A 56,952-nucleotide genomic window follows, 5' to 3' on the forward strand; every position below is an offset into this window, starting at 1 on the left:
ATGAGGAGCTGGAGCTTCTTGTTAAGGATGAATCTAGGCCGGTTTTTGTTTATGAAAATGGCGGAGCTTTGCTAGGACATCTCTTCTTAGAAATTAAAGAGGCTAAAGGCATCCCTTTTGAGCCTATTAAGACTCTCTTTGTCGATGATTTATGCGTGGATGAGTCTGCTCGCGGTCAGGGAATTGGACAAGAACTTTACGCCTTTGCCCTAGCCTATGCCAAAGAAATCGACTGCTACAACTTGACTTTAAATGTCTGGAACGATAACTTAGCTGCTCTGCGATTTTACCAAAAACAAGGTATGAAGCCCTTACATACCGAGATGGAAATTATTCTGTAAATTTTCGAAAAATAAGCTTACGAAGAAATCATTTTTATGGTATAGTAATTTTCAATGAAAAAAGAAAGGAAGGGCGAATTGCTTGAGTTAATATTAAACTCAGGTTAAAAGTTTTAGAAAAATGATCAGCTTGGTAGGACTAGCAGTATGCATTGCCAATCTCTTGTTTTTCTAGCATTTTTAAAGCCTTTATTATCATAGTTATGCCTAGAAATTTTAAGGAAGCAATGCTTTTTACCGTAATGATGTGCGGGATTATGGTCTTTGGGATGTCCACTTGGAACATTTACATCAACACTGGTCAAGTTCACTGGAATCATATTTTTGTAGGATATTTGCCAGGTTTTCTGGTCGCCTTTTTGCTGGACGTGGTTTTGGTTGGACCAATCGCTAAAAAAATTGCTTTTTCTATCTTGCATCACACTGGTCATCATGAGAAGCGTTGGGTGAAAATTCTTGCTATTTCAGGGACAATGGCTCTTTTTATGGTGACGTTCATGTCTCTCTATGGACTAATCTTTAACTTGGTCATCGGTCAGGGTCTGCCTTGGTCGGTCATCACTTGGGGAGTTTATGGAAAAGCATGGCTGACAAACTTTGTGGCCGCCATTCCCCTTAATTTCCTGATTGCAGGGCCGATTTCACGCTTTATTTTGGGACGTCTCCAAAAGCCACTTCCTGGTGATGATAAGGTTGAAGATTTTGATGATGATGACGAAATGCCAGTGATTATCTAGTTTCTAATACGGTAGCAGATTTTTGTCTGCTACTTTTATTTCTGTTAGAATAAGGACAAGTAAAGTGAAATAAAGGAGACGACATGTCAGAGATTAAGCATTACGATTATATCGTTATCGGTGGAGGATCAGGCGGAATAGCTAGCGCTAATCGGGCGGCCATGCATGGTGCCAAAGTGATTTTGTTTGAAGGAAAAGAAGTGGGTGGAACCTGTGTCAATGTGGGTTGCGTTCCTAAAAAAGTCATGTGGTATGGAGCTCAAGTAGCGGAAACCCTTAACCACTACGCAGCAGAATACGGTTTTGAAGTGACCACTAAAAATTTTGATTTTCAGATTTTAAAAGCTAATCGTCAAGCTTATATTGACCGTATTCACGGTTCTTACGAGCGTGGTTTTGATAACAATGGGGTTGAACGCATCTACGATTATGCAACCTTTGTGGACGCCCACACGGTTGAAGTGGCTGGTCAGCTTTACAGGGCGCCCCACATCCTGATTGCCACAGGTGGTCATGCCATCTATCCTGAGATTCCAGGGGCTGAGTATGGCCTCACCTCAGATGGTTTCTTTGAGCTGGACGCTGTTCCCAAACGTACGGCTGTTGTAGGTGCCGGCTATATCGCGGTCGAGCTGGCTGGTGTGCTCCATGCCCTTGGTTCGGAGACTCATCTTTTTGTCCGACAGGATCGACCATTGCGTAGCTTTGACAAAGAAATTATAGAGACCTTGGTGGATTATATGGCCGAAAATGGGCCAAGCCTCCATACGCAGGCTATCCCTAGGGAAGTTGTTAAGAACTCTGATGGCAGTTTGACTTTGTTTTTGGAAAATGGGCCGAGCTACACGGTTGATACTCTTATCTGGGCTATTGGTCGTCGTCCAAATGTGACTGGTTTTGGTCTTGAAAAAACTGGTGTGGCACTGACAGACAAGGGTTATATTGCTTCTGATGACTTTGAAAATACAACTGTTGAGGGCATCTACGCCTTAGGTGATGTGACTGGTAAATTGGAATTGACCCCAGTTGCTGTCAAGGCAGGTCGTCAGTTATCAGAACGTCTTTTCAATGGAAAAGCAGATGCTAAGATGGACTATAAAGATGTAGCAACGGTTATTTTCAGTCACCCGGCCATCGGTTCAATCGGTTTTTCAGAAGAAGTGGCGCGTGAGCAGTTCGGTGTAGAACAAATCAAGGTTTACCGCTCGACTTTCACACCTATGTACACAGCTCTAGGCACTCATCGCCAACCAAGCAAGATGAAGCTGGTCTGCCTGGGTGATGATGAAAAAATCATTGGTCTTCATGGTATTGGCTATGGCGTGGACGAGATGGTGCAAGGTTTCTCAGTTGCCATTAAAATGGGAGCGACTAAGGAAGATTTTGATCATACGGTGGCTATTCACCCAACTGGAGCGGAAGAGTTTGTCACTATGAGATAGTTTTTAGGGGAGTGGGCTTGTTGCTATTCTCATAACATCTCTTGGTTGAATGATTTTATGGGAGCGATGAGAGTTGGATAAAAGTCGGTAAATCGACATTTTGTCGATTTCGATTTTGCCGTCCCATCTCCGCACAGTTGATTAAGAAGACCGCTATCTATTGTGTAGAAAGGGGATGAGGTTTTCCAATTAACCTCTGCGTCAAAGTGCCTATCTGCAATAATATTAAAAGCTTTGCACTTCTGTCTCAGCCTCACCGCAAAAGCTTCCCCAAAGCTTTTGAGCTATTCACCCAACCAGAGCACAAAAATTTGTGATGATGAGATAAAATAGAAAAATTCCCAAGTTTAAGCGACTTGGGAATCATCTTGTTATTGAATACTGGCTAGCAAACTATCGGCTGTTGTGGTTGGAAGTATGCGGACACGGTTGAGAGAAAGTAGTCCATTGTCAGCGCTAGCGAGGCCTTCATTGGTAGTGACACCGAGTTTATAATGGAGTGATTTGGTGATGTCCAAGGTTGTTTGTGAGTAGCGACCTGCTGGATAGGCTACGGCAATGGTATCTTGAGATAAGGTCTGGTCGAGATAAGATTTTGAGTCGCTGAGTTCAGCCGTTTGGCTTTCTGGTGTTGAATATTCTAAGTCAGGGTGATTGACGGTGTGTCCTTGAAAGGACATGCCTTTTTCTTTCATCTCCTGCATCTCTTCAACAGTCAGATTACCCTGATTACCCACAGTTCCGGTGATGACGTTGTTGGTGGCTTTTGCACCGTACTTGGTCAAAATAGGATAGGCGTGGTCGTAAAAATCCCAGAGGCTATCGTCAAAGGTCAGCCAGACCACTTTTTCAGCAGGTAGGCTATTTTCCGTCAAGGCGCGGTAAGTTTCTTCAGGGGTGAGGAAGTAGTATCCTTCATCTTTTAAGCGCTTGATGTGACTTTCAAAAAGGTCTGGCGCGACTATTAGATTGGCGTTGGCTGCTTCTTCAGGAGCCATGACATGGATGGCGTGATACATAAGAATGGGGATTTGGACAGGTTCCTCCTGCTTAGTCCAACTGATTTCTTGAGATTTTATTTCGCTAGTTGTTTGCGCTTGTTCTGTCCTTGTTTGTGCTGGAGAAAGGGCGGTGCTATTTTTCGTTTGTGACTGGTTTCTGCTTGGAGCGTCAGCTTTTTTCAAAAAGAAGAAAAGAAGAATGAAGCAAACCAGTAGACTTAGAGTGAGTAGAAATAGAAGTGGTGAACGGCGTCGTCTGGCACGACGAGAAGATCTAGACATGTGAAACTCCTTAGCTTTTTTTCTATTATATCAAAATTCTATGGATAAGAAGTCTGTAAATTCTGAAAGTTTTTGGTATAATGGTGAGGATAAGTATTTTTGAGGGGGACAATAATGACAATTAAACTTGGTTTGCTTGGTTTTGGGACAGTTGCTAGTGGTATTCCTTTCCTTTTACAAGAAAATGGAGAAAAAATTACCACAGCAGTTCAAAATCAGATTGAAATTGCAAAAGTCTTGGTTAAGGATGATGATGAGAAAAATCGTCTTTTAGCTGCAGGAAATGACTACCATTTTGTCACTAATGTTGATGACATTATTTCTGATACGGACATTGACATCGTGATTGAACTTATGGGACGTATCGAGCCAGCTAAGACTTTTATCACTAAAGCGCTTGAAGCTGGTAAGCACGTTGTTTCGGCTAATAAAGACCTGATTGCTAGCCACGGAAAAGAGCTCATTGCTCTTGCGAAAAGTAAAAACGTGGCCTTCTATTATGAGGCTGCGGTTGCAGGGGGCATTCCGATTTTGCGTACCTTGGCAAATTCTCTGACTTCTGATAAGGTGACTCGTATCTTGGGTGTGCTTAACGGGACATCCAATTTCATGCTGACAAAAATGGTCGACGAGGGATGGTCTTATGAAGATGCCTTGGCTACGGCACAAAAGCTGGGCTACGCAGAAAGTGACCCAACCAATGACGTTGAAGGGATTGATGCAGCTTACAAGGCTGTCATTCTCAGCCAATTTGGTTTTGGCATGACCATTGGTTTAGAAGACGTGGCTCACAAGGGAATTTCGACCATTAGCAAGGATGACGTGGCACTTGCCCAACAGTTGGGTTATGTGATTAAATTGATTGGTTCTATTGAGGAGACGCCGTCAGGACTTTATGCTGAAGTTTCTCCAACCTTTGTTCCTAAAACACATCCGCTTGCAAGTGTCAACGATGTCATGAATGCTGTTTTTGTCGAGTCAATCGGTATCGGTCAATCGATGTACTATGGACCTGGTGCTGGTCAAAAACCAACTGCAACTAGTGTTGTTGCTGATGTTGTCCGTATTGGTCGCCGTTTGAAAGACGGCACAGCAGGTAAGGTTTTCAACGAATTTAGCCGTGAAACCACATTTGCTGACTTGTCTGATGTCAAAAGTAGCTATTACTTTGCTATTGATACACCCGATACAAATGGGCAATTACTGCGCCTAGCAGAAATTTTTAATAGCGAATCCATTTCCTTTGAACAGGTTCTTCAACACAAGGCAACAAGCAACTCAGCCCGAGTTGTCATTATCACGCATGAGATGAGTAAGACAGCTCTTGAAAATGTGACTGAGAAATTGAAGAAAGTCTCTGACTTCACTGTTCGCAATACCTTTAAAGTCTTGAGCTAAGGATTATTTTAGCTACTCAATCAAGAAAATAGAAAGAAATGTTATGAAAATTACTGTGCCTGCAACCTCTGCCAATATCGGACCTGGGTTCGACTCGGTGGGAGTTGCACTTTCAAAGTATTTAGTGATTGATGTCAAAGAGCCAGCTGACCGCTGGCAGATTAAGCATGATTTAGGGGATATTCCAAATGACGAGAGAAATCTCCTCATTTCAACAGCGCTTCAGGTTAAGGCGGACTTGCAACCCTATCTAATCGAAATGAGGTCTGATATTCCGCTGGCGCGCGGACTGGGTTCATCATCATCAGTGATTGTGGCTGGAATTGAATTGGCCAATCAACTAGGGCATCTCAATCTAACTGTTCAAGACAAATTAGCTTTAGCTACCAAAATCGAAGGCCATCCAGACAATGTTGCTCCAGCCATTTTGGGGAATTTGGTCATTGCCTCCTATGTTGACAATCAGGTCAATCATGTTCTGACTGATTTTCCAAAGTGTAGTTTTATCGCTTTTATTCCAAATTATGAGCTGAAAACGTCTGATTCTCGTGGGGTATTGCCACAGGAACTTTCTTATAAGGAAGCTGTCGCTGCCTCTTCAATCGCCAATGTGGCTATCGCGGGGCTTTTATCAGGAGACCTAAAAGTAGCAGGAGCAGCCATAGAGGCGGATCGTTTCCATGAAGTGTATCGTCAGTCTCTCGTTAAGGAGTTCGCCCCAATCAAGGCTTTAGCTAAGGATTTAGGCGCCTATGCCACCTATCTGTCAGGAGCGGGGCCTACTGTCATGGTTTTGGCTGACGAGGAAAAAGCTGCCCCTATCAAGTCAGCAATTGACGCTATGGCCTTGGACGGTGAAAGTTTTATTTTGCAAGTAGATACAGGAGGTGTTCGTTGTGACTGATAGCAAAAAAGGTTTGCTTTACGCTTTTTTGGCCTATTTGTCCTGGGCACTCTTGTCCTTCTACTGGAAGGCTTTAGGAGGAGTTCCCGCCTATAGCACATTTGCCTATCGTATTGTGTGGACTTTTCTTACCATGTTGGCTTACTTTTTTGTGACAGGAAAGCGTCAAAAAATGACTAACCAGTTATCGGGTTTATGGCAGTCTCCTAAGTCCCTAATCAGAATGATTCTTGCCAGTCTATTCATTGCCCTTAACTGGCTGACCTACATCTATGCTGTGGGTAATGGTCAAGCCACGGAGGCTAGTTTAGGATATTATCTCATGCCCCTAGTTTCCGTTTGCCTTTCTGTTTTCTTTTTAAGGGAAAAGCTGGCGCTAGCAGAATGGTTTGCGGTTGGACTAGCCAGTCTTGGAGTTCTGCTGTTGCTTGGGTTGACCGGGCGGTTGCCACTGATAAGCTTAATTCTAGCTCTTTCCTTCGGGATTTACGGTCTTTTAAAAAAGCAGGTCATTCTTTCAAGTGACTTAGCCATGTTAGTAGAGGCAGGGTTCATATTGCCTTTTGCCTTAATCTATTTGGTCTTTTTCAGCCCGGTGTCTTGGTTTTCATTTAGTCTGACAGAGCAGGTTTTACTATTCTTATCAGGTCTAATCACAGCCATCCCCCTACTCCTATTTGCCGAAGCTGTCAAACGAGCTCCTTTAAGTCAAGTCGGATTTATTCAATACCTAAATCCCACCCTGCAACTTCTGATAGCTGTTTTCATCTTTCAAGAAGGCATTACGGCAGGTGAACTCATGGGTTTTAGCTTGATTTGGCTAGCTGTCCTTTTATTTATTGCTATACAAGTTCTGAGACTGAGACAACTTAAAGAAAAAAGACATCAAACCAAATAACGAACAATCTCCCTCATTTTACAGTCAAGGGAGATTTTTTCATAATCTTTATGATAAAATAAAGGCAAGATAAGAGAAAAGAGACAGAAAATGAAGCACTCAACCTGGCATGATAAGATAAAAGCAGAGCTCCCAACACATTATTTTGCCCATATCAATGATTTTTTGGATAGGGTTTATTCTGAGGGAGTCGTGTATCCGCCTCGGGATAAGGTTTTCGCCGCTCTTACTCACACGTCTTTTGATGATACAAAAGTGGTGATATTGGGGCAGGATCCCTATCACGGACCAGGGCAAGCGCAAGGATTATCTTTTTCAGTTCCTGATGACTTAGTAGCTCCGCCATCTCTCCAAAATATCCTGAAGGAGTTGGCCGATGATATTGGTGTCAAGGAAACTCATGATTTGACAGCTTGGGCGAATCAGGGGGTCCTCATGCTTAATGCTTGTCTGACAGTGCCTGCTGGGCAGGCTAATGGTCATGCAGGGCTCGTTTGGGAACCTTTTACGGATGCGGTCATCAAGGTACTCAATCAAAAAGAGACTCCCGTCATTTTTATTCTCTGGGGTGGTTATGCCAGAAAGAAAAAAGCGCTGATTACCAATCCTCTCCATCAGACAATCGAGTCTCCGCATCCCAGTCCACTCTCGGCTTATCGTGGCTTTTTTGGTTCCAAACCCTTTTCCAGAGCTAATGCCTTTCTAAAAAGAGCAGGGCAGGAAGAAATTGATTGGTTGAAATAATAGTTGATTTAGCATAGGGAATGAGGTGTTAGGATGGCTTCTAGTCAGGACTGCTTGACCTTTATTTTGGAGAAATTATCTTAGCTATCGTCCCATGAAGGGGGAGTTCATTCTATATTATCAGGGGAAAATCATTGGCGGCAGTTATGATGACACATTTCTAGTCAAATCTGTTAAATTGGTCCTAGTCTATATGCCAGAGGCAAGCCGCGAATTATCTTATCCTGGCGCTAAGGAAATGCTTCTGGTGGGTAATGTTGATGACAAGGACTATTTGTCAGGACTTATTCAGGTTATAGTCAAGGAATTACCTGCTCCAAAAGTGAAAAAGACTAAAAAATTTAGGATTTGAAGCAAAGCGTACTTTGAAAGTTATCAAAAGAAAGGAAATTTACATGCTTTTAATTAAAAATGGTCGTCTTATTGACCCAAAGACAAATTTTGACAAGGTGACAGATGTTCTTGTTGAGGGAAAGAAAATCGTTAAGATTGCTGATAATATTGAAGCTTCAGGTGCTGATATGATTGATGCCACTGGACTTGTCGTGGCCCCTGGTTTGGTGGATATTCACGTACATTTTCGTGAGCCAGGTCAAACGCATAAGGAAGATATCCATACGGGAGCATTAGCTGCGGCAGCGGGAGGTTTCACCACTGTCGTCATGATGGCAAATACCAATCCAACAATTTCTGACGTACCAACTTTAACCCAAGTTCTGGCATCAGCTGACAAGGAGAAAATTCACATCAAGACTAACGCCACGGTGACAACTAATTTTGATGGGGAAAATTTGACGGATTTTGAGGCTTTGTTACAAGCTGGTGCGATTGGTTTTTCAGACGATGGGATTCCTTTGGAAAATTCTGGTGTGGTACGTGAAGCTTTCAAAAAAGCCAAGGAGCTGGATGTTATTGTAGCTTTGCACGAAGAAGATTCTAATCTTAACGGCGTTTTGGGTCTTAACGAAGGGATTGCTAAAACGCATTTTGGTTGTGGAGGCGCGCGTGGTGTGGCTGAATATAGCATGATTGCTCGTGATGTCATGATTGCCTATGAAGTTGGTAGTAAGTTTCACGTTCAACACTTGTCAAAAGCAGAGTCAGTCAAGGTAGTTGAATTTGCACAACAGTTAGGTGCTCATGTGACAGCAGAAGTGGCTCCGCAGCACTTTTCTCGGACGGAAGACCTGCTTCTTGAAAAAGGAACCAATGCTAAAATGAACCCACCTCTACGCACGGAAAAGGACAGATTGGCTGTTATTGATGGTCTAAAATCCGGGGTTATTTCGGTTATTGCAACTGACCACGCTCCTCATCATGCGGATGAGAAAAATGTGGCAGATGTGACTAAGGCGCCATCTGGTATGACTGGACTGGAGACTTCTCTGTCGCTTGGCTTGACCCACCTAGTGGAAGCAGGGCATCTGAGTTTAGCTCAGCTATTGTCCAAAATGACCTATAACCCTAGCCAACTTTATAGCTTTGATGCCGGTTATGTAGCAGAAAATGGCCCAGCAGATTTGGTAATTTTCTCTGATACTGAGGAACGTATCATTTCTGAAAACTTCCATTCAAAAGCTTCCAATTCACCATTTATCGGTGACCGTCTCAAAGGTGTGGTTAAGTACACTATCTGTGATGGGGAAATCGTGTACCAATCATGAGGATTTTAGTTCCACCTCTGCATAGTTTGATTAGGAAGGTCGCTATCTATTGTGTAGAACTTCCAATTAAGCACTGCTTCAAAACACCTATCTAGAAACATGTTAAAGGCTAGGACTTGTCCCAGCCTCATTTTTATGAACTTGAACATTCAAAAGCTTCTCATAACGATATGGGAAGTTTTTGACATAAAATTGTAATCTACAACTTATCTATTGTTAACGTTATAGGAACTTTCTTTTGATAAAATAACCTTACTAATGAAAAGGGAGACATTGATTGATGAAGAAAGTAATGAGTAAACTTGCACTAATATCTTTGGTGACTGGCGCTAACCTGATTCTTGGAGAAAGGGCTAAGGCTGATAGTTATGTTGTTCAGGCAGGTGATTCATTCTATAGCATTTCACAACGTTACGGTATGGATGCAAATGCTTTAGCTATGAATAATGGTATGAGAATTTTTGATTTGCTGGTTCCTGGTCAAATTCTCCAAGTTGTTACTGCTAATGCTCCAGAAACGTCTGTAAGCTCTCCAGTTCAAAATAGCTCAGCGACCACCTATAGCGTACAAGCAGGTGATTCTTTTTCATCTATTGCAGCACGTTATGGTCTAGATTACAATCTTCTTGCCAGTCATAATGGATTAAGTATTTACGATACTTTGGTTGTTGGACAAAATCTGTCCCTACCAGATGTGACGCAGGCAGTGTCTAGTGAGAATACTGGCCAAGCTTCAAATAGTTATTACCTAGAAGGCTTTGACTACGAGGCGGGAGTGAACTATCCTGTCGGTCAATGTACTTGGGCTGTTCAGAAGGTAACTGGATGGGCTGGCGACTGGTGGGGAAATGCCGCTGATTGGGGGCGTAATGCAGCCGCGTCTGGTTATCAGGTCGGAACAACACCGATGGTGGGTGCCATCGCAGTTTGGGATGATGGTGGATATGGGCATGTTGCTTACGTAACAGCAGTTGAGAGTGAGACGAGGATTCAGGTTTTAGAAGCTAACATCGCTGGTAAACAGTGGATTGATAATCATCGCGGTTGGTTTAATCCTCAGGACTCATTGAGTCAGCTGACCTATATTTATCCCCATTAAAACAAGAAAAGCGCTTAGGATTTTCCTAGCGCTTTTAGCATACTTTAGTTTGGTAAAAGATTTGTTCCATGAACCTGTGTGGCCCCAGTCTGTGCGATAAGCTCTTTATAGTTAAACTCTGTCACACCGCCACCTAGTAGGATTTCGATGCGATTGTCTGCATGAGCAATCAGTTCTTTGATATGTTCTACATTGTCAAAGATATCATGACGCATGGCAGAGCCGTGAAGCAAGACTCGTGTGAAACCTAGTTCAATCAAGCTATCTAGCGCAGCTTTTTGCTGAGCTTCAGGAATGAGATCAAAAGCCATGTGGAAAACTAAGGGGAGCCCTTGAGTAGCTGGTAGTAAGGTCTCAATGGCTTCAATATCCAACTGATTATCTTCAGTTAGAATGCCAAAAACTAAGGCATCGCTCTCTAACTCAACCGCACGTAGAATGTCCTCCTCCATAATCCGTAGTTCGAGATCGTTGTAGACAAAATTTCCGCCTCTAGGACGAATCATGACAGCAGACGTTATTTGATTTTCATGAAGATAACGATTGGCTTCCTTGATGACGCCGTAGCTAGGTGTGGTACCGCCGACTGCTAGATTGTCGCAGAGCTCCACACGTGTGATGTCACTATCAATTAAGCGATGGAGGTCAGTTAAATTTTCAGCACAAAATTCTTTTGTAATCATGACTAGGCAGGGAAATCCTTTCACTTTCTTGTTAATATAATGATTATACCATAGCTGGAAAAATTTTTGAAAAATGAGCCTAAAAATAGTATGATAAAAGGTAAGAATGTAATGTAAAGGAAATAATGATATGGAGTTACGTTTAGCTCATCCTAATGAAATTGGGCGTATTATGGAAATTATCGAGGAAGCGCGAGCTTTTTTAAAAGCGTCAGGAAGTGATCAGTGGCAGGGAGACTATCCTGCGGAAACGGATATTTTTGATGATATTTTGCAAGCGCGTGGCTGGGTCGGAGTCATTGAGGGAGATATTGTCTCTTACGCTGCGGTCATTATTGGTCAGGAAGAGGCATACGAGAAGATTTACGATGGTAAATGGCGCCACAACCACCCCCGATACACTGTTTTTCACCGCATAGCAGTTGCTGGTAACTACACTGGTCAACAGGTGGCACAAACCTTTATTCAGGGCTTGATTGAAGGACACGATGGACCTGATTTTCGTTGTGATACCCATGAGAAAAATACTATTATGCAACATATTTTGGAAAAATTAGGCTACGTTTACTGTGGTAAGGTTCCTCTTGATGGGGAGAGATTGGCTTATCAGAAGATAAAAGTAAGGGCTGAAAAGGCTCAGTATAAGGAAGTTGCTGAGTTTGCCATGGTGGATTAACTATGGATGTAGATGCTTTTTGGAAAGCCGTTTTAAATCAAAATCCATTAGTACTGGAATCTTATTTTCATCCAGATGCCATTATACGTTGGCACTGTAGTAATGAACAGTTTACCTTATCTGAATTTATTATGGCAAATTGCGCCTACCCAGGTCAATGGGATGGAGAAATAGAACGTGTAACTCTATTAGAAGATGGCTTTATCACGGCAGTTAAGGTTTTCTCAAAAGATAAGGAAAGCGTCTGCCACGTTGTCAGTTTTTGCAAGCTAAGGGATGGCTTGATTTGCGAAATGGATGAGTACTGGGCTGATGATACTCCGATTCCTCTTTGGAGACAAGAGATGGGACTAGGAACCCAAATCAAATAAGGAAGAAATGATATGTTGACAAAGAGTCGATATCAGTCACCTCTTGGCGCTATGACCCTACTGGCGGATAATGAAAAGTTGGTGGGGATCTATTTTGAAGACCAGAAGTATTTTATGGCTGGTTTTGATGGAAAAGAAATTGCAGAGCAGGAGACTGAGGTTTTAAGAAGAACTATATTTTGGTTAGATGAATATTTTGCTGGAAAGAACCCAGACCACGTTCATTTATCCACTGCACCCAAGGGGACGGACTTTCAGAAAAAGGTTTGGGCAGCGCTAGCGAATATTCCATACGGTCAAACGATAACCTATGGAGACTTAGCAAAGCAACTAGATTGTAAATCTGCTCAAGCTATTGGTTCTGCAGTCGGGAAGAATCCTCTGTCTATTTTAGTCCCATGCCATCGAGTTTTAGGGGCTGGGGGAAAATTGGTCGGTTACGCAGGTGGACTAGACAGAAAGCAGATATTATTGACATTGGAGGGAAATGATGATTTTTTACGAATATCCTAAATGTTCGACCTGCCGTAAGGCAAAGGCGGAGCTGCAAAAGTTAGGAATTGACGTGGAAGTAATTGATATTAAAACCAATCCGCCAGCTGTTGAGACTATTAAATCTTGGTTGACAAGAGGTTTTGAGTTGAAAAAGCTATTTAACACATCAGGAAATAGCTACCGTGAATTAGGTTTGAAGGACAAGCTGCCAACCATGTCAGAAGATGAGGCTTTGGCGCTCTTAGCAGCAGATGGCATGCTCATCAAACGCCCAATTTTGATTGATGGTGATAAGGTTTTGCAGATTGGTTACCGCACGCCTTACGCTGACTTGACTTTATAAGAAAAGGAGTAGGCAAAAATGACATTTGAAGAAATTTTACCGGGCTTGAAAGCTAAGAAGAAATATGTCCGCACGGGATGGGGTGGTGCCGAAAATTACGTCCAACTCTTTGATACTATCGAAATCAACGGTGTTAAACTTGAGGCAACGCCTTACTTCCTCATTAACGTGACAGGAGACGGAGAGGGCTTCTCCATGTGGAGTCCAACCCCCTGCGATGTTCTTGCGACCGATTGGGTGGAAGTTCATGACTAAAAAAGTCCTTGTCACAGGTGCCTCATCGGGAATTGGCCTAGCACAAGTACGGCTTTTTTTGGAAAATGGCTACGCTGTCTATGGTGTTGACAAGTCGGCTGCACCCGACCTGTCTCACTCAGACTTTCATTTTCTCCAACTTGATCTGACGAGTGACTTAGCTGTGCTGGACGAGTTTATCTCAGAAGTTGACATCTTATGTAACACCGCTGGAATCCTCGACAACTACCAACCCTTGCTCCACATTTCTGAGGAAGACTTTGAAGAGATTTTTGCCGTTAATTTTTTCGCTGCAACAAAGATGATTCGTTACGTCTTACCAAAGATGATTGAAAAAAAATCAGGTATCATTATCAATATGTGTTCTATCGCTAGTTTTTTGGCAGGAGGTGGCGGAGCTGCATACACTAGTTCTAAACATGCCTTGGCTGGGCTGACGCGTCAGCTTGCCCTAGATTATGCTAAAGATGGTGTTCAGGTATTTGGTATCGCACCTGGAGCAGTCAAAACAGGAATGACAGCTGCTGACTTTGAGCCCGGAGGTTTAGCAGATTGGGTGGCAGAACAGACACCTATCGGTCGTTGGACAGAACCAGAAGAAGTTGCAGAGTTGACAATATTTTTGGCATCTGGGAAAGCTCAGTCTCTGCAAGGAGAAATCGTCAGAATTGACGGAGGATGGACTTTGAAATGACAAAATTTATCGAAATTGGCTTGGGAAACCGTTGGCTAGTCCGAACAGAATTTGAGCAATCTGATGGCACGGAATGGGAAGTTAGAGGTATTTCTGGCAAAATTAAGGCAGAATCCTATTATTTGAGGCTTTGGCTTGCAAAAACTGTTTTCATTTGGGATAGTCAGGACGGTATCAAAAAGCAGAGCAAGTCTCGTTCCGCATTCAAATTGATTTTTGGAATTAAGTCAAAAGTTTAGAGCAGGAGAAGGCAGACATGTTAGAAACCAAATGTTTTCTCTTATTCCCTTGGGGGATCAAGACGTTCAAAAACAGGATTCTGAGACCGTACCAGAGAAACAATATAGAAAACTTTTTTCAATTTGAGAGGCATAAGTCTCTTTTTTTCGTACAAAACAAATTTCTTGCAAATAATACTATATAGTGATATTGTAAAACCATCAACAAAATCGAGGTAAGTATGATGATTGAATTAGGGATTTCAACTTTTGGCGAGACCACCCCATTGGAGAATACTGGGCAGTCCTATAGTCATGACGAACGCATCCGTCAGCTGGTGGCTGAGATTGAGTTGGCAGATCAGGTAGGTCTGGACCTCTACGCTATTGGCGAGCACCATCGCGAGGATTTTGCGGTATCAGCTCCAGAGATTGTTCTAGCTGCGGGAGCTGTCAATACCAAACGCATCCGCCTGTCATCGGCCGTGACTATCTTGTCATCTATCGACCCTGTTCGCGTCTATCAACAGTATGCTACTATAGACGCCTTGTCAAATGGCAGAGCAGAGATTATGGCAGGTCGAGGGTCATTTATCGAATCCTTCCCACTCTTTGGTTATGACTTAGATGATTATGAGGAACTTTTCAATGAAAAATTAGACATGCTTTTGACCATCAAGGAAAAAACCAACTTGACTTGGTCAGGTAAACATACCCAAACAGTTAAAAATCGTCCCGTCTATCCACGTACCGTGCAAGAAGATTTTCCAATTTGGGTAGCTACTGGCGGTAATTTGGAATCAACTGTGCGTATCGCTGAGCAAGGATTACCAATTGCCTATGCCACTATCGGCGGAAATCCTAAGCATTTTGCGCAGCTTGTTGCCATCTATAAAGAGATAGGAGTCCGTCACGGTCACAGTTTAGAACAACTCAAGGTTGCTGCTCATTCATGGGGTTGGATTGAAGAAGATAATCAATCTGCCATTGACAACTATTTCCACCCAACCAAGCAAACGGTCGACAATATTGCCAAAGGGCGTCCGCACTGGACTGAAATGACCAAAGAGCAGTATTTGCAGTCAGTAGGTCCAACAGGTGCCATGTTTGTTGGAAATCCTGAAATGGTGGCTAAAAAAATCATTCACATCATCGAAGATTTATCACTGGATCGCTTCATGCTACACCTGCCAGTCGGCTCAATGCCACATGAAGAAGTCATGAAAGCTATTAAACTTTACGGTGAAAAAGTAGCGCCAATCGTGCGCCAGCATTTTGCTCAAAAATAAGTTAAAACCTAGAGAAATCTAGGTTTTTTTGATAAAATAAAACCTATGGAAAATCAAAATATGACACAAATTGCCTTGAATTTAGGCATCACCGAACAGCAAGTCGAGCAAGTTTTACTTCTGACTGAAGAGGGAAACACGATCCCTTTTATCGCTCGTTACCGTAAGGAAAAGACGGGAAATCTTGACGAAGTTGCCATCAAGACTATTATTGACCTTGACAAGTCCATGACAGCTTTAACTGACCGAAAAAACAGCGTCCTTACAAAAATTGAGGAACTGGGTAAGCTAACGCCTGAGCTCAAAAAAGCTATTGAAGAGGCTAGTAAACTGGCAGACGTGGAGGAACTTTACCTGCCTTACAAAGAAAAGCGTCGCACCAAGGGAATGATCGCTCGCGAAGCGGGACTTTTCCCTCTAGCTCGTTTGATTTTACAAAATGTACCTACGCTTGAAAAAGAAGCAGAAGACTTTGTCACAGATGGATTTGAAACAGCTGATAAGGCTTTGGCAGGTGCTTGTGACATTCTCTCAGAAGCCCTGTCCGAGGATGCTAAACTACGTTCATGGACCTACAATGAAATCTGGGCCAATAGTCAACTGGTTTCAACTGTCAAAGATAGCTCTGCTGATGATAAGCAGGTTTTCAAACTCTATTATGACTTTTCTGACAAGGTTGTCAAAATTCAAGGATATAAGACCCTTGCCCTAAACCGCGGTGAGAAATTGGGTGTTTTGAAGATTTCATTTGAACATAATCTTGACAAAATGACACGTTTTTATGAAGCCCGCTTTAAAGAGAAGAACGACTACATTCGCAAGTTTGTTCAAGATGCACTCAAAAAGAAAATTCTTCCAGCTATGGAACGCCGTGTCCGCGCTGAACTGACGGAATCAGCAGAAGACGGGGCTATCGCGCTTTTCTCTGAAAACTTGCGTCATCTTCTTCTTATCGCACCGCTTAAAGGTAAGATGGTACTTGGTTTTGACCCAGCTTTCCGTACAGGAGCAAAGTTAGCAGTTGTCGATCAAACCGGAAAACTCATGACCACTCATGTCATCTACCCAGTCGCTCCAGCTAGTCAAGCTAAGATTGCGCAGGCCAAAAAAGAGTTGGCTGAGTTGATTAAAGCTTATGGAATTGAGTTGATTGCTATTGGAAATGGGACGGCATCACGTGAGAGCGAGGCCTTTGTGGCAGAGGTGCTTAAGGACTTTCCAGAGGTCTCATACGTTATTGTTAATGAAAGCGGAGCTTCTGTTTATTCTGCTTCAGAGCTAGCGCGTGAGGAGTTTCCGGACTTGACCGTGGAAAAACGCTCTGCTATTTCCATTGCTAGACGCCTTCAAGACCCGCTAGCAGAACTGGTTAAAATAGATCCCAAGTCCATCGGTGTAGGTCAATATCAACACGATGTTAGCCAGAAAAAACTGGCTGAAAACCTAGACTTTGTGGTTGATACTGTGGTCAACCAAGTTGGTGTTAATGTCAACACCGCAAGTCCTGCCTTGCTTTCTCACGTAGCTGGACTAAATAAGACCATTTCTGAAAATATTGTCAGATACCGCGAGGAAAACGGAGAAATTAAATCCCGTGCAGAAATCAAGAAGGTTCCTCGTTTGGGAGCTAAGGCTTTCGAGCAAGCAGCGGGTTTCCTCCGCATTCCAAACGCTAAAAATATCTTAGACAACACAGGCGTTCACCCAGAGTCTTATCCAGCTGTTAAGGAACTTTTTACTAAGCTTAACATTAAAGATTTGGATGACAGTAGCAAGACCAAGTTACAATCTATTGATATTACAAATATGTCTAAAGAATTAGGACTAGGAATTGAAACGCTGACCGATATTATTGCAGATTTATTGAAACCAGGTCGAGACCTTCGTGATGAATTTGAGGCACCTGTGCTACGCCAGGACGTCCTTGATGTCAAGGATTTGGAGATTGGCCAAGAGTTGCAAGGGACGGTGCGTAATGTTGTTGATTTTGGGGCTTTTGTTGATATCGGTGTCCATGAGGATGGCCTTATTCACCAGTCGCGAATGGTCAAACGCCAGCGTGATAAAAATGGTCGTCCAAAAGCTTACCCACATCCAAGTGACATTTTATCTGTTGGAGATATTGTGACGGTTTGGGTGACTGAGCTTGATTTGGATAGAAATCGTATTGGACTGAGCTTGTTAAAACCACATGGACTTGACTGAATACGTTAAAGAGGTTTCCAAACAGGATTTTTTCGGCTGGGATTTTAAGCATGAAGCTTATTGGAATAATCGCTTAAAAACAACAGGAGGTCGCTTCTTTCCAAAGGATGGACACTTGGATTTTAATCCAAAAATCTATCAGGAGCATGGGATTGAGATTTTCAGGAAAATTGTGCGGCATGAACTCTGTCATTATCATCTCTATCATCAGAAAAAGGGCTACAAGCATGCGGATAAGGATTTCAAAGAACTGCTCAAGTTAGTTGATGGGCTACGCTATGTACCACGTTCCGCTCAAAAGCAGGCAAAGTATTCTTACACTTGCCTGTCTTGTGGACAGGTTTACCAGCGACAACGCCAGATTGACTTGAAGAAATATCGGTGTGGTAAGTGCCACGGATATTTATGTTTGCAAAATCGGTCGTAAGGCTGATGGATTTATTCATCAAAAAGGTTACAATAGTTTTATCATCAAGTAGAGGAGGACTTTCTATGGAAACTGTTTTTTACAAGAAGCGTGAAGGACGAATGGTCAGTGGCGTGTTGGCTGGCTTATCGGATAAGTTTCACTGGGATGTGTCCCTAGCCCGAATTTTGACAGCGATTTTCATGTATTTCTCCTTTGGTTTCGGGCTTTTCCTCTATGTTGTTTTAGCAATCTTTTTACCTTATAAAGAGGACCTTGAAAAGGAAAACTATGGAACAGGACCTCGCAGAAGAAAAGATGCAGAACCTATCAAAGATGATGATGATTGGTTCTTCTAGGTATTGGTAAAAGCTATCTTTCTGCTAACAGGACAGAGAGATAAGATAGCTCTCCTTTGAAGGTTGGGATGTGCTTCCCGACCTTATTTTTCTAGTCTGTCTTTGAGCAAGTTCAAGGGCATGGCTGAGTTTTTAGTGTATAATAGGATACGGAATTATCTGAAAGGAGTTGAAGGTTTGTTTCAAATTTCTGTGCAACCGAGTCACCAAGAGACCTATGAGCAAGTCTTAGCTCACTTGAAAAGCAAACAGATTCGCATCACTGAGACGCGAAAGGCCATCATTGCCTATATGATTGAAGCTCATCACCATCCAAGTGCCGAACAGATTTTTCATGACTTGCAGGCGCAGTATGCCCACATGAGCTTAGCAACGGTCTACAACAACTTGCGGACACTAATTGAGGAGGGCTTTGTCTCTGAGGTCAAAGTAAACAATGATAATACCACCTATTTTGATTTTATGGGGCACGACCACCTTCATGTGGTTTGTGAGGTTTGTGGTGCCATTACGGACTATAAGGGCGCAGACACCTCTCTCTTAGTAAAAGAAGCCGAGCAAAAAACAGGTTATAAAGTCACTAAAAATCAATTTATGATTTACGGTATTTGTCCCGCTTGCTCTCAAAAATCATAAAAAGACTTCAGTCGAAGTCTTTTTTGCTACGTTTACGAATACTTAAGTAGGAGGTTATATGTACAGTATTCAATTTAAAGAGCAGGCCATCTTGCCTCGTGAACGTTTGGTAGCAGAAGGAGCGGAGCATCTCAGCAATCAGGAGCTTTTAGCCATTTGTCTCCGTACAGGTACTAGGAAAGAACACGTACTTAGTCTTGCAAATTCGATTCTCAATAACTTGGACAGTCTAGCTGATTTGCGCCAGCTTTCCTTGGAAGAGTTACAGGCTATTTCTGGAATTGGTCGAGTCAAATCTATCGAGCTTAAGGCAATGCTTGAGTTAGCAAATCGCATTCAGAGCGCTGAAATGGAGAAGAAGGAGCGCATCATGTCTAGTGAACGCTTAGCGAGACGAATGATGCTTGAACTGGGAGATAAAAAACAGGAACATCTAGTGGCTCTCTATCTGGATACGCAAAACCGCCTCATCGCCCAGAAAACCATTTTCATTGGGACAGTGAGACGGTCAGTAGCAGAACCTAGAGAAATTCTGCACTATGCTTGCAAGCACATGGCAACATCCCTCATTGTGGTTCACAATCATCCTTCTGGCGTGACAGAGCCAAGTGAAAATGATTTTCAATTTACCGACAAAATCAAGCGTTGCTGCGATGATTTAGGTGTGGTTTTCCTAGATCACCTCATTGTTGGTAGAAAAGAGTATTTTAGCTTTCGCGAAGAGACAGACAGTCTCTAGAAATCATTAACGATAAATTTAAAAAGCTTGTGGCTGTACCCCTTATCACTATAAATCAGGAGCTCAGGATGCCATTGTACACCGATATAACGGAGATCGGGATTGGTAGATTCCACCGCCTCGATAATACCATCTTCAGAGGAAGTGGCAATGACTTTTAGACCAGGGGCTAAATCCTTGATTGCTTGACGGTGGTAAGAGTTGATACCATGGCTATTTTTAAAAATCTTAGCAAAGGCGCCATCAGCAGCCACAGTCATGCTTTGCGTGATAACATGAGCGTCCTCTTTTTGCCAGTGGTTTGAGATATTTTGATAAAGGCTACCACCTAGTATCACATTCATAAGTTGCATGCCACGGCAAACAGCAAAAATCGGTTTTTTCTGAGCCATAGCTTCTTTAACCAAAGCTATCTCAAATTCATCCCGTTCTTTGAAATAGTCGTTTTCAGCAGCTGGATCTTTTTCTTCATTATAGTAAGCTGGATTAACATTTTGTCCGCCTGTTAGAATAAGTTTATCAATCATATCGATATAAGCTTTAGCTCTTTCAGGCTTGTTGATGGGCAGAACTAGGGGAAGGCCGCCAGCTTCAATAATAGCATTTGGAAAACCTGATGGGACATAAGCCCAAGGGAGCGTATCCATTTCGACCATGCGTTGGTTGGCCGCAATGCCGATAATAGGTTGTTTTGACATAAGAAATCACTTTCTAACTTAAGAGATATTGAGAATAAGCTTATTTGTTTTCTGTAAAAAAAGGATATAAGTTTGAAAATCACATTTTCTTTACAGAATTGAGTAATTTGATGATACAAAAAAAGAGCAGAGGAGTCAAGTTTTCTCCTCTGCTTTTCTGGATGGATTTATTTTTCTTGAGCGTTCATAAAATATAGCAGGGTTTGCAATTCACTGGTCAAATCCACATATTGCACGACAACGTTTTCCGGAACTTGGAGGTTGACTGGAGAAAAACTCAGAATTCCTCGTACACCAGCATCAACTAAGACGTCAGTAACTTCTTGAGCCTTAGAAGAAGGGACTGTCAAAATGGCCGTTTCGACAGGAGTCTCAGCTAGGTGCTCCTTAATGCTTGAAATACCGTAGATGGGAATGCCGTCGCTCGTTTTTGTGCCAACCAATTCATTATCATCGGTATCAAAGGCAAGGGTAATCTGCATCTTATTGCGGTCGTGAAAACGATAGTGGAGTAGTGCACGCCCAATATTTCCTACACCAATCAGCATGACATTTGTAGTCGAATGATCGCCAAGCAATTCTGCAAAAAAATTCATCAATTTTTTGGTATCGTAACCAAAGCCACGACGACCGAGTTCACCAAAGTAAGAAAAGTCACGGCGAACAGTTGCTGGATCGATACCCATCGCATCAGCGATTTGTTGAGAACTAGCTTTTGCGACATTGTCTGCGTAGAGGCGCTTAAAAATACGGTAATATAAGGCTAGACGTTTAGCAGTAGCATTTGGAATGTTTTTTTCTAACATAAATAGTCTCTTTCTAAAAGGTTAGGCAAGAAAATCAGCCTTTTTCATGTTTACTCTACTTATTATTATAATAAGTCTTTGTGAAAAAATCAACATAGAAAGACTGAAAAAGACAATAGAAAAACGCTAGGACTGAAAATGTCAAAAGAGGCTGAGACATTTTCAGTCCTAACCTCTTTTGATATTATTGCAGATAGACGCTTTGGCGCAGTAGTTGCTCGGAAGTCCTCATCCCTTGCTACACAATAAATGGAAAGCGACTTTCAAGCAACTGTGCAGAGGTGAAACGACAAAATCGAAATTGACAAAAATGCCAAAATACCGATTTTTGTCCTTCTCTCTCAGACCTCAGTTTTGGTAAAAATGTCACGTTCAACTAAACTGTCCATCAAGAAATAAAACTTGTCTTGGAGAATCTTGTGTTCTTCTTTTTTGAAGATATTCACTAGACGAAGTCCAGATTTATCAGTGATTGTTAGTTTAAAAGCGGTCAAATCTTTGTTGATTGTGATTTTAAGTGGAAAACCGTCGCCAGAATTTGGAACAATTTCTAAGAGGCGATTCAATTCATAGTTGCCTACCTTATTTTGGATAAAAGTGGTATCGCGAAGAGTGTATTTTTTGATTTTTGGACTAATCGCATAAGAAAAGCGGCAGTCAGTTGGATGAATTTCTGTTTCAAAAGCCATAAGGTCTCTCAGTTTCCTTTCGAAAGTAATTTTTTTAGTGTCTGTGCCAATAGCTGAGCTTCTTGAATGCTATTTTGATCACCGAAGCTAATGCGGATAGATTCGTCAAGTTTTGGTGATTTTTCTCCGTAGTAGCTTGTCAGGACATGGCTTGGGGTAACAGCGCCAGCCGTACACGCTGATCCAGTTGATACTGCAAATCCAGCTAAGTCAAGTTGTGTCAGAAGAAGTCCGTTATTTGCTCCAGGAAACCCAATATTCAAGACATGTGGCATGGTTTCCTGACCAGCATTGATATAATAATCTAGTCCGTTTAATTCCCTTAAAAAAGCCTGACGGAGTTTCTGGATATGCTGATAATTAGTCTCAAGATTTTCTGAAGCTTCAGAAAGAGCTGCTGCCATTCCCGCTAGAGAAATCATGTTTTCTGTCGAGGCACGACGCTTGTCCTCCTGATCGCCCCCATGTAGGAGGTTGTCAAAGCGCTTGGTTTTGGCATAGAGGAAACCAACACCTTTTGGTCCGTGAAATTTATGGGCAGAAGCAGATAGGAAATCAATCCCCCAGTTCTCTGGTAGCACCGCTATTTTCCCGACTGTTTGAACTGCATCGACATGAAAGACTGCCTGATGGTCAGCTAGGACGTTACCGATTTCAGGGATATCATTGAGGCTACCGGTTTCGTTATTGGCGTGCATGACTGAGACTAGGATTGTATCAGGACGCAGCGCAGCTTTTACCTGCTGAGCGGAGATGCTCCCATTTTTAGGCAACAAATAAGTCACCTCAAAACCAAAACGTTCTTCCAAATAAGCCATGGCATGGAGCACTGAGTGATGCTCAATAGAAGTGGTAATCAGATGCTTTCCTTTGTCCTGATTAGCAAGGGCGTAGCCGATAATGGCAGTATTGTTGCTCTCGGTTCCCCCTGAGGTAAAAATAATGTTTCGCTCGCTCGTCTCGAGATGTCGGGCAATGGCAGAGCGGAAAGCACGTAAGTATTGATTGGCCTGGCGACCAAAAGTATGGAGACTGGAAGGATTTCCAAAGGAATTTTTCATGATTTCAGTCATAGCAGTAATGACTGAGGGTGTCAGCGGTGTTGTCGCTGCATTATCAAAATAAATCATTTGCTTTCAGGTTTGTAAGTGAAGAGTGGGCTGACTGGCTGATGCTCATGGATACGTTCGAGGGCCTCACCTAGCAACTCACTAGCAGAGAGGTAAAGAATTTTCTCTGGCAGGCGTTCTTTGGTTACAACTGAATTGGTCACAAGAATTTCATGAATTGGCGCCAAATCAAGGATATCAGCAGCACCGCCAGCAAATAGTCCATGGCTAGCAACAGCATAAATATCAGTAGCACCGCCACGTTCTACAATTTTGGCAGCCTCAGCAAAGGTTTTGCCCGTATTTAAGATATCGTCAATCAGGATAGCTTTTTTGCCCTTGACATCACCAATGATGTATCCTTCCTCGCGTTGGGCGTCATCTTGTGCATAGTCAATGATGGCAATTGGCGCATCTAAATATTCGGCAAGGCTACGGGCGCGTTTAATGCCTGAGTTTTTAGGGCTGACGACTACAACTTCAGAACCTGTCAAACCTTTGTCAATATAGTGTTTAGCAAAAAGTGGAACAGTAAAGAGATTATCAACTGGGATGTCGAAAAATCCTTGAACCTGAACGGCATGCAGGTCTAGGGTTACCACGCGGTCAACACCAGATTTGACGAGCATGTTGGATACCAATTTAGCTGTGATTGGTTCACGTGTTTTGGCAATGCGGTCTTGACGTGAGTAGCCAAAATAAGGCATAACGACAGTAACGGTGTCTGCACTAGCACGCTTACAAGCATCAACGGCAATCAATAATTCCCAGAGGTTATCGTTGACAGGGTAGCTGGTTGATTGAATCAGGTAAACATCGACACCGCGCACGCTTTCTTCCAAATTAACCATAATCTCACCATCAGCGAACTGACGTGAAGAGAGTTTGCTTAATGGAACACCGACTGTCTTGGCGATCTGCTCAGCAATTTCTTGGTTAGACGAGAGGGAGAAAAGTTTCATTTCTTTGTCGGACATTTTTAAGGCTCCTTCTTAAAATACACATGAAAAAATTTTACGCTTTCTATTTTACCAAAAAAATTGACAAAAAGCATTAGTGGAGCTAGATAAAAATAGAAGAGCTAGCAAGCCCTCCTAGTAGTTCTTATAACTGTGAGTTTTTCAGAGTTGCCGCAAAGCGAGCCACCTTACTTTTAGCATACTTGAAGGAAATCTTGTGTTGCTCCAAGAAGTCATCAAAATCTCTTTTTCCTTGGTCAGCTTCTGAAACTTCAAGTTCTAATTCGTAGTCCTTGAGTCCAGCATATTGGTTGTAGTCTAAGGCTAGAAGGCCAATTGGAAGCTGTGTTTCACGGCGGACAGTGGTTAGATGTCCTAGCACACGAAGGTTTTCTAGAGGAATCTTTTGTTCTAGAAGAAGATTGCTGATGTCGCCGTCAGGCAGACGGTGTTCCTTGATGTAGCTTTTAGCTGCTGATAAGGGTAGAGTTTGATTGTATTCGATATTTCCAACTGCTTGAGGAACTTTGAGCGTCAGCTCTGCTTTGTCCAAAAAAGTGCGAATGCGTAGTGACATGCGATGAGCTTTGAGGTCAAAATTGCTTGTATCAAAATAATAATTAGTTTGGGAGACGGGCTTGACATGAGCCAGCCGTGCCTCTAGGCGCTTAAATTCATCCTGATTGAGTAGGGTCTTGTATTCAATTTCTAGGCTTGTCATGTTTACCGGTCTCTTTCTCTAAAAAGCTTCTATTTTTGTGGTATAATAAGGTAGTATGTTCATTTTAGCTAAAAGTTAGCTTTTTGACAAGAAATGAGGAAGACAGTATGAGTTTTGATTGGGAAAGTTTTCTTGATCCCTATATTCAGACGGTTGGTGAGTTGAAAATCAAGTTGCGGGGTATTCGTAAGCAATTTCGCAAGCAAAATCGCCACTCTCCTATAGAATTTGTCACTGGACGGGTCAAGTCTATTGACAGTATTCAGGAAAAATTAGCTCGTCGTGGCATCGCTTTTGAAAATATGGCAGAGGAAGTGGAAGACATTGCTGGGCTTCGTATCATGGTGCAGTTTGTAGATGATATTGACGAGGTTTTAGAATTGCTTCGCCATAGGACTGACCTGACCGTGGTGCGAGAACGGGACTACATCAACAACATGAAGACCAGTGGCTACCGTTCTTACCATGTGGTAATTTCTTATCCCGTGAATACCATTGATGGACCAAAGACCGTTTTGGCAGAAATTCAAATCCGCACCCTAGCAATGAACTTTTGGGCGACTATTGAGCATTCGCTTAATTACAAGTACCGTGGAGCCTTTCCAGATGAGATTAAACGTCGTTTGGAAATCACAGCTAAAATTGCCTATGAATTGGACGAAGAAATGAGAAAAATCCGTGAGGATATTCGTGAAGCACAGCTTTTGTTTGATCACGATAACCGAAAATTGAGTGACGGAGTGGGGAATAGTGATGACACAGATGAATTATACCGATAGCGTCAAAGTGGCTATCATTGCCAATGGCAAGCCACAGAGTAGGCGGGTTGCTGATAAGATTTTTAAAAGTTTGCGTGATGATCCAGGTTTTTATCTGACTAAGAAAAACCCCGATATTGTCATTTCCATTGGTGGGGACGGCATGCTTTTATCTGCCTTTCATGCTTATGAAAAAGAGCTGACGCAGGTTCGCTTTGTGGGAGTACATACTGGACATTTAGGCTTTTACACTGATTACCGAGATTTCGAGGTGGAAGAGCTGTTGAAAAATCTTCGTGAAGATAAGGGAGAAAAGGTTTCCTACCCTATTTTAAAGGTTTCTCTGACCTTGTCTGATGGGCGAGTGGTGACCTCACGTGCCCTTAATGAAGCCACCATCAAACGTCTGGAAAAAACCATGGTAGCAGATGTGATTGTCAACCACGTTCCCTTAGAGAGATTTCGTGGAGATGGTCTATCTGTGTCAACGCCGACTGGCTCAACTGCTTACAATAAATCTCTCGGTGGCGCCATTCTTCATCCGACCATCGAAGCACTACAGCTGACCGAAATCGCCAGTCTTAATAACCGCGTCTACCGCACGCTAGGAGGGCCGATTATCGTGCCTAAGAAAGATTTGATTGAGATTGTGCCAAAGCGTATGGGAGCTTATGTATTAACCGTTGATAACAAGACGTTTCACCACCGCAATGTCCAGCGAGTGAGCTATGAGATTGATCAGGCTAAAATCAGTTTTGTCGCAACACCTCGCCACACCAGCTTCTGGCAACGGGTTAAGGACGCCTTCATTGGAGAAGACCATGAAATTTGACTTTGTTGCCCACCGACCTTGTCAGGTCAAAAGTCTCCTCAAAGAACACGATGTATCAAAGGCGCTGCTGGCTAAAATAAAGTTCCGCGGTGGAAATATTTGGGTTAATGGCAAGGAAGAAAATGCGATTTTTGTTTTGGAAGTCGGCGATGTGGTGACTATTGAGATTCCCGATGAGGAGGATTTGATAGGAAGCCTTGAGCCGATTGATGAGCCTCTCGAGATTATGTTTGAAGATGACCATTTTCTCATCGTGAATAAACCACATAGCATTGCTAGCATTCCAAGCAGTCTACATTCTCATACGATGGCCAATCGCATCAAAGGCTACTACCTGTCACAACAGTACCCTAATAAGCAGGTGCATATTGTAACCCGACTTGATAAAGATACCAGTGGTCTCATGCTTTTTGCCAAACATGGCTATGCGCATGCAAGACTGGACAAGCAATTGCAGAAAAAGACTATTGAAAAGCGCTATTATGCCTTGGTCGCTGGTGATGAAAACTTGCCAGATGAGGGAGAAATTATTGTCCCTATCGCTCGTCCGAAGGACTCCATCATTACACGCTGTGTTCATCCATCAGGCAAGTATGCCCATACCTCCTATAAGGTAGTGGCTCGATATGGTAAGGTTAAGTTAGTTGATATCCAGCTTCATACGGGACGGACACACCAAATTAGGGTACACTTTTCTCACATCGGTCAGCCACTTTTAGGTGATGACCTTTACGGAGGTTCTATGGCTTATGGGATTGAGAGACAAGCCCTGCACTGCCATTATCTGTCCTTCACCGACCCTTTCACAAAAACACAAAAGATACAGACCTGTCCCTTGACACCAGACATGGAAAGCGTTATCCTAAAGTTACAACAAAAAATAAAAGAAAGTTGAGATGTTATGCGTAGTTTATTTGGTGAGTTGCGTAGTAAAATTGCAGGAAAACAAGTGAAAATCGTTTTCCCAGAAGGAAATGACGAACGTGTGGTGCGTGCGGCAGCTCGTTTAAAATTTGAAGGATTGGTTGAGCCAATTATTCTTGGTAAACCAGAAGATGTGACTGGTCTTTTAACACAACTTGGTTTTGCAAATCCTCATGTGACGATTGTTGATCCTGCTACTTATGCAGATTTTGACAAGATGAAAGAACTCTTTTTGGAGCTTCGTAAAGGTAAAGCAACTCCAGAACAAGCGGATAACATATTACGTGATGTCAACTACTTTGGTGTGATGTTGGTTCAAATGGGACTTGCTGATGGTATGGTTTCAGGTGCAATCCATTCAACAGCTGATACAGTCCGTCCAGCGCTTCAAATCATTAAAACAAAACCAGGTATTTCACGCACATCAGGTGTTTTCCTTATGAATCGTGAAAGTACGAAAGAACGCTATATCATGGCTGACTGTGCTATTAATATTGATCCTAACGCTCAAGAGTTGGCTGAGATTGCTGTTAATACGGCTGAAACAGCAGCAATTTTCGATATTGACCCTAAAGTAGCTATGCTAAGCTTCTCAACTTACGGTTCGGGTAAGGGACCACAAGTTGAAAAAGTGGCAGAAGCAGCTAAAATTGCCAAAGAACTTCGTCCAGACTTGGCGCTTGATGGTGAGTTACAGTTCGATGCAGCTTTTGATGCCGATACCGCTAAGATAAAAGCTCCAGAAAGCCCAGTGGCTGGTCAAGCAAATGTCTTTATCTTCCCAGATCTTCAGTCAGGAAACATCGGCTACAAGATTGCACAACGCCTGGGGATGTTTGAAGCTATTGGCCCAATCCTTCAAGGACTGAACAAACCAGTTAACGATCTTTCTCGTGGTTCGTCAGCCGATGATATCTATAAACTAGGCATCATTACCGCTGCACAAGCTTTGGAAAACTAATCTTAAAACTCGCTCTGATGGGCGAGTTTTTTTGCTCTGCTATTTTCAAAAAGGAAAAACTCCCGAAAATCCATTCGGGAGCTAATCACTAGAGTTTTTTCCAGAAACTATGATAAAGATAGAGCTGCAAACCTACCGCAATCAAAAGAATCAGAAATAATAAGATAAGACTGGTATTGAGTGCTCCGATAGCAAATGAGAGAAAGACTGATCCGACAGCAATAGCTGTGAAGACTAACATAACACCAATACCAATAACCATTGTCCAGACCTGACGATTTCCTCTGGTTAACAGTTGGTTTATATTTTGCCAGTTGAGCATGAGATTTTTCATGTCTCTACGGTAGTCAAACTGTCCTAAAACAAAGGAGGTGAGTAAAATACCTAGAACTAAACTTACAAGAAGTCCCCAGTGGAAACCAAGAGCTATTCCGATGAGGCAATAGATGATAGCTGGGATACCTGCTTGAAGTGCAAAGAGCACCACAAATTTTTCTTTTAAAAATGTTGTGAAATTGATAGGGAGAGTTTTGATGAACAGGTAATTTTCTCGCTCTAAAGACACACCAACTGATGTAAAAACAGTAGATAAGAGACCAATGAAGGAACCCATAAATAGAGCAATCCCAAAATACATAGGATCAATGAGATGTCCCTTTAACTGACCAGACATCAATGGACCAATCATCATAAAAATAAAGAGGTTTGAAGTAACCAAGGCACTTGTCCAAAGAGCAGGTACTTTTAGAGTGGAAAGGTGGTGTCGAATCCAAAGCTTGCGCATGGAAGCTTTTTTAGTCTGACGTTTTTTGGTTTGAACAGAGCTGTTATCAATTTGTAAAAGCTGACTGTAATAAGTTGGAATCACGACCTTGATGACCAAAGCCAGTAAGACGGCTAGCAGCAGGTACCAGGTCCAGTAATTGAGAAGGCTTTCAGATGAGAAGGGGTTGAACGCGACGTGGTAAAAACCGCTGACAAATGGCAAAATCGGAAAATCTGGCAAGCCATTGCCACTAGATGATAGTTCAATATTGTTAGAATTACTGATATTGATAAAAATCAACCCCACAATAGCAATCAGTTGTGAAAGACCAATCAAACCAGTTGAAATCAGTTTCTTATATGGACTTTTAACTAGGACTGAACCGACACGATTGACCACGATGACGGATAGACTCAAGGTCACACAAGTAATGAGCAAGAAATTTAGCACAGCCAGTAAAATAGCAAAAATAGGATTCATAACACGCAGATAAAGAAAAATCATCAACCCTAAAGCGGGTACAATATAGGGAATAGACATCCCTAGCGTTGCTAATATTTTTGCTACAAGTATTTCACCAGCCTTTATTGGCAGGGGAAGGTAGAGCTTGGTATCTTGACTGTCGTAAAAAACCGTAAACATAGGTGAGAAGGCAGATACCAGAGTCAAAATCATGAAAATGACTACATAAGATGTAAACATGCCAGGAAATTGACTGTAGTCATAGGCCATTAAAATCGCGCTATAAACGACTCCGAAAAAGAGCAGGCTAAAAATTTGAGAACTGAGAATGCTTTTATAGGCTTGAATCTTTTTGTTTGGATTTTTAGCTTGTTTATTGCGGACCTTGACCAAAACCTGAGGATTGGAGTAGAGGATATTGACTTTAAAAAGTTCCCAAATGGTTGACCAGTTCATTAGTCATCACCTACCTTTTCGCTATAGGCATCTCGACCTGCCAACTCCAGATAAATACTTTCCAAGTCCTTACCTGGATGATCTGCCTTGAGTTCTTCAAGTGTGCCAACAAAGATAAGTTTTCCTTGACGAAGAATACCTATACGATGGCACAATTGCTCCGCAACAGAGAGGACATGGGTGGAAAAGAGAACGGTATTGCCACTTTGAGCGTGCTGTTTCATCATCTCTTTCAAATCAAAAGAGGCCTGAGGGTCAAGTCCAGTCAGCGGCTCGTCCAGAATCCAGATATTAGGATTTGGAATCAACGCTCCAATCAGGATAGCTTTTTGGCGCATACCGTGTGAATAACTGCTAATGGTTTCAAAACGGCGCTCGTAGATATCAAAAAGTTTGGCTAAATCTTCAATTCGTTTTTCAGTATCAGAGTCAGAAACGCCGTAAATCTTAGCCAGAAAATGCCAGTACTCATCTGCTGTCAAATTAAGGAAGATATCAGGAGAATCGGGCACATAGGCAATCTGCTTTTTAATCTCCTCACGATGTTCGGTGAGTTTGAGGTTATCGACATAAATATCACCGTAAGTCGCATCAATAATAGAAGTTAACATGGAGATTGTTGTTGTTTTACCGGCGCCGTTGTGGCCAATCAGTCCAAAAATCTCTCCGTTTTCAATGGTCAGATTGAGATCACTGAGAGCAAATTTATCACCGTATTGTTTGGAAACATGGTCAAAAGTAATCATTAAAAATCATCTCCTTTTGTTTGTTTAGTTTATTATACTACTCTAGCGATACAAAAGTAAAGCCTTTTTATGAAAATATTTCAAAAATGTGCTATCATGAAGAAAGCATTTACATGGAGGTTTTTTATGGTACAAACTGTTATGATTACTGGGTCTTCTGCTGGTTTTGGTTTGGCAATGGCTCAGCTTTTTATTGAAAAAGGTTATCGGGTGATTGGTGTAGCCAGACGACAAGCCAGGTTAGAGAACATGCAAGCTAGGCTTGGGGAGTTATTTTATCCTCTGGTTATGGATATGTCTGATACCAGTTCGATTGACCAAGGGCTTAGCTCTTTGCCAGAGGACTGGCGACAAATTGATATTTTGGTCAATAATGCTGGTCTTGCGCTAGGTCTGGATAAGGCTTACGAGGCGGACTTTGCTGATTGGCAAACTATGATTATGACGAATATTCTGGGGCTGACTTATTTGACGCGCCAGCTTTTACCCCAAATGGTGGAAAGAAGGTCTGGTCACATCATCAATATGGGCTCAACTGCAGGCACCTATCCTTATCCAGGTGGCAATGTTTACGGTGCGACTAAGGCTTATGTCAAACAGTTTAGCCTTGAATTGCGGGCAGATTTGGCAGGAACCAAAGTGCGCGTGACTAATATTGAACCAGGACTCTGTGGGGGAACGGAGTTTTCAAATATTCGATTTAAGGGGGACAATGGCAGAGCAGAGAAACTTTATGAGGGAGCTAACAGCATTCAGCCTGAGGACATTGCCAATACGGTTTTATGGGTAGCAGAGCAACCAGTGCATGTCAATATCAACCGCATTGAGATTATGCCAACCTCTCAAAGCTTTGGCCCACAGCCAGTGGACAGAGAGGAGTTATAATGACAGATTTACAGGCGCAATGGCAATTTTTCAATGAATTGGAAAAGTTAAAAACCGTTACCAGACAAAATCAGACCTTGGATGGTCGTTTTGAAAACTCCGCTGAACACTCTTGGCAGTTGGCTCTTATGGCAGTGACTTTGCGTCAGCATTTCCCAGAAAAAGTAGATTTGGAAAAAGTGATGACCATGCTGCTGTTGCATGATGTGGGAGAGATTGGGACTGGTGACACATCGGCTTTTGATGAGGTAGGTAAAGCTAATTCCTACGAACGAGAATTAATCTCAGTCAGCAAGACCTTTGCTTTCCTACCTAGAAATCAAAGAGACCGTTACCTTGATCTCTGGAAAGAATTTGAACGAGGGAATTCGACTGAAGCACGCTATGCGAGATGTATAGATGTGATTGCTCCGGTCTTAAATCATCTCTTGATTGCAAAAGAGGGTGACAATGCTGATGGACTGACGAGAGAACAAGTCTTGGCTAAAAAATCATTTATCGAAAAAGAAAGTCCTGAACTTTGGCTATGGGTGATTGAGATGGTCGATCAAAGTGTAGCTAGAGGGTTTATATTTGCCATAAAAGAAACGATGAAAAGGCTTTGACAAAACAGTTTTGAACCTTTTCATCAATAAATAACTTAAATCTAACAAGCGAGCAAATCGACATTCTGTAAGTAATCATTGTACTTTTCAGAAAATTAGTTTTGCCCGTTTTTGTATTTGATGTTAAGCGTTTTGTCACAGCTTTTTCTAAGAACAAAGTGAAAAAGCATCTAATATTTCCCAAAAGAGAGATGAAAACGCTTGTCTAATTATGGTATAATGTTAATGACCTTTATGATCGGACAACGAAACGGGCGCTCGCAAATAAGGTGAAGTACACCTACTACGAAGAGCACAACTATGTCAACGATATCAACCAGGAACATACCCAGGTTCTCCAGACTTACAACCAAGAACTCAAAACCAAAGAGACCTATACCTATGGCAATGGCAGAGCTTCCTATCTCAACCCGAGGCAGGCAAGGCCTATCAGTACCTGACCAACCAGTCAGGCTCAGTAACAGGCTTGAGCCAAGATGGGCAAGCCGTCGCAAGCGCTAGCTATGACCTCTACGGCTCAATCATTGAGACCACGGTATTATGATAGCAGTGCAGGCACCTTCCTGACTGAGGACTCCTATCAAGGACAAGGCTCAGACCCACTCAGTCAGAACCTTTATAGCTATGTCCACAACAACCCAGTCAACTACACCGACCCAAGTGGGCACTTCTGGAAGAAGATTATAAGCGGCGCTAAGAAAGCCTGGAATGGTGTCAAGAAGGCTTGGAATACCATCAAACGCGTTGCGACAAGGACATGGAATGCGGCTAAGACTGCTTATAATCAAGCTAAAAACTGGGTCAGAACCAAAGTAAGCCAAGCTGCTAGTTGGGCAGGCAATAAGGTCAGGCAAGCAAGGCAACGAATTATGGAGCCGGCGCAAGCGTAGCAACCAACTTTACACAAAACATCAGCAACCAAACTGTTCGCCAAGTCGCACGAGTCGGCGCTGAGGCTGGAGTCGAAACAGGGATTGATACCGCCATATCCCTTGCGACAGGAAATCCTGTTACCCTGAGAAATGTGACGACCGACTATGGGTTGAATCTTGTTACCAATCGTTCGGACAGTGTTTCTACCAAGAGTGGTGCTAAGGCTTCAAATGATAAACTAATTTATCCCTTGATGAGCATTCAAAAAGCACTTGAAGTATTTATTTCTTCAAGTGCTTTTACTGTTATTGATAGGATGAGGGATCTCAAAAATCAAAATCTTTTAGTTCTTGACTCTCTGGGTTTTATTCTAGACTTGCTGCCCAGCTTTTTGCTAAATGGCGAGAGTAGCTTGAAATGGCAAAGTTGATGAGGAAGTAGGTTCCTGCAACGATGGTGTAAAGGGTGAAGACTTGTCCTGTTTCAAAATATTTCCCCATAAGGATTTGGCTTTTTCCGAAAAATTCTTGGAGGGCAATAACGGTATAAAGGAAGGAAGAGTCTTTAATTACTGTTACAAATTGTGAGATGATTGCCGGTAGCATCTTGCGGAAGGCTTGAGGGAAGATAATATGGATAAAAATCTGAAAATGATTAAGACCTTGTGACAAGCCAGCTTCAGTTTGCCCAGCCGAGATGGCATTTAACCCGCCTCGGATAATTTCTGCCAAGGCAGCAGAGGTAAACACGGTGAAAGCAATGATACCTGCTGGTGTAGACTTGACTTGGAAAACTAAGAAAATGATAAAAATCCACAAGAGGTTGGGAACATTTCGAACAAATTCAATGTAAATACTAGCTGGGATGCTCAACCATTTTTTCCGATTATTACGCATAAGGGCTAGAATGCTTCCAAAGATAGTTGATAGCAGGATGGCAGCAAAGGAGATATAAAGAGTAAGTCCTAGACCGCTCAACAAAAATTGTAGGTTTATCGTTGTAAAAATATCAGACATAGATGTCTCCTTTTAGAGGTTATAGGCGTTCTTATTTTTTGTCTCCATATGATGACCCCAGCTAGCCAGTGGGAAGCACATGATGAAATAAAGGATAGCAGCAGAAGCAAAGGCAGGTACATAATTTCCAGTGTCATAAGCCCAGTTTTTGGAGGTGAACATGATGTCAGCACCTGAGATGATAGCAACTGTTGCTGTATTTTTTATCAGGTTAACCACTTGATTGGTCAACGGTGGTAAGATAGACCGGATTGCCTGAGGAAGGACAATTAGCCACATGGTATCACCTTGAGAAAAGCCTTGCGACAAAGCAGCTTCAGTCTGACCTTTAGGAACAGACTCAATACCAGAGCGGATAACCTCAGCGATATAAGCACCGTGATAAAGTCCAACGCAGATAATCGCAGTAAAGAAAGTGTTGATACGAATTGCGCCGTCTGTGACAATGGCAAGTCCATAGTAGAGGAAAACGAAGTGAACGAGAAGAGGTGTATTTTGGAAAACTTCGACATAGACTCTAGCTATAAAACGAAGAAAAGCTGAGCGATGACGGTTGAGCATGGCAAATCCTGTTCCTAATGCCAAAGCTAGAAGCAAGGCTCCAGCAGCTGTTCCTAAGGTATAGAGAAAGCCTAGAACAAAATCATCGAAGTAGTCTGTAAAACCAGCCCAACGTTCTAGTGCCCAGGGGCTAAGGGGTACAGTGGTTAAAAACATAGGCGAACTCCTTTCTTATTCTGTTGGTTCAGCTGGCGTCAAATCAAACTTGTCATAGATTTTTTGAAGACTGCCATCTTGGCGCCAAGTCTGTAGTTGTTCATTGATATAGTCGGTCAGGTCAGTATTGGTCTTTTTAGTAGCAATACCATAGGCTTGAGTATTAAAACCATCATCTAGCATGCGATTTCCTTTGTGAATGTAACCTGATAGGAGAGATTTATCAACGGAAAATGCATCAATACGTTTCGCTTGAAGTGACATGGTCAATTCTGGATAAGAACCAAGTTGAACGAATTTAAAAGTCAGTCCGTTTTCTTCGGCATAGGCTTTTAAATTGGCCTTGGTAGTTGCCCCTTGGGCGACACCAATAGTCAATCCGTCCAAATCGTCCATATTTTTAATGTTACTTTTCTTACGGACTAAAAAACCGATTTGGTCATAGTAGTAGGGATCTGAAATGCTAAAGTTAGCCTGACGTTGCTCGGTAATGGTATAAGTGGCCAGAATGATATCGACTTGTCCGTTGTCCATAAGTGGCTCACGGGTTTGAGTCGTTACGGGTGTGTATTCGACTTTGACGCCCAGAGAGTCCGCTAGTTTCTTAGCGATATCAATTTCCATTCCTTCAAATTCATTGGTCTCAGCATTGAGGTAGCCGAAGTTTGGAACATCCTGTTTGACACCGACGCGAAGAACACCGTCTTTTTTGATAGCGTCAACTTTATCATCTGCAGATACATGTAATGCGTTTAGACTTGCGGCCAGAAGCAAAGGCAGAGCAAGTAATTTCCATTTCTTCATAATCCACCTAGCCTTTCTTGCTGACTTTCTCACTGGTATGGTTAATAATTTTGCTGAGGAATTGCTGTGCACGAGGTTCAGTGGGGTTTTCAAAGAAACCTTGAACATCAGTAGTGTCAACCAAGACAGCCCCCTGATCCATGAAAATAATTCGGTCAGCCACTTCACGAGCAAAGCCCATTTCATGGGTAACGACAACCATGCTCATACCTTCAGCGGCCAAATTCTGCATAACGGTCAAAACGTCACCGATGGTTTCCGGGTCAAGGGCTGAAGTTGGTTCATCAAAGAGAAGGAGTTCAGGTTGCATAGCCAGTCCGCGAGCGATAGCCACGCGTTGTTTTTGTCCTCCAGAAAGGGTCTCTGGATAATATTCCTTACGATCCCACATATTCACATAGGTCAAGTATTTCTCAGCCAAATCAGTCGCTTCCTTGTCAGAAAGCCCCAAAACTTTCTTTGGCGCAAGTGTAACGTTTTCTAACACTGTCTTGTGTGGATAAAGATTAAAATGTTGGAAAACCATACCAACTTCTTTACGAAGACTTTGTAATTCTTTGGCTGCAATCTTAGATACTTCATGTCCATTCACAAGGAGACTTCCTGAATCAATAGTTTCAAGAGCGTTGATGGTACGTATAAGAGTTGATTTACCGGAGCCAGAAGGACCGAGTAGTACAACAACCTGACCTTTTTCAAAGGTGAGGTTTATATCACGTAGTGCATGGTACTCATCATAATATTTATTAACGTCTTTAAATTCAATCAATGCCATAGGACACCTCCAGTAGAAAATTATGTCACAAAATATAACATGAAAATAAAATACCACAATCAGAAAACGGTGTCAAGTATTTTTTTGTAGAATTTTTCTGAAAATTCAAACCAATTTCAAGTTTATGGCTCTTCCGTTTGCTTGCTCTTAGTAAGGTGGCAGAAAGACTGATTATCTGCTATTTTTTGCTTCAAAAGATAACAGTTTAGGAGACATGTGTTATAATAATTGAGATTGATTTTACGGAGAATTAGCAGATGATTTATTTTGACAACTCAGCAACAACCCAGCCCTATCCAGAGGTTCTTTCTACCTATCAGGAAGTGGCGACTAAGATTTTTGGAAATCCTTCTAGCCTCCATAATTTAGGGAGCAAGGCTACTCGTGTTCTTGAGGCTTCACGTAAACAGATTGCGGAGCTTTTAGGTAAGGAGGCAGAGGAGATATACTTCACATCAGGTGGTACCGAAAGTGATAACTGGGCTATCAAAGGTGTGGCTTTTGAAAAGGCACACTATGGTAAGCACATCATCGTATCGGACATTGAGCATCCTGCGGTTAAAGAGTCGGCGAAATGGCTGACCAGCCAAGGATTTGAGGTTTCTTATGCCCCTGTTGACGAACATGGTTTTGTAGAGGTAGACAAATTAGCAGATCTTATACGAGATGATACAATCTTGCTATCGGTCATGGCCGTCAATAATGAAATTGGTTCTATTCAACCGGTCAAAGACATTTCAGAACTTTTGGCTGAAAGGCCGACGGTGACCTTTCATGTGGACGCTGTACAGGCCATCGGGAAAATTCCTGTATCTGATTTTTTGACAGATCGTGTTGATCTAGCTTCTTTTTCTGGGCACAAATTTCATGCAGTTCGCGGTGTTGGTTTTCTCTATAAAAAGGCTGGCAAGAAGTTAGCTCCGCTTTTGACAGGGGGAGGTCAGGAAAGGGATTTACGCTCAACTACGGAAAATCTAGCTGGCATCGCTGCAATGGCAAAAGCTCTGCGTCTGACTTTGGACAAGGCAGAAGGAGCTAACCAGAAAATCAGCAAAATGCGTGACATTATCCGACAAGAATTACTGAGTTATCAGGATATCACCGTTTTTTCAGGTCAAGAAAATTTTGCACCAAATATTTTAACTTTTGGCATCAAAGGCATTCGCGGTGAAGTTCTTGTCCATGCTTTTGAAGAGCATGAGATTTACATCTCCACGACCTCTGCTTGCTCCTCAAAGGCTGGAAAACCTGCTGGAACGCTGATTTCTATGGGTGTGCCAACTAAAGTAGCTCAAACCGCAGTTCGTATTAGCCTTGATGACGATAATGATATGAGCCAAGTAGAGCAATTTTTAACGATTTTTAAACTTGTCTATCATAAAACTCAAAAGGTCAGATAATCACTAATAAAAAATAATGCCACAATTACACTACTCTCTCTGGTATAATAAGGAAGCTATTCAGGCAGTTCAAACCTATACCAATCTTTTTCCAGATTCGGAGCTAAAAGCACAAACCGTTTTACCAGATACACCATCTGGAGATGTAGATTATCTCCTCTTTAGACTTGGAGAACTTCAATTTTCTGCAATGAATGGGGGAGGCTATTCTCAGCTTAATGAGTCTATGTCCATTATGGTGATGATATCGTCACGGGAAGAACTTAATCGCATCTATGAAACCCTTTCTCAAGGTGGAAAAATTCTCATGCCTTTACAGTCTTATGATTTTTGTCCTTATTATGTCTGGTTTCAGGACGCTTATGGACTTAATTGGCAACTCTTTTTGAATGAAGAACAAAAGACTTTATATTGCTTTAAGCTGTGTCTTCTTTTTGGAAGGGAGCAAAATGGACTAGCTGAGTCAGCTATGAATTTCTTTATTGATGAGCTGGGTGCTTTGGAAGTGGCTCGCCAATATTATCCAGAAAATACTGTTATTACGGCAGAGGGAACTAAGCTAGTCTATGGGGAAGTTTCCTATCTTAATCAGAAGATTGCTTTTATGGATCACGGAGCAGGCGGGGACGCAATTTTTAACACCGCTTTTTCACTTGTACTACTATGTGAAAATCAGGCAGAAATTGATTCCTATTGGCAACTGTTATCAAGGGTAGCCGAAGCTGAAGTTTGCGGTTGGTGTCAGGATGACTTTGGCATCTCCTGGCAAATTGTTCCTAAATCTTTGGAGAAAGCAACTTTTAGGGCTACTCGTGAGGAATTTAAAGCTATGCAAGCAATTTATCATCCCATGAAAAAGCTTGAAATAGAGCCACTAGCGACCTATTTGAGAGATTAGTTGGTATTATTTAAAATGAAGGAGAAATTATGTTAACCTATTCAGAAATTATGGTTCGCTATGGCGAGCTTTCCACTAAAGGAAAAAATCGTATGCGCTTCATCAACAAGCTTAAGCACAACATTCAGGATGTTTTGTCCATCTATCCAGCTGTCCAAGTGACTGCTGACCGTGATCGTTGCCATGTTTTTCTCAATGGTCAAGACTATGAACCAATAGCTGAGAGTCTCAAACAGATTTTTGGAATACAGGCTTTCAATCCTGTATATCGTCTGCCTAAGGATGTTTCGGTTTTGGAAAAAGCGGTGCAGGATATTATGGCAGGACTCTACACCGAAGGTATGACCTTTAAGGTTGCTTCTAAGCGTGCTGATCACAAGTTCGAACTAGACAGTCGTGAACTCAACCAGAGGCTTGGAGATGCCGTTTTCCGTGCTCTGCCATCTATCCAAGCCCAAATGAAGAAACCTGATGTGACTCTCAAGGTGGAGATTCGTGACGAGGCTGCCTATATTTCCTATGAAGAAATCAAAGGAGCAGGAGGGCTACCAGTAGGTACTTCAGGAAAGGGGATGCTCATGCTATCTGGTGGTATCGATTCGCCAGTTGCAGGCTATCTGGCTCTGAAACGTGGGGTGGATATTGAAGCGGTACACTTTGCAAGTCCTCCCTACACAAGTCCAGGCGCCCTTAAAAAAGCTCATGATTTGACACGTAAGCTGACAAAATTTGGTGGCAATATTCAATTTATCGAAGTGCCATTCACAGAGATTCAAGAGGAAATCAAAGCTAAAGCACCAGAGGCCTATCTTATGACCTTGACTCGTCGCTTTATGATGCGCATTACTGACCGTATTCGTGAGAATCGTGGTGGTCTTGTCATCATCAATGGTGAAAGTCTTGGTCAGGTTGCTAGCCAAACGCTAGAATCCATGCAGGCTATCAATGCGGTAACCAACACCCCAATTATCCGTCCAGTAGTAACTATGGACAAACTAGAAATCATTGATATTGCTGAGAAGATTGACACCTTTAACATTTCCATTCAACCCTTTGAAGATTGCTGTACCATCTTTGCCCCTGACCGTCCAAAAACCAATCCTAAAATTAAAAATGCGGAGCAGTATGAAGGTCGTATGGATGTTGAAGGTTTGGTAGAAAGAGCCGTGGCAGGTATCATTATCACCGAAATCACCCCACAGGTTGAGAATGATGAGGTAGGTAAACTGATTGAAGACCTTCTCTAATCTGAACAAATGGGAAAAGATGATAGTCGGCTGTGGCTGTTTGGTGTTCTTTTCGCCAATTATCCTTGTCGTTGGTGGTGTTTTATGGCTAATTTTGATGGCGACCTTTGAAGATGTACATGTTGAGAGGGAAGTCCCCAGCTTTTATCAGGAGGCAGGTTTTAAGGGGAATGTGACTGTACCGCCCAGCATCGCCGAAGGTTTGTCTACTCGTCATCCTTATCGTTATGAGGAGAAGGTTGACGGTGAGGTCATTCGTGTTGAATTTAACAACACACCGGGTAGTGGCTGGGATGAGACTGACCCTGATAATCAAGGAAAAAATTATGATAGCCCAGAAGAATTGGCGACAAATTATAGTGATTCTTTGATTGAGCCACTGGTCCAAGCAGGTTTTAATTACCAGCTCAGAGCCAAATTAGTCAAGAGCCAGCTGAGAGATTTTTTGGAGACTCGACAACTCAAGTTGAACGATTTTAATGTGAGGGTCATCAGTTACTACGATGAGAGAAATCAGATTTTTATCGACCAGCTGACTAAGGATTTGACGGGCAAGGAGTTGGAGCCTTTGCGTGGTCTGGCTACTTTAGACTTTGAGACCTATGCTAAAATCGGCTTTTTGACCTATGACATCGTGATTGAGGGAGAGTGGTCTTTGGAGGTTTTTGAGCTTAGTCCTCTCCAGTTGCCAGATGGAGATTATACTTTTTACTATTCCTATGGCGATGAGTCTCCCCTTAAAAGGATAGCCACTTACCAAGTAGAAGGAGGAGTGGTACATGCTATTGAGTCCCATTACTATTAGTCCCTTATCCCCAACTCGCAAGCAAGTCAAATCTCTTTATCAGACGATTTTGCTCTCCTTAGGAGCGCGTGCCTCGTGATAAGACGGCACTCAGATATGACCAATGCCAGAGCATGTCTATCATGAAGGCAAAGAGACTTGTTAAGTCATGGTGACGGATTCGACAATGGAACGGGTGAGTTTTTAGAAAAATGTTGAAGTTAGTCTTTCAAGAAGCATTTTTGTCAGCCTTACTTAGCGAAAAATTTTTAAGAAAAAACAAAAATCCTTGATAAACAAATGGGAATGTGATAAAATCGTACTGTTGACTAAATGCACATCCTGTGCAACCGCGCGAGTCCCGTTTTAAGTGGTTTGCCCCACGGTACAAGGCGAGTCTTCACAGAGGGAGACCTCATATTAAAAATTTATAGGAGGTGCATCATGAGCACATACGCAATCATCAAAACTGGTGGTAAACAAGTTAAAGTTGAAGTAGGTCAAGCTATCTATGTTGAAAAAATCGACGCTGAAGCTGGCGCAGAAGTAACTTTTAACGAAGTTGTTCTTGTAGGCGGAGAAACTACTAAAGTGGGTACTCCAGTCGTTGAAGGTGCAACAGTTGTTGGTACTATCGAAAAACAAGGTAAGCAAAAGAAAGTTGTTACTTTCAAATACAAACCTAAAAAAGGTAGCCACCGTAAACAAGGTCACCGTCAACCTTACACAAAAGTTGTTATCAACGCTATCAACGCGTAAGCTGACAGCTCATTTCTAGGAAAGGACAAAATCTTATGTTGAAAAATCTTGAAAACTTGCAACTTTTCGCCCACAAAAAAGGTGGAGGTTCTACATCAAATGGCCGTGATTCACAAGCGAAACGTCTTGGTGCTAAAGCAGCTGACGGACAAACTGTAACTGGTGGGTCAATTCTTTACCGTCAACGCGGAACTCACATCTACCCAGGTGTAAATGTAGGCCGTGGTGGTGACGACACACTCTTCGCAAAAGTTGAAGGAGTTGTTCGCTTTGAGCGTAAAGGTCGCGATAAGAAACAAGTATCTGTTTACCCAATTGCGAAATAATTTAGTTTAACTAGAAAAATAGGATTTTCGTTTGAAAGTTCTATTTTTTTTGTATTTCTGTTATACTAAGCCTATCGTGAAAAAACTTGTTAGGAGAACTAATGTCAATTATTGTTACAAACAAGCTGTCTGTCAGTCAAGAAGGTGAGATTCGTGATTTGATAGCGGAAATTCGGGCTTATGATCACTTTACCCGCGAGCCTTATTTGTCAAATATGCTGAATTTTAATCAGGACATGCCATCATTCTTTTTGGCTTATGAAGAAAACCAGCTGTGCGGATTTTTGACTGTTTATGCTGATGACGTTGATGAGGTGGAACTTTTTATTTGGGTAGCGCCAGCCTATCGTCGTCAGGGTCTTGCGCGTCAGCTTTTTGATAGGTATCGGAAAGAAACGGTCTCCTATGGTCTTGCTAAGCCAAGTTTTAATATTGAGAGACACTTTCTAGAGGCTAATCTTGACCTTTTGAAAGCTTGGCAAGTATCTGAGACGGGTGAGAGTGAATTTTGGATGTGCCGTGGTCGTGAATTATTCAAGTTAGATGAACGTGATGATTTGGTAATCTGTCAAGCGGACTTGAGTTATTTGGAGGCTATTGCTCAATTTCAGTCAGAGGAGTTTGATAATCCTTTGGAAGTCGCTCAGACGTATGCTCGCGAAGCTATCGAAGATGAGAAGAGTCTGCTCTATATTGTTTTGCGTGGTGGTGAAGTTATTGCTTCTTGCACGGTGGATTTATCGTCGGGAGACCAGTATCTCTATGGTCTTGCTGTGAAAAAGGCGGAGCAGGGCATGGGCGTCGGCAGTTATATGACCAAGTTCATCATTAATGAACGTATTGGAAAAGATGCACGGCCTTTTCAAATCGCCGTAGAAGCAGATAATACAGTAGCCAAACATCTCTACGAAAAATTGGGTTTTGTGACAGGTTCAGAAATTACCTACCTAAAATAAATAGAAGCCCTGCATTTTATGGGCTTTTTTGGTATAATGAAGCTTATGAATATTCAACAATTACGATACGTGGTGGCTATTGCCAGTACTGGAACCTTCCGCGAGGCAGCAACCACACTTTATGTTAGTCAGCCTAGCTTATCAGTTGCGGTCAAGGATTTGGAAGAGGAGCTTGGGTTTAAGATTTTCAAGCGAACGACTTCAGGGGCAGTATTGACCACACGTGGCACGATTTTTTTTGAGAAAGCTCAGCGTTTGGTGGCAAAGTTTGATTCGTTTGAGAATCAATACACCCATAATAAGTCTGGTCAGAAGGAATTTTCTATTTCCAGCCAGCATTATGATTTTTTGGCGCCCTTGATTATCAAGTTCTCAGAAACCTACCCTGAGTATGCTCATTTTCGGATTTTTGAATCGACAACTGTGCAGATTTTGGATGAAGTGGTAGAGGGGCATAGTGAGCTTGGTATTATCTATCTGAGTGAACAAAATCGTGATGGCATTTTGCGCAAAATGGAAAAGCAGGGACTAGAGTATGTGGAGCTCAGCCATTTTCAAACCCATATTTATCTAAGAAAAGGGCATCCGCTGGCTAGTAAGTCAAGTCTAACCATGGAGGATTTGGCGGGTTTTCCGTCAGTGCTTTTCACACAGGAGAAAGATGAGTACCTCTATTATTCTGAAAATTTGGTGGACAGAAGCGATGCTAGGCAGGTTTTCAAGGTGACGGACCGGGCTACTTTGAATGGTATTTTGGAACGAACGGATGCTTATGCGACTGGATCAGGTTTTCTGGATTCTGCCAGTGTTAATGGCATTACTGTGATTCCGCTCGAAGATGCGGTTAATAATCAGATGGTCTATGTCAAGCGGGCAGAGATGGATTTGTCTGATTGTGCTAAAAAGTTTGTGGCGGTCATGAAAGAGTATTTTTTAGATTTGGACAATGAGGGCGTATGAGAAAACTGTTAATTCCTGTCAGTATTATTGGTCTGATAATTTTGGATCAAGTGACTAAATTTTGGATTGTAAAGAACCTTGAATTGGGAGAAATGAAATCATTTCTATCGCCGATTTTTAGTTTGACTTATGTGCGAAACTACGGCGCAGCTTTTTCCATGTTGCAAAATCAGCAGTGGTTTTTTACCTTGGTAACAATCACGGTGATTGGCGTAGCTATTTTTTACCTGATTAAACACATCAAAGGTTCTTGGTTACTTTTGCTTGGCCTAAGTTTGGTCATTGCAGGTGGCTTGGGAAACTTTATTGACCGTCTGCGCCTGGGTTATGTGGTTGATATGGTACATTTGGATTTTGTTGATTTTGCCATTTTCAATGTAGCAGATTCCTACTTAACAGTAGGTGTGGCTATATTGGCTCTGGCTCTTTGGAAAGATGAGGAAGCATGGAAGTAGTTGTAAAAGTTGCTGGTGCACGCTTAGATAAGGCTCTGGCTGATCTAACAGAGCTTTCACGTGCGCAGGCTAATGAAAGTATCAAGGCTGGTGAGGTTTTAGTCAATGGCAAAGCTGTTAAGGCCAAATATGCCGTGAAAGAGGGAGATGTGATCTCTTATCAAGTGCCGGAGGAAGAGGTTCTAGAATATGTTGCGGAAGACATTCCCCTAGACATTGTTTACGAAGATGAAGATGTGGCTGTTGTCAATAAACCACAAGGGATGGTGGTTCATCCATCTGCAGGACATTCGACAGGGACCCTTGTCAATGCTCTCATGTATCACATCAAGGATTTGTCATCAATCAACGGAGTTGTTCGTCCGGGTATCGTTCACCGCATCGATAAGGATACATCAGGCCTTCTCATGATTGCTAAGAATGACAAGGCTCACAATGCTCTTGCCTCGGAGTTGAAAGACCAAAAATCTCTCCGCAAGTATCTTGCCATTGTTCATGGTAATCTACCAAATGATCGTGGCATTATTGAGGCACCGATTGGACGTTCTGACAAAGACCGTAAAAAACAAGCGGTGACAGCTAAAGGTAAACCAGCTTTGACACGTTTCCATGTTTTGGAGCGTTTTGGTGATTATACGCTGGTTGAGCTAACCTTAGAAACTGGTCGCACCCACCAAATCCGCGTCCATATGGCCTACATTGGGCATCCAGTTGCTGGTGATCCTGCCTACGGACCACGCAAGACCTTGAAGGGAAATGGTCAATTTTTGCATGCTCAAACCCTCGGCTTTACTCATCCACGAACAGGAGAGCTGGTTCAATTTACAGCGGAAGCGCCAGCAATCTTTCAAGAAACATTGGAGCAGTTAAGACATCGTTAATTGAGCATATTGATGACTTTTGATTTTTAGAAAATCGAATAAACCTGTCTTTTTGCTTGCTATTGTTCAGATTTTTGTCTATAATAAATTTAATTAAAAAATCCTTTAACACCGTCCCGTGAGGCGGTCAAGGAGACTGAAAACATCGGACAAATGGATTACATTTGCCTTTATTTTGCTGTATCTCCTTGGAAACAAGGAGATTTTTTATATCATTTTAAAGGAGTTGCTATGAAGAGCAAAGAAATTATTGATGACGTTACCATGAAACGTGCCATCACTCGAATTACTTACGAAATCATTGAACGAAATAAGAACCTTGAGAATACGGTTTTGGCAGGTATCAAGACACGTGGCGTCTTTCTTGCTAAACGTATTCAAGAGCGCCTGTCTCAACTCGAAAAATTAGAATTGCCATTGATTGAACTTGATATTAAGCCTTTCCGTGATGATTTTAAGGTGGAGGAGGACACGACTTTTGCGCCAGTTGATATCACCGAAAAGGATGTCATTTTGGTCGATGATGTGCTTTTCACAGGTCGCACCATTCGTGCTGCTATTGACAATTTGGTCAGCCTTGGTCGCCCTAAGCGTGTCTCTCTTGCGGTTCTTGTAGATCGTGGGCACCGTGAACTTCCTATTCGTGCTGATTATGTTGGTAAAAATATTCCGACATCTAGCAGCGAAGAGGTTATCGTTGAGGTTGTTGAGGTGGACGGCCAAGACCGCGTGACCTTGGTAGAGGAGGCATAAATCATGGCAGTGATTGATGGGAAAGTATTGCTGACACATCTAGTTTCCATGGAGCACCTGAGTGAGGCAGAAGTTCTAGGATTGGTTTCTAGAGGTCTTTCTTTGAAAAATAGCGGAGCTTATCTGCCTTTAAATCAACAGAGCTTTGTCACCAATCTTTTCTTTGAAAATTCGACCCGAACCCACAAATCTTTTGAAGTTGCTGAGAAAAAATTAGGACTTGATGTCATTGACTTTAATGCCGATACCAGCTCAGTTAATAAGGGAGAAACCTTGTATGATACGGTTTTAACCATGAACGCACTTGGTGTAGAGGTTTGTGTCATCAGGCATTCAGAGGTTGATTACTACAAGGAATTGATCGAGAGTCCGACAATCACAGCTTCAATCGTGAATGGTGGAGACGGCTCCGGCCAGCACCCTAGTCAGTCACTACTTGATTTAATGACTATCTATGAAGAATTTGGCACATTTGAAGGTTTGAAAATCTGCATCGCAGGTGATTTGACGCATTCACGTGTGGCAAAGTCAAACATGCACATTTTAAAACGTTTGGGAGCCCAGCTTTACTTTTCTGGGCCAGCGGAGTGGCACTCAATTGAATTTGAGTCCTACGGGGACTATGTTGCCATTGATGACATTATAGAAGAATTGGATGTTCTTATGCTCCTGCGTGTTCAGCACGAGAGACACGGTAAAGGCGAAGGGTTCAGCAAGGAAGCTTACCACAGCGCTTATGGTCTCACTCAGGAGCGCTATGATAAACTAAAAAGCTCTGCCATTCTTATGCACCCCGCTCCTGTCAATCGTGATGTCGAGATTGCAGACCACTTGGTTGAAAGCTCAAAATCTCGTATCGTGGCGCAGATGACCAATGGTGTCTATGTCCGAATGGCGATTTTAGAGGCAATTTTGGCTGGCCGAAGGGAATTACAATAGTAGAAACAACGTTAAAGATCTTTCCAGAGAGAAAGAAACGAGGTAATTGAAGATGAAAAAACGCTTATTGATTTTAGAAGATGGAACAGTTTTTGAGGGGCAGGCCTTTGGAGCCGATCTTGATGTCACTGGTGAAATCGTCTTTAACACAGGAATGACCGGTTATCAAGAGTCTATTACTGACCAATCATACAACGGACAGATTTTGACTTTTACTTATCCCTTGGTGGGGAATTACGGGATTAATCGCGATGATTATGAATCTATTCATCCGACATGTAAAGGAGTCGTGGTTTCTGAAAATGCTCGTCGCGCCAGCAATTGGCGTAAACAGATGACTTTGGATGAGTTTTTGAAGGCTAAAAACATTCCAGGGATTTCAGGAATTGATACTAGGGCATTGACCAAGATTATCCGTAGTTATGGCACCATGAAAGCTACGCTGGCAAATAAAGGTGATTTGAATCACTTAAAAGAGCAGCTAGTGGCGACCGTTCTGCCAACCAACAATATCGAGCAAGTCTCTACCAAAACGGCCTACCCTGCGCCAGCAATCGGAAAAAATATCGTTCTGGTCGATTTTGGTCTCAAACATTCTATCTTGCGTGAATTTTCTAAGCGAGATTGTCATGTGACAGTCGTTCCTTATGATACGACTGCAGAGGAAATTCTTCATCTCAATCCAGATGGCGTTATGCTGTCGAACGGTCCTGGTGACCCGACGGATGTGCCCCAGGCTCTTGATATGATTAGAGGTGTTCAAGGGAAAATTCCTATCTTTGGGATTTGCATGGGACATCAATTATTCAGTCTTGCAAATGGTGCAACAACCTACAAAATGAAATTTGGTCACCGTGGTTTTAACCATGCTGTTCGTGAGATTGCGACAGGTCGAGTTGATTTTACCAGCCAAAACCACGGTTTTGCGGTTAATCGTGAAACGCTCCCTGATTGTCTCATGGTTACTCATGAAGAAATCAATGATAAAACTGTCGAAGGTGTTCGTCACCGTGATTTTCCAGCTTTTTCAGTACAATTTCATCCAGATGCTGCGCCAGGACCACACGACGCCAGCTACCTCTTTGATGAATTTTTGGAAATGATTGATGCTTGGAAAATTGAACAAGCCAGCAAGTAATATTTAATGCTGTCCTGAGAGACGGCGAATACGAAAGGATATACGATGCCGAAAAGAAACGATATTAAAAAAATTATGGTGATTGGTTCTGGTCCAATTATTATTGGTCAGGCTGCTGAATTCGACTACGCCGGAACTCAAGCCTGTCTTGCCTTGAAAGAGGAAGGATACAGCGTTGTCTTGGTCAATTCTAACCCTGCAACCATCATGACGGATAAAGAAATAGCTGATAAGGTCTATATTGAGCCTATTACACTCGAATTTGTAACCCGAATTCTTCGGAAAGAGCGACCGGATGCCCTCTTGCCTACACTTGGTGGACAAACAGGTCTCAATATGGCCATGCAACTGTCGAAAGCAGGTATTCTTGACGAACTGGGTGTAGAATTGCTTGGTACGAAGCTATCAGCTATTGATCAAGCGGAAGATCGTGACCTTTTCAAGCAACTGATGGAAGAACTGAATCAACCTATTCCTGAGTCTGAAATCGTTGAAACAGTTGAAGAAGCGGTAGCTTTTGCCAATAACATCGGATACCCCGTTATCGTCCGCCCAGCTTTTACTCTAGGTGGAACTGGTGGTGGTATGTGTGCCAATGAAGAAGAGTTGCGGGAAATTGCAAAAAATGGGCTCAAATTATCTCCGGTAACGCAATGTCTAATCGAGCGTTCTATTGCAGGTTTCAAGGAAATTGAATACGAGGTTATGCGTGACGCGGCTGACAACGCCCTAGTTGTCTGTAACATGGAGAACTTTGACCCAGTTGGGATTCATACGGGAGATTCCATCGTATTTGCACCAACTCAGACCCTCTCTGATATCGAAAACCAAATGCTGCGTGACGCCAGCCTTAGCATTATTCGTGCGCTTAAGATTGAAGGGGGATGTAATGTGCAGCTAGCCTTGGATCCGCATAGCTTTAAATACTATGTGATTGAAGTTAATCCGCGTGTGTCACGTTCATCTGCCCTTGCTTCAAAAGCGACGGGATATCCAATCGCCAAGTTAGCAGCTAAAATTGCTGTTGGTTTGACTCTAGATGAGATGATTAACCCTGTTACAGGTACTACCTATGCCATGTTTGAACCTGCGCTGGACTATGTGGTCGCTAAAATTCCACGCTTCCCATTTGACAAATTTGAACATGGTGAGCGTCGCCTTGGCACGCAAATGAAGGCTACAGGTGAAGTTATGGCTATCGGTCGTAACATCGAAGAGTCTTTGCTTAAGGCTTGTCGATCCCTAGAAATTGGTGTTTACCATAATGAAATGCTTGAGTTATCTCAAGTGACTGATGACGCCCTAGTTGAAAAAATCGTCAAGGTTCAAGATGACCGACTTTTCTACGTGTCTGAAGCCATCCGTCGTGGTTTCTCTATAGAAGAAATAGCAGAGCTGACTAAGATTGACATCTTCTTCCTTGATAAACTGCTTCACATCTTTGAAATTGAAGAAGAACTCAGAGCCAATTCTGGCAACCTGGATTTGCTTAAAGAAGCGAAGCGTAATGGTTTTGCCGATCGTAAAATTGCGGAGCTTTGGAACATGGAAACAACAGACGTTCGCAAACTTCGCTTGGAAAATAAGATTCTTCCCGTTTACAAGATGGTTGATACCTGCGCAGCTGAATTTGAATCAAGCACGCCATACTTCTACTCAACTTACGAATGGGAAAATGAATCCATCAAGTCCGACAAGGAATCTGTCATCGTTCTTGGATCAGGACCAATCCGCATCGGACAAGGGGTTGAGTTTGATTATGCGACCGTTCACTCTGTTAAGGCTATTCAGGCTGCAGGTTACGAAGCTATTATCATGAACTCAAATCCTGAGACGGTTTCGACAGACTTCTCGGTTTCAGATAAGCTTTACTTTGAACCCCTTACTTTTGAAGATGTTATGAACGTTATTGAGTTGGAACAGCCAAAAGGAGTTGTGGTTCAGTTTGGGGGACAGACAGCTATCAATCTTGCTGAGAGCTTGTCAAAGGCTGGTGTCACCATTCTTGGTACTCAAGTTGAAGATCTTGATCGCGCAGAAGATCGTGACCTCTTTGAAAAAGCTCTCAAAGAACTTGATATTCCACAACCACCTGGACAAACAGCTACAAATGAAGCAGAAGCAGTTGATGCTGCACGCAAGATTGGTTTCCCAGTTCTTGTCCGTCCATCTTATGTTCTCGGCGGGCGTGCCATGGAGATTGTTGAAAATGAAGACGACCTTCGCTCTTACATGCGCACAGCTGTTAAGGCTAGCCCTGAGCACCCAGTCCTTGTTGACTCTTACATTGTTGGTCGTGAGTGCGAAGTTGATGCTATTTCTGATGGTAAGGACGTTCTCATACCAGGAATTATGGAACATATTGAGCGCGCAGGAGTTCACTCAGGGGATTCTATGGCGGTTTACCCACCACAAACCCTTTCTAAAGAAATTCAAGAAACGATTGCTGATTATACGAAACGCTTGGCTATTGGTCTCAACTGTATCGGTATGATGAACATTCAATTTGTCATTAAGGACGAAACGGTTTACGTCATCGAAGTTAATCCACGTGCCAGCCGTACCGTACCATTTCTCTCTAAGGTTACAGATGTTCCTATGGCTCAGGTAGCAACTAAGTTAATTTTGGGTCAAAGCTTAGCTGATCTTGGTTATCAGGATGGACTTTATCCAGAAAGCAATCAAGTTCATGTTAAAGCGCCAGTTTTCTCATTTACAAAGTTGGCAAAAGTGGACAGTCTCTTGGGTCCTGAGATGAAGTCAACTGGTGAAGTTATGGGGTCAGACTTAACTCTTGAAAAAGCTCTCTACAAAGCTTTTGAAGCTTCGTACTTCCACTTACCGGAATTTGGGAATGTTATCTTCACTATTGCAGATGATACTAAAGAAGAAGCACTGGCTCTTGCTAAACGTTTTGATGCTATTGGTTATTGTGTTTATGCAACGGAAGGCACGGCTAAGTATTTTGCTGAACACGGTTTATCAAGTGTACTTGTCAATAAACTTGGTGAAGATGATGCCAATGATATTCCAGCTCTTGTAAAAGCTGGTAAGATTCAGGCTATTGTCAATACTGTTGGTACCAAACGTACTTTTGATGAGGATGGAGCAGCAATCCGTAGCTCTGCTATCGCTCAAGGAGTGCCTCTTTTCACTGCACTAGATACTGCAGAAGCTATGCTTCAAGTTCTCGAAAGTCGAGGATTTACCACACAAGCAATATAAAACAATGAAAAGGCTGGATGAAAATCTGGTCTTTTTGAATACGATTGAAAAGATGGAAAGTTTAATGAAAATATTTCAATGAAAACGTTTTATGATATAATGTTATTAAGCAAATTTGCTTATTTTGGTAAGTTTAAGAAGTATATTTGAGAAAGTGAACAAAGAAAAGATGGTTAAAGTTAAAGTATGTAGCAATCCTTATCAAAAAGAAATATTATTTTACAAATGGGACGATGGAAAAAATAATTGGATTAGTATTGAATACTCTGATAATCCTAATAGCCAATTAATTTCTGAAAAAATAACACATTCATTTTTGACCTTTAAGGCAGGGGAAATTATTCAAATTTTATTAGATGAGTATGATGATGGTGGAGATTTTACCATTGAATTTGAAGGGGCAGAAAATGAATTTCAAGAATTAAACTATTTGGTTGAAAAAATAAAATTAGAAAGTAATAAAAATATCTCAATTATTAAATCGGATTTATATCTTGAAAATGCTGAAAAAGTCTTACCGAAGGTAATCTCAATCTTTGAACGAATGACCTCTATCATTCCTGAATCAGTAAGGAATGATGAGGATATTCAAAAATTTAAAGAGGCATCAGGTGATGTGATTCCCTTAGTAATTGTTGGAAATTATAGTGCAGGAAAATCTACTTTCATTAATTCATTGATTGGATATGATATTCTACCAAATAGTGACAGTCCTGTGACAGCTAAGATTATAAAAATTTCAAATGCAAATCAATCTCAAGTAACTATTTCATTTGATATAAATAGTATACCTGTAGTTATTTCAGTTTATGGCAACAATTATGAGATACAATCTGATTTAGAAGGAGTTGAAGCTCTATTCTCTTCTGTAGCTCAGGATATTTCAAATTCTCATAATGTGACTTTAGAAATGGTAGTCAATCTCTTTTTAACCAAGATTAATGATTTGGACGCTAAAGATAATGTTGGAGTGGTATCGGATATTATTACAGTTTCCATTCCATTCAATAAAGGAATTCTCACAGAGTCTGGTCATCAATTTGTTTTATTTGATACACCAGGTTCTAACTCGTCATCAAATAAAAATCATTTTGAAGTCTTAAAGAGTGCTATGAGAAACATGAGTAATGGGCTAGTATTATTTGTCACGGAATACACTTCCTTAGACACAGTAGATAATGAGACACTGTTTGATGAGCTGAAAAGTATTGAAGAAATTGATTCACGTTTTACCATGATTATTGTCAATAAGGCTGATGGAGCAGATTTTTCTGATTTCAATGTAAAGCAATTATTAAATCAAGCTGTTCCTAAAAATATATTTTCGGAAGGAATCTTTTTTGTATCATCAATAATGGGATTAGGTTCTAAAAATTCAGGACAATTTATTGATAAAAACTATGATAGGGTTTTTAAGCGGTCTTTTGATGAGTTTAGTAATTCAGAGGCTGAGTATTATCAGCAAGTTTACCAATATAATGTTGTTCCAAGTCAATTAAAACAGCGTATGTTAGATCAAACGATGCAACATACAAATCCTGTATATGTTAACAGTGGGCTTTATAGTATTGAAAAGGAGATTCTAACTTTTTCAGAATATTATTCTGCCTACAATAAGTGTCAACAATCTAAGCTATATCTAGAAAAAATTATTGAAAAGACAGAACAGACTGTAACTGTCTTGAAATCTAAATTGTCACAAGATGTCGAAATGTTATATAAAGAATTTGAAAAACACAAGCAACATTTAATTGGGCATTTAGATGTCAAAAATGCTAATCAGATAAGAGACTATAATCAATTGTTTGAAAGAAAAATATTTTCAGAAAAGCAAGCATTGATTCAGAAGATGACTTTAGAAAAAATACAGTCAGTATGTGAACAATTTTATGAAATAGCAAAAGTTGAATTTCAATTAGAAAAATACAAACAAGAAAGAAAAGATTCTCAAAAAGTAATTAAAAAGAATTTATTTGATAATTTTGAGAATGTTAAAAATACTTTAGATTTTTCTCATGTAAAACAATTAGGTAAGCAAGTTACGGATGATTTCTTTAATATAGTAGATGATAAAAATGAATATGCTTATCAAAAAAATGGTGCATTTAATAGCGTATCAGAAAAAGTAATTGAGTATACCGTTAAAAAATTTGAAGATGTATTGCAAATAACAAAAGACAAAATTTATAAGTTTTCAGCAAATTATTGGCAAGGCTGTGCTATTGAACTTAAAGAAGAACTTTCTAAGATTGTTGGGGCATCAGATATTTTATCGCCGGAGAAACAAAGCGATATTCAACAACTTATTTTAGATTATCGCATTGTCATGCTTAAAGAAAATCAAGAGCAATTTTTTGACCGTGCAGATTTGACGGAAGGATTTAAAATTGGTAAAGTCCATTTACTTGGAAATGACAATAGACTTGACTTGAACAAAGTTGTTAAAAAATATAATAAGCTAATGAGTGAGCGAATAGAGGAATCATCGGAAGATTTGAAGCAACGTCATCAGCATGATTTTGAACAATGGGCAGAGTCCTTATTGATTCTAATCAAAGAAAATATAGTTGACTTTAATCCGGATTTGAAAGAAACTAACCGTTCAATCATTCAAAAAGAGGAAGAAATTGGGGATTATGAAACTAAATTAGCACAATTAGTGGCTTCAACAAATGAAATTAAGCACTTATTATCATTTAAAACATCTCAATAGGAGACATTATTATGGGAATCAAAAACGTTGTAAAAAAAGTAGCAAGTAAAGGTGCTGATACTGTTGCAAAACTATCTGCTCTTAGTCCTGAACAAATTGAACAAGTGCAGGCTAAGCGTAATGAATATTTGCAGTCTATGCCGAATTTAACTGGATCAGATGCAGAGGAAGTAACAGCTAGATTGTTAGCGGCAAATGCTATTGAAATATATAATGCCTACCTTCCTCAGCTTAAAGAATTGTATGCACCAGTTGAGAAAACGGTAGAATACGACAACGAAGAATTTCAGTCTGGATATAATATTCGATACATTAACATTACTAAGTGGGTCACTGATAAACGTGAAAATAGCTTAGAAAAGCTAGTGAGTGTTTACGAAGTGTTATCCAATGATGAATGTAATATTTCTCTTGTTTTTCATCGTAAAATGACCAAAACAAATGTTTATCTTGCGATTACCAATACCGATAATGACAATGATAATGTAGATATTGAGAGTTATCGTAGACGACTAGAATCTGCAATTAGAGGGAATTTCCCAGGTTCTGCATGGGATGAAAAGGTTGGGCGTGGGCAATTGCCTTGCTTTGACAGACAAGCGCATTACTCGGTGGCTAGTGTATCAAATGTTCCAACAGAAAAATCCGAGAAGTTTATCAGTCAAACAGTCGAAAAATTACTAGATGGTATTGTACCAGAATCAATTGACCAAGAGTATATTTTGGTCCTATTAGCAACACCAATTCAAGATATTGCAGAACGAAAGTTAGTTCTTTCGCAAATCTATTCTGAGTTAGCTCCTTATGCAAGCTGGCAGACCAACTATACTTATACCGAATCGGATGCGCGTGGTTCATCAGCAACGGTAGGTGTCAATGTCGGAGCTAGCGCTGGAACACAAACGGGTACCAATTCATCTGTGACAGATACAGAAGGAAGAACGGAGACAGAAGGTACGAGTGAGACAAAAACTACAAGTAAAACAAAGGGGGAAAATCATTCAGTATCTGGTACGATAGGAACATCCGGCACTACTTCAGCAGGAATTAATGTAGGTCCATTTAATTTGGGTGCTTCTAAAACACTGTCTACAAGTGTATCTGTAGCCAAAGGTTGGATGTCTTCTAAAACAACGTCAGTTGCAAAAGGTATTACAAAATCTATAGCAAAATCAACTTCTCAAGCAGTTACTTCTGGTGCTTCTAAAGCTCTGAATATGGGGGTCAACTTTGGCGCCAACTTTGCTCGTACATCAAATGTTACTGCAACAATTGGAAAAAATGAAGGAATAACCCAATCTTTTACTAATCATAATATTAAGCACGCTCTTGAATTGCTTGATGAACAGATGAAACGTCTTGAAAAAAGTACAGCACTAGGGATGTGGGATTTTGCTGCCTATGTCTTAAGTGAAGATCAAACAGTTGCCAATAATGTTGCTCACTCATATCTAGCTCTTACGCAAGGCGAAGAATCGCATATGTCGCAGACTGTGGTTAATCTCTGGCGCGGAGATATTCCTGATGAGAAGGGGCGTGCAGATGAACTCACTGGATATTTGCGTGATTTACGCCATCCTATTTTTGCCTTGAATCCCAATAGTTTGGAAGCAGACGAAACGTTCTCAGTTTATCCTCCGTTGGTCACAGCAACAACAGCTTTATCAGGGAAAGAATTGGCTTATTCGTTGAATTTCCCACAGAAGTCGATTGCAGGATTGCCAGTCCTAGAATGTGCTGAATTTGGTCGCAATATTAGTTCATATGCTTCTGAGGAAAATGAACAAAAAATCACTTTGGGTAAGATTTTCCATATGAATCATCCTGAGAAACTAGATGCTAAAATTAGCCTAAATTCTCTAGCATCGCACACATTTATTACTGGTAGCACAGGGACTGGTAAGAGCAATACAGTCTATAAATTCTTGGATGAAATTCGCAAAAAAGGTGTAAAATTTCTAGTGATTGAGCCTGCCAAGGGAGAATATAAGCATGTATTTGGAAATGATGAAGAGGTCTCTGTTTATGGTACAAACCCAGATTTGACAGAACTACTCCAAATCAATCCATTTGCATTCCCAGAAGGTATTCATGTCTTAGAACATATTGATAGACTTATTGAGATTTTTAATGTTTGTTGGCCTATGTATGCTGCTATGCCAGCAGTTCTGAAAAGTGCTGTCGAAAAGGCGTATGAAGAGAGTGGTTGGGATTTATTGACTTCAAAAAATACCTACGATAAGCTCTATCCAACCTTTAAGGATGTCGCACGTAATATCAAAACGATTATTGATTCTAGTGAGTATGATTCTGAAAACAAGGGAGCGTATAAAGGTTCACTCTTAACTCGTTTAGAGTCACTGACAAACGGTATTAATGGGATGATTTTCTCTAGCCAGTCTATTTCTGATAAAAAACTCTTTGATGAGAATGTTATCATTGACCTTAGTCGTGTAGGTTCTACAGAAACGAAATCACTTATTATGGGGATGTTGGTATTAAAACTACAAGAATATCGAATGACACATACTGAGTCACTGAATAATCCTTTGAAGCACGTTACTGTTCTTGAAGAAGCGCATAATATCTTGAAACGGACTTCTTCAGAGCAATCTATGGAAGGAAGTAATCTAGTTGGTAAGAGTGTCGAGATGATTGCCAATAGCATTGCAGAAATGCGGACATACGGAGAAGGCTTCATCATTGCAGACCAAGCACCTGGCTTATTAGACATGTCGGTTATCCGAAATACTAATACTAAGATGATTTTGAGATTGCCAGATTTCTCAGACCGTGAATTAGTCGGAAAATCTGCTAATTTGAATGATGACCAAATTGTAGAGTTAGCTAAATTACCAAGAGGCGTCGCAGCTTTGTATCAAAATGAGTGGACAGAGCCAGTTTTATGTCAAGTAGATAAGTTTGAGGAAAAGAATGGCAGCTTTTACTTTGATGGTCAGTTAGAGATAAAAGATGAAACATTAATGAAGGCCGCACTGGTAGAGTATCTATCAGCTTCTAAAACTGATATAGAGTCTATTGAAGTGACAGACTTGCAACAGTTACTTGATAGATTA

The 56,952-nt window shown here is 41.6% G+C and carries 60 protein-coding genes, 1 pseudogene and 1 other annotated feature (2 of these 62 running past the window's edge); of the genes and pseudogenes, 47 read left to right on the top strand and 14 right to left on the bottom strand.

What is annotated here, in order from left to right; all coding sequences use genetic code 11:
* The 3 genes from G576_RS0100335 to gorA all read left to right on the top strand — a co-directional run.
* Nucleotides 1-341: the 3' portion of a GNAT family N-acetyltransferase gene (locus G576_RS0100335; protein WP_027972848.1), read on the top strand. 121 nt of this gene lie to the left of the window's left edge; 341 of the gene's 462 nt are visible here — the last part of the coding sequence; its start codon lies off the left edge, out of view; its stop codon occupies nucleotides 339-341.
* A 203-nt stretch (nucleotides 342-544) separates the two neighbouring features.
* Complete coding sequence (locus G576_RS0100340) at nucleotides 545-1,078, top strand: DUF2798 domain-containing protein (protein WP_027972849.1); 534 nt, start codon at nucleotides 545-547, stop codon at nucleotides 1,076-1,078.
* An 83-nt stretch (nucleotides 1,079-1,161) separates the two neighbouring features.
* On the top strand, nucleotides 1,162-2,520 hold the full coding sequence (gene gorA / locus G576_RS0100345) for a glutathione-disulfide reductase (RefSeq protein WP_027972850.1): 1,359 nt from the start codon (nucleotides 1,162-1,164) through the stop codon (nucleotides 2,518-2,520).
* A gap of 371 nt (nucleotides 2,521-2,891) precedes the next feature.
* On the opposite strand, the gene G576_RS0100350 is transcribed toward gorA, so the two are convergent.
* On the bottom strand, nucleotides 2,892-3,803 hold the full coding sequence (locus G576_RS0100350) for a polysaccharide deacetylase family protein (protein WP_027972851.1): 912 nt from the start codon (nucleotides 3,801-3,803) through the stop codon (nucleotides 2,892-2,894).
* Nucleotides 3,804-3,917: 114 nt separating this feature from the next.
* On the opposite strand from G576_RS0100350, the gene G576_RS0100355 reads away from it, so the two are divergent.
* The 7 genes and pseudogenes from G576_RS0100355 (at nucleotide 3,918) to G576_RS12000 (ending at nucleotide 10,510) form a co-directional block, all read left to right on the top strand.
* On the top strand, nucleotides 3,918-5,201 hold the full coding sequence (locus G576_RS0100355; RefSeq protein WP_027972852.1) for a homoserine dehydrogenase: 1,284 nt from the start codon (nucleotides 3,918-3,920) through the stop codon (nucleotides 5,199-5,201).
* A gap of 43 nt (nucleotides 5,202-5,244) precedes the next feature.
* A complete protein-coding gene (thrB, locus tag G576_RS0100360) occupies nucleotides 5,245-6,105 on the top strand; it encodes a homoserine kinase (protein ID WP_027972853.1) in 861 nt (286 codons plus the stop codon).
* The gene (rarD, locus tag G576_RS0100365) at nucleotides 6,098-7,003 is read left to right on the top strand and encodes an EamA family transporter RarD (RefSeq protein ID WP_027972854.1); all 906 of its coding nucleotides are present in this window, start codon (nucleotides 6,098-6,100) and stop codon (nucleotides 7,001-7,003) included. The genes thrB and rarD overlap by 8 nt, the downstream gene beginning before the upstream one ends.
* A gap of 90 nt (nucleotides 7,004-7,093) precedes the next feature.
* Nucleotides 7,094-7,747 carry a uracil-DNA glycosylase gene (locus G576_RS0100370; protein ID WP_027972855.1) on the top strand — a complete coding sequence of 218 codons (654 nt, stop codon included), beginning with the start codon at nucleotides 7,094-7,096 and terminating at the stop codon, nucleotides 7,745-7,747.
* A 33-nt stretch (nucleotides 7,748-7,780) separates the two neighbouring features.
* Nucleotides 7,781-8,099, top strand: a pseudogene (locus tag G576_RS11995) (TfoX/Sxy family protein).
* Between the two features lie 43 nt (nucleotides 8,100-8,142).
* Complete coding sequence (locus G576_RS0100380) at nucleotides 8,143-9,411, top strand: dihydroorotase (protein ID WP_027972856.1); 1,269 nt, start codon at nucleotides 8,143-8,145, stop codon at nucleotides 9,409-9,411.
* 280 nt (nucleotides 9,412-9,691) lie between these two features.
* The gene (locus G576_RS12000; protein WP_027972857.1) at nucleotides 9,692-10,510 is read left to right on the top strand and encodes a LysM peptidoglycan-binding domain-containing protein; all 819 of its coding nucleotides are present in this window, start codon (nucleotides 9,692-9,694) and stop codon (nucleotides 10,508-10,510) included.
* Between the two features lie 44 nt (nucleotides 10,511-10,554).
* Here G576_RS12000 and G576_RS0100390 read toward each other — a convergent pair whose 3' ends face one another.
* The gene (locus G576_RS0100390) at nucleotides 10,555-11,193 is read right to left on the bottom strand and encodes a copper homeostasis protein CutC (protein ID WP_027972858.1); all 639 of its coding nucleotides are present in this window, start codon (nucleotides 11,191-11,193) and stop codon (nucleotides 10,555-10,557) included.
* A 130-nt stretch (nucleotides 11,194-11,323) separates the two neighbouring features.
* On the opposite strand from G576_RS0100390, the gene G576_RS0100395 reads away from it, so the two are divergent.
* The 13 genes from G576_RS0100395 to radC all read left to right on the top strand — a co-directional run bounded on the left by G576_RS0100395 (nucleotide 11,324) and on the right by radC (nucleotide 19,879).
* Nucleotides 11,324-11,869 carry a GNAT family N-acetyltransferase gene (locus G576_RS0100395; RefSeq protein ID WP_027972859.1) on the top strand — a complete coding sequence of 182 codons (546 nt, stop codon included), beginning with the start codon at nucleotides 11,324-11,326 and terminating at the stop codon, nucleotides 11,867-11,869.
* A gap of 2 nt (nucleotides 11,870-11,871) precedes the next feature.
* On the top strand, nucleotides 11,872-12,240 hold the full coding sequence (locus G576_RS0100400) for a nuclear transport factor 2-like protein (protein WP_027972860.1): 369 nt from the start codon (nucleotides 11,872-11,874) through the stop codon (nucleotides 12,238-12,240).
* A 12-nt stretch (nucleotides 12,241-12,252) separates the two neighbouring features.
* Nucleotides 12,253-12,753 carry a methylated-DNA--[protein]-cysteine S-methyltransferase gene (locus G576_RS0100405; RefSeq protein ID WP_027972861.1) on the top strand — a complete coding sequence of 167 codons (501 nt, stop codon included), beginning with the start codon at nucleotides 12,253-12,255 and terminating at the stop codon, nucleotides 12,751-12,753.
* A complete protein-coding gene (locus tag G576_RS0100410; RefSeq protein ID WP_027972862.1) occupies nucleotides 12,728-13,078 on the top strand; it encodes an arsenate reductase family protein in 351 nt (116 codons plus the stop codon). The genes G576_RS0100405 and G576_RS0100410 overlap by 26 nt, the downstream gene beginning before the upstream one ends.
* 18 nt (nucleotides 13,079-13,096) lie before the next feature.
* The gene (locus G576_RS0100415; RefSeq protein ID WP_027972863.1) at nucleotides 13,097-13,333 is read left to right on the top strand and encodes a DUF2829 domain-containing protein; all 237 of its coding nucleotides are present in this window, start codon (nucleotides 13,097-13,099) and stop codon (nucleotides 13,331-13,333) included.
* A complete protein-coding gene (locus G576_RS0100420; RefSeq protein ID WP_027972864.1) occupies nucleotides 13,326-14,027 on the top strand; it encodes a 3-oxoacyl-ACP reductase in 702 nt (233 codons plus the stop codon). Before G576_RS0100415 ends, G576_RS0100420 begins: the two co-directional genes overlap by 8 nt.
* Nucleotides 14,024-14,266, top strand: coding sequence for a DUF3977 family protein (locus G576_RS0100425; protein ID WP_027972865.1), 243 nt, complete (start codon nucleotides 14,024-14,026; stop codon nucleotides 14,264-14,266). Before G576_RS0100420 ends, G576_RS0100425 begins: the two co-directional genes overlap by 4 nt.
* Nucleotides 14,267-14,490: 224 nt before the next feature.
* Nucleotides 14,491-15,534: an LLM class flavin-dependent oxidoreductase gene (locus G576_RS0100435; protein WP_027972866.1), complete on the top strand. Its 1,044-nt coding sequence runs from the start codon at nucleotides 14,491-14,493 to the stop codon at nucleotides 15,532-15,534.
* A 45-nt stretch (nucleotides 15,535-15,579) separates the two neighbouring features.
* A complete protein-coding gene (locus G576_RS0100440) occupies nucleotides 15,580-17,739 on the top strand; it encodes a Tex family protein (protein WP_027972867.1) in 2,160 nt (719 codons plus the stop codon).
* Complete coding sequence (locus tag G576_RS0100445; RefSeq protein ID WP_027972868.1) at nucleotides 17,726-18,166, top strand: SprT family protein; 441 nt, start codon at nucleotides 17,726-17,728, stop codon at nucleotides 18,164-18,166. The genes G576_RS0100440 and G576_RS0100445 overlap by 14 nt, the downstream gene beginning before the upstream one ends.
* Before the next feature lie 65 nt (nucleotides 18,167-18,231).
* Nucleotides 18,232-18,504: a PspC domain-containing protein gene (locus tag G576_RS0100450; protein WP_027972869.1), complete on the top strand. Its 273-nt coding sequence runs from the start codon at nucleotides 18,232-18,234 to the stop codon at nucleotides 18,502-18,504.
* 177 nt (nucleotides 18,505-18,681) lie between these two features.
* Nucleotides 18,682-19,140, top strand: a complete 459-nt coding sequence (locus G576_RS0100455) for a Fur family transcriptional regulator (RefSeq protein ID WP_281168608.1) — start codon at nucleotides 18,682-18,684, stop codon at nucleotides 19,138-19,140.
* Nucleotides 19,141-19,198: 58 nt separating this feature from the next.
* Complete coding sequence (gene radC / locus G576_RS0100460; RefSeq protein ID WP_027972871.1) at nucleotides 19,199-19,879, top strand: RadC family protein; 681 nt, start codon at nucleotides 19,199-19,201, stop codon at nucleotides 19,877-19,879.
* Here radC and G576_RS0100465 read toward each other — a convergent pair.
* The 6 genes from G576_RS0100465 to G576_RS0100495 all read right to left on the bottom strand — a co-directional run bounded on the left by G576_RS0100465 (nucleotide 19,876) and on the right by G576_RS0100495 (nucleotide 24,861).
* A complete protein-coding gene (locus tag G576_RS0100465) occupies nucleotides 19,876-20,577 on the bottom strand; it encodes a gamma-glutamyl-gamma-aminobutyrate hydrolase family protein (protein WP_027972872.1) in 702 nt (233 codons plus the stop codon). The two genes, radC and G576_RS0100465, sit on opposite strands and share 4 nt — an antisense overlap.
* A 167-nt stretch (nucleotides 20,578-20,744) precedes the next feature.
* Complete coding sequence (locus tag G576_RS0100470) at nucleotides 20,745-21,383, bottom strand: redox-sensing transcriptional repressor Rex (RefSeq protein WP_027972873.1); 639 nt, start codon at nucleotides 21,381-21,383, stop codon at nucleotides 20,745-20,747.
* Between the two features lie 341 nt (nucleotides 21,384-21,724).
* The gene (locus tag G576_RS0100480; RefSeq protein WP_027972874.1) at nucleotides 21,725-22,072 is read right to left on the bottom strand and encodes a DUF1831 domain-containing protein; all 348 of its coding nucleotides are present in this window, start codon (nucleotides 22,070-22,072) and stop codon (nucleotides 21,725-21,727) included.
* Nucleotides 22,073-22,080: 8 nt separating this feature from the next.
* The gene (locus tag G576_RS0100485; protein WP_027972875.1) at nucleotides 22,081-23,202 is read right to left on the bottom strand and encodes a cysteine desulfurase family protein; all 1,122 of its coding nucleotides are present in this window, start codon (nucleotides 23,200-23,202) and stop codon (nucleotides 22,081-22,083) included.
* Entirely contained in the window at nucleotides 23,199-24,158 is a 960-nt protein-coding gene (locus G576_RS0100490; protein WP_027972876.1) for a ribose-phosphate diphosphokinase, read from the bottom strand. Before G576_RS0100490 ends, G576_RS0100485 begins: the two co-directional genes overlap by 4 nt.
* A gap of 127 nt (nucleotides 24,159-24,285) precedes the next feature.
* Nucleotides 24,286-24,861 carry a CYTH domain-containing protein gene (locus G576_RS0100495; RefSeq protein ID WP_027972877.1) on the bottom strand — a complete coding sequence of 192 codons (576 nt, stop codon included), beginning with the start codon at nucleotides 24,859-24,861 and terminating at the stop codon, nucleotides 24,286-24,288.
* 107 nt (nucleotides 24,862-24,968) lie between these two features.
* Between G576_RS0100495 and yjbM the strand changes: the two genes are divergently transcribed.
* From yjbM to pta, 4 genes are read left to right on the top strand one after another with little or no spacing between them, the layout of a single operon-like run.
* Complete coding sequence (gene yjbM, locus G576_RS0100500) at nucleotides 24,969-25,640, top strand: GTP diphosphokinase (RefSeq protein ID WP_027972878.1); 672 nt, start codon at nucleotides 24,969-24,971, stop codon at nucleotides 25,638-25,640.
* On the top strand, nucleotides 25,615-26,451 hold the full coding sequence (locus G576_RS0100505) for an NAD kinase (protein ID WP_027972879.1): 837 nt from the start codon (nucleotides 25,615-25,617) through the stop codon (nucleotides 26,449-26,451). The genes yjbM and G576_RS0100505 overlap by 26 nt, the downstream gene beginning before the upstream one ends.
* Nucleotides 26,441-27,346: an RluA family pseudouridine synthase gene (locus G576_RS0100510; RefSeq protein ID WP_027972880.1), complete on the top strand. Its 906-nt coding sequence runs from the start codon at nucleotides 26,441-26,443 to the stop codon at nucleotides 27,344-27,346. Before G576_RS0100505 ends, G576_RS0100510 begins: the two co-directional genes overlap by 11 nt.
* 6 nt (nucleotides 27,347-27,352) lie before the next feature.
* Nucleotides 27,353-28,336 carry a phosphate acetyltransferase gene (gene pta / locus G576_RS0100515; RefSeq protein ID WP_027972881.1) on the top strand — a complete coding sequence of 328 codons (984 nt, stop codon included), beginning with the start codon at nucleotides 27,353-27,355 and terminating at the stop codon, nucleotides 28,334-28,336.
* An 88-nt stretch (nucleotides 28,337-28,424) separates the two neighbouring features.
* Here pta and G576_RS0100520 read toward each other — a convergent pair whose 3' ends face one another.
* Nucleotides 28,425-30,020, bottom strand: coding sequence for a hypothetical protein (locus tag G576_RS0100520; protein ID WP_027972882.1), 1,596 nt, complete (start codon nucleotides 30,018-30,020; stop codon nucleotides 28,425-28,427).
* Nucleotides 30,020-30,766: an ABC transporter ATP-binding protein gene (locus G576_RS0100525; RefSeq protein ID WP_027972883.1), complete on the bottom strand. Its 747-nt coding sequence runs from the start codon at nucleotides 30,764-30,766 to the stop codon at nucleotides 30,020-30,022. Before G576_RS0100525 ends, G576_RS0100520 begins: the two co-directional genes overlap by 1 nt.
* A gap of 126 nt (nucleotides 30,767-30,892) precedes the next feature.
* On the opposite strand from G576_RS0100525, the gene G576_RS0100530 reads away from it, so the two are divergent.
* From G576_RS0100530 to G576_RS0100540, 4 genes are all read left to right on the top strand, one after another.
* The gene (locus tag G576_RS0100530) at nucleotides 30,893-31,651 is read left to right on the top strand and encodes an SDR family oxidoreductase (RefSeq protein ID WP_027972884.1); all 759 of its coding nucleotides are present in this window, start codon (nucleotides 30,893-30,895) and stop codon (nucleotides 31,649-31,651) included.
* Nucleotides 31,648-32,256, top strand: coding sequence for an HD domain-containing protein (locus G576_RS12005; RefSeq protein ID WP_211218865.1), 609 nt, complete (start codon nucleotides 31,648-31,650; stop codon nucleotides 32,254-32,256). The genes G576_RS0100530 and G576_RS12005 overlap by 4 nt, the downstream gene beginning before the upstream one ends.
* A 269-nt stretch (nucleotides 32,257-32,525) precedes the next feature.
* Nucleotides 32,526-32,696: a hypothetical protein gene (locus tag G576_RS13460; RefSeq protein ID WP_156875094.1), complete on the top strand. Its 171-nt coding sequence runs from the start codon at nucleotides 32,526-32,528 to the stop codon at nucleotides 32,694-32,696.
* Between the two features lie 36 nt (nucleotides 32,697-32,732).
* A complete protein-coding gene (locus G576_RS0100540; protein ID WP_027972885.1) occupies nucleotides 32,733-33,146 on the top strand; it encodes an RHS repeat-associated core domain-containing protein in 414 nt (137 codons plus the stop codon).
* A 348-nt stretch (nucleotides 33,147-33,494) separates the two neighbouring features.
* Here G576_RS0100540 and G576_RS0100545 read toward each other — a convergent pair whose 3' ends face one another.
* The 4 genes from G576_RS0100545 to G576_RS0100560 are packed head-to-tail and all read right to left on the bottom strand — an operon-like array spanning nucleotide 33,495 to nucleotide 36,441.
* Nucleotides 33,495-34,145, bottom strand: a complete 651-nt coding sequence (locus G576_RS0100545) for an amino acid ABC transporter permease (protein ID WP_027972886.1) — start codon at nucleotides 34,143-34,145, stop codon at nucleotides 33,495-33,497.
* A 12-nt stretch (nucleotides 34,146-34,157) separates the two neighbouring features.
* On the bottom strand, nucleotides 34,158-34,862 hold the full coding sequence (locus G576_RS0100550; RefSeq protein WP_027972887.1) for an amino acid ABC transporter permease: 705 nt from the start codon (nucleotides 34,860-34,862) through the stop codon (nucleotides 34,158-34,160).
* A gap of 15 nt (nucleotides 34,863-34,877) precedes the next feature.
* Complete coding sequence (locus G576_RS0100555; RefSeq protein ID WP_027972888.1) at nucleotides 34,878-35,666, bottom strand: transporter substrate-binding domain-containing protein; 789 nt, start codon at nucleotides 35,664-35,666, stop codon at nucleotides 34,878-34,880.
* A gap of 7 nt (nucleotides 35,667-35,673) precedes the next feature.
* Nucleotides 35,674-36,441 carry an amino acid ABC transporter ATP-binding protein gene (locus G576_RS0100560; RefSeq protein WP_027972889.1) on the bottom strand — a complete coding sequence of 256 codons (768 nt, stop codon included), beginning with the start codon at nucleotides 36,439-36,441 and terminating at the stop codon, nucleotides 35,674-35,676.
* A 257-nt stretch (nucleotides 36,442-36,698) separates the two neighbouring features.
* Here G576_RS0100560 and G576_RS0100565 point away from each other — a divergent pair, with 257 nt between their 5' ends.
* The 16 genes from G576_RS0100565 to G576_RS0100640 form a co-directional block, all read left to right on the top strand.
* Nucleotides 36,699-37,841 (top strand): cysteine desulfurase family protein, encoded by a 1,143-nt coding sequence (locus G576_RS0100565; RefSeq protein ID WP_027972890.1) that lies wholly within the window; start codon nucleotides 36,699-36,701, stop codon nucleotides 37,839-37,841.
* Between the two features lie 16 nt (nucleotides 37,842-37,857).
* Nucleotides 37,858-38,739, top strand: coding sequence for a VOC family protein (locus G576_RS0100570; RefSeq protein WP_027972891.1), 882 nt, complete (start codon nucleotides 37,858-37,860; stop codon nucleotides 38,737-38,739).
* A 29-nt stretch (nucleotides 38,740-38,768) separates the two neighbouring features.
* Complete coding sequence (thiI, locus tag G576_RS0100575; RefSeq protein WP_211218859.1) at nucleotides 38,769-39,986, top strand: tRNA uracil 4-sulfurtransferase ThiI; 1,218 nt, start codon at nucleotides 38,769-38,771, stop codon at nucleotides 39,984-39,986.
* On the top strand, nucleotides 39,970-40,791 hold the full coding sequence (locus tag G576_RS0100580) for a hypothetical protein (protein ID WP_027972893.1): 822 nt from the start codon (nucleotides 39,970-39,972) through the stop codon (nucleotides 40,789-40,791). Before thiI ends, G576_RS0100580 begins: the two co-directional genes overlap by 17 nt.
* A 317-nt stretch (nucleotides 40,792-41,108) precedes the next feature.
* Nucleotides 41,109-41,180: a sequence feature (ribosomal protein L21 leader region), on the top strand.
* Between the two features lie 34 nt (nucleotides 41,181-41,214).
* The gene (gene rplU, locus G576_RS0100585; protein ID WP_027972894.1) at nucleotides 41,215-41,529 is read left to right on the top strand and encodes a 50S ribosomal protein L21; all 315 of its coding nucleotides are present in this window, start codon (nucleotides 41,215-41,217) and stop codon (nucleotides 41,527-41,529) included.
* A gap of 35 nt (nucleotides 41,530-41,564) precedes the next feature.
* Nucleotides 41,565-41,855: a 50S ribosomal protein L27 gene (rpmA, locus tag G576_RS0100590; RefSeq protein WP_027972895.1), complete on the top strand. Its 291-nt coding sequence runs from the start codon at nucleotides 41,565-41,567 to the stop codon at nucleotides 41,853-41,855.
* Nucleotides 41,856-41,956: 101 nt separating this feature from the next.
* Nucleotides 41,957-42,811, top strand: a complete 855-nt coding sequence (locus tag G576_RS0100595) for a GNAT family N-acetyltransferase (RefSeq protein WP_037618118.1) — start codon at nucleotides 41,957-41,959, stop codon at nucleotides 42,809-42,811.
* Nucleotides 42,812-42,856: 45 nt separating this feature from the next.
* Nucleotides 42,857-43,771, top strand: coding sequence for a LysR family transcriptional regulator (locus tag G576_RS0100600; protein WP_027972897.1), 915 nt, complete (start codon nucleotides 42,857-42,859; stop codon nucleotides 43,769-43,771).
* A complete protein-coding gene (gene lspA, locus G576_RS0100605; RefSeq protein WP_027972898.1) occupies nucleotides 43,768-44,226 on the top strand; it encodes a signal peptidase II in 459 nt (152 codons plus the stop codon). Before G576_RS0100600 ends, lspA begins: the two co-directional genes overlap by 4 nt.
* Nucleotides 44,217-45,107, top strand: coding sequence for an RluA family pseudouridine synthase (locus tag G576_RS0100610; protein WP_027972899.1), 891 nt, complete (start codon nucleotides 44,217-44,219; stop codon nucleotides 45,105-45,107). Before lspA ends, G576_RS0100610 begins: the two co-directional genes overlap by 10 nt.
* A gap of 231 nt (nucleotides 45,108-45,338) precedes the next feature.
* On the top strand, nucleotides 45,339-45,860 hold the full coding sequence (pyrR, locus tag G576_RS0100615; RefSeq protein ID WP_027972900.1) for a bifunctional pyr operon transcriptional regulator/uracil phosphoribosyltransferase PyrR: 522 nt from the start codon (nucleotides 45,339-45,341) through the stop codon (nucleotides 45,858-45,860).
* 3 nt (nucleotides 45,861-45,863) lie between these two features.
* On the top strand, nucleotides 45,864-46,799 hold the full coding sequence (locus G576_RS0100620; RefSeq protein ID WP_027972901.1) for an aspartate carbamoyltransferase catalytic subunit: 936 nt from the start codon (nucleotides 45,864-45,866) through the stop codon (nucleotides 46,797-46,799).
* A 52-nt stretch (nucleotides 46,800-46,851) separates the two neighbouring features.
* Entirely contained in the window at nucleotides 46,852-47,937 is a 1,086-nt protein-coding gene (locus tag G576_RS0100625) for a carbamoyl phosphate synthase small subunit (protein ID WP_027972902.1), read from the top strand.
* Between the two features lie 45 nt (nucleotides 47,938-47,982).
* Entirely contained in the window at nucleotides 47,983-51,162 is a 3,180-nt protein-coding gene (carB, locus tag G576_RS0100630) for a carbamoyl-phosphate synthase large subunit (RefSeq protein WP_027972903.1), read from the top strand.
* Nucleotides 51,163-51,316: 154 nt separating this feature from the next.
* The gene (locus G576_RS0100635; RefSeq protein WP_156875095.1) at nucleotides 51,317-53,875 is read left to right on the top strand and encodes a dynamin family protein; all 2,559 of its coding nucleotides are present in this window, start codon (nucleotides 51,317-51,319) and stop codon (nucleotides 53,873-53,875) included.
* Between the two features lie 11 nt (nucleotides 53,876-53,886).
* Nucleotides 53,887-56,952: the 5' portion of an ATP-binding protein gene (locus G576_RS0100640; protein ID WP_027972905.1), read on the top strand. Its footprint extends 312 nt past the window's final position; the window shows 3,066 of its 3,378 coding nt (coding positions 1-3,066); it begins with the start codon at nucleotides 53,887-53,889; its stop codon lies beyond the right edge, outside the window.

The sequence above is a fragment of the Streptococcus porci DSM 23759 genome (assembly GCF_000423765.1).
Taxonomy (GTDB): domain Bacteria; phylum Bacillota; class Bacilli; order Lactobacillales; family Streptococcaceae; genus Streptococcus; species Streptococcus porci.

Coding starts and splice junctions, on each gene's coding strand:
- G576_RS0100555 (WP_027972888.1), bottom strand. CDS start 35,666: ATGAAGAAATGGAAATTACTTGCTCTGCCTTTGCTTCTGGCCGCAAGT.
- G576_RS0100560 (WP_027972889.1), bottom strand. CDS start 36,441: ATGGCATTGATTGAATTTAAAGACGTTAATAAATATTATGATGAGTAC.
- G576_RS0100570 (WP_027972891.1), top strand. CDS start 37,858: ATGCCACAATTACACTACTCTCTCTGGTATAATAAGGAAGCTATTCAG.
- G576_RS0100480 (WP_027972874.1), bottom strand. CDS start 22,072: ATGGCTTTTGAAACAGAAATTCATCCAACTGACTGCCGCTTTTCTTAT.
- G576_RS0100370 (WP_027972855.1), top strand. CDS start 7,094: ATGAAGCACTCAACCTGGCATGATAAGATAAAAGCAGAGCTCCCAACA.
- G576_RS0100415 (WP_027972863.1), top strand. CDS start 13,097: ATGACATTTGAAGAAATTTTACCGGGCTTGAAAGCTAAGAAGAAATAT.
- thrB (WP_027972853.1), top strand. CDS start 5,245: ATGAAAATTACTGTGCCTGCAACCTCTGCCAATATCGGACCTGGGTTC.
- G576_RS0100545 (WP_027972886.1), bottom strand. CDS start 34,145: ATGTCTGATATTTTTACAACGATAAACCTACAATTTTTGTTGAGCGGT.
- pyrR (WP_027972900.1), top strand. CDS start 45,339: ATGAAGAGCAAAGAAATTATTGATGACGTTACCATGAAACGTGCCATC.
- G576_RS0100490 (WP_027972876.1), bottom strand. CDS start 24,158: ATGTCCGACAAAGAAATGAAACTTTTCTCCCTCTCGTCTAACCAAGAA.
- G576_RS0100350 (WP_027972851.1), bottom strand. CDS start 3,803: ATGTCTAGATCTTCTCGTCGTGCCAGACGACGCCGTTCACCACTTCTA.
- G576_RS0100395 (WP_027972859.1), top strand. CDS start 11,324: ATGGAGTTACGTTTAGCTCATCCTAATGAAATTGGGCGTATTATGGAA.
- pta (WP_027972881.1), top strand. CDS start 27,353: ATGCGTAGTTTATTTGGTGAGTTGCGTAGTAAAATTGCAGGAAAACAA.
- G576_RS0100525 (WP_027972883.1), bottom strand. CDS start 30,766: ATGATTACTTTTGACCATGTTTCCAAACAATACGGTGATAAATTTGCT.
- G576_RS0100445 (WP_027972868.1), top strand. CDS start 17,726: ATGGACTTGACTGAATACGTTAAAGAGGTTTCCAAACAGGATTTTTTC.
- G576_RS0100550 (WP_027972887.1), bottom strand. CDS start 34,862: ATGTTTTTAACCACTGTACCCCTTAGCCCCTGGGCACTAGAACGTTGG.
- G576_RS0100410 (WP_027972862.1), top strand. CDS start 12,728: ATGATGATTTTTTACGAATATCCTAAATGTTCGACCTGCCGTAAGGCA.
- G576_RS0100485 (WP_027972875.1), bottom strand. CDS start 23,202: ATGATTTATTTTGATAATGCAGCGACAACACCGCTGACACCCTCAGTC.
- rpmA (WP_027972895.1), top strand. CDS start 41,565: ATGTTGAAAAATCTTGAAAACTTGCAACTTTTCGCCCACAAAAAAGGT.
- G576_RS0100495 (WP_027972877.1), bottom strand. CDS start 24,861: ATGACAAGCCTAGAAATTGAATACAAGACCCTACTCAATCAGGATGAA.
- G576_RS0100390 (WP_027972858.1), bottom strand. CDS start 11,193: ATGATTACAAAAGAATTTTGTGCTGAAAATTTAACTGACCTCCATCGC.
- lspA (WP_027972898.1), top strand. CDS start 43,768: ATGAGAAAACTGTTAATTCCTGTCAGTATTATTGGTCTGATAATTTTG.
- G576_RS0100470 (WP_027972873.1), bottom strand. CDS start 21,383: ATGTTAGAAAAAAACATTCCAAATGCTACTGCTAAACGTCTAGCCTTA.
- G576_RS0100595 (WP_037618118.1), top strand. CDS start 41,957: ATGTCAATTATTGTTACAAACAAGCTGTCTGTCAGTCAAGAAGGTGAG.
- G576_RS0100435 (WP_027972866.1), top strand. CDS start 14,491: ATGATTGAATTAGGGATTTCAACTTTTGGCGAGACCACCCCATTGGAG.
- G576_RS0100620 (WP_027972901.1), top strand. CDS start 45,864: ATGGCAGTGATTGATGGGAAAGTATTGCTGACACATCTAGTTTCCATG.
- G576_RS12000 (WP_027972857.1), top strand. CDS start 9,692: ATGAAGAAAGTAATGAGTAAACTTGCACTAATATCTTTGGTGACTGGC.
- gorA (WP_027972850.1), top strand. CDS start 1,162: ATGTCAGAGATTAAGCATTACGATTATATCGTTATCGGTGGAGGATCA.
- G576_RS0100625 (WP_027972902.1), top strand. CDS start 46,852: ATGAAAAAACGCTTATTGATTTTAGAAGATGGAACAGTTTTTGAGGGG.
- G576_RS0100420 (WP_027972864.1), top strand. CDS start 13,326: ATGACTAAAAAAGTCCTTGTCACAGGTGCCTCATCGGGAATTGGCCTA.
- G576_RS0100610 (WP_027972899.1), top strand. CDS start 44,217: ATGGAAGTAGTTGTAAAAGTTGCTGGTGCACGCTTAGATAAGGCTCTG.
- G576_RS0100450 (WP_027972869.1), top strand. CDS start 18,232: ATGGAAACTGTTTTTTACAAGAAGCGTGAAGGACGAATGGTCAGTGGC.
- G576_RS0100440 (WP_027972867.1), top strand. CDS start 15,580: ATGGAAAATCAAAATATGACACAAATTGCCTTGAATTTAGGCATCACC.
- G576_RS0100380 (WP_027972856.1), top strand. CDS start 8,143: ATGCTTTTAATTAAAAATGGTCGTCTTATTGACCCAAAGACAAATTTT.
- rplU (WP_027972894.1), top strand. CDS start 41,215: ATGAGCACATACGCAATCATCAAAACTGGTGGTAAACAAGTTAAAGTT.
- G576_RS0100510 (WP_027972880.1), top strand. CDS start 26,441: ATGAAATTTGACTTTGTTGCCCACCGACCTTGTCAGGTCAAAAGTCTC.
- G576_RS0100565 (WP_027972890.1), top strand. CDS start 36,699: ATGATTTATTTTGACAACTCAGCAACAACCCAGCCCTATCCAGAGGTT.
- G576_RS0100425 (WP_027972865.1), top strand. CDS start 14,024: ATGACAAAATTTATCGAAATTGGCTTGGGAAACCGTTGGCTAGTCCGA.
- G576_RS0100400 (WP_027972860.1), top strand. CDS start 11,872: ATGGATGTAGATGCTTTTTGGAAAGCCGTTTTAAATCAAAATCCATTA.
- G576_RS0100540 (WP_027972885.1), top strand. CDS start 32,733: ATGGGCAAGCCGTCGCAAGCGCTAGCTATGACCTCTACGGCTCAATCA.
- G576_RS0100520 (WP_027972882.1), bottom strand. CDS start 30,020: ATGAACTGGTCAACCATTTGGGAACTTTTTAAAGTCAATATCCTCTAC.
- carB (WP_027972903.1), top strand. CDS start 47,983: ATGCCGAAAAGAAACGATATTAAAAAAATTATGGTGATTGGTTCTGGT.
- G576_RS0100530 (WP_027972884.1), top strand. CDS start 30,893: ATGGTACAAACTGTTATGATTACTGGGTCTTCTGCTGGTTTTGGTTTG.
- G576_RS0100355 (WP_027972852.1), top strand. CDS start 3,918: ATGACAATTAAACTTGGTTTGCTTGGTTTTGGGACAGTTGCTAGTGGT.
- yjbM (WP_027972878.1), top strand. CDS start 24,969: ATGAGTTTTGATTGGGAAAGTTTTCTTGATCCCTATATTCAGACGGTT.
- thiI (WP_211218859.1), top strand. CDS start 38,769: ATGTTAACCTATTCAGAAATTATGGTTCGCTATGGCGAGCTTTCCACT.
- G576_RS0100465 (WP_027972872.1), bottom strand. CDS start 20,577: ATGTCAAAACAACCTATTATCGGCATTGCGGCCAACCAACGCATGGTC.
- G576_RS0100600 (WP_027972897.1), top strand. CDS start 42,857: ATGAATATTCAACAATTACGATACGTGGTGGCTATTGCCAGTACTGGA.
- G576_RS0100405 (WP_027972861.1), top strand. CDS start 12,253: ATGTTGACAAAGAGTCGATATCAGTCACCTCTTGGCGCTATGACCCTA.
- radC (WP_027972871.1), top strand. CDS start 19,199: ATGTACAGTATTCAATTTAAAGAGCAGGCCATCTTGCCTCGTGAACGT.
- G576_RS0100340 (WP_027972849.1), top strand. CDS start 545: ATGCCTAGAAATTTTAAGGAAGCAATGCTTTTTACCGTAATGATGTGC.
- G576_RS0100505 (WP_027972879.1), top strand. CDS start 25,615: ATGACACAGATGAATTATACCGATAGCGTCAAAGTGGCTATCATTGCC.